Source organism: Candidatus Phytoplasma mali, from assembly GCF_000026205.1.
In the GTDB taxonomy this organism is placed as follows: Bacteria; Bacillota_I; Bacilli_A; order Acholeplasmatales; family Acholeplasmataceae; genus Phytoplasma; species Phytoplasma mali.
The window spans coordinates 173,015-230,685 of sequence record NC_011047.1; the positions used below are offsets into that span (position 1 = coordinate 173,015).

The following is a 57,671-nucleotide window of genomic DNA, read 5'->3' on the forward strand; positions in this document are numbered from 1 at the left end:
ATTATAGTATTTCAAGTTTTTTTTATTATAGCAATAATAACAGATTTTTTAGATGGATATTTTGCTAGAAAATTTAAACAAAAAACTTCTTTTGGTAAATTTTTTGATCCTATAGCAGATAAATTATTAGTTATAAATTCTCTCTTTTTTTTATACAAAATATATGATGCTGATAATAACAAAAATGAAGTATATTTGACATTGCATAATTTTTTTCATTTTATACATATACACAATATAAAAGTAAAATCAATATTAATAATGGTTATAATGGTTATCATTATTAGAGATTTTTTAGTAACAGGAATAAGATTATTAGCTTCGGAAAAAAATTATATTATTGAAGCTTCTTTGTTGGGAAAATTTAAAACTGCTTTTACTTTTGTAATTACTGGATTTTTATTATTTGATTCAATTTATAAGAAACATTTACAAACAGAACAAATAATAGTTTTACTATTAATTATAGTTGTTTTAACTTTAATTTCTGGAATCAATTATTTAATAAAAAATTTTTATATTATTAAAAATAATTTTTAAAATATCGTATTATATAATTATTATAATAAAAAACAAATATAAAATAATATTAGGAGAATATTATGGAAAATAATAAAAAAGAAAATAATAAAAAAGAAAATAATTTAAAAATTTTAGAAGAAACTATAAAAGAAGTGGAAAAGCAATTTGGTAAAGGTAGTATTTTTAAATTAAACTCCAATAATAATCAAAGTATAGAAACTATTTCTACAGGTTCAATGTCATTAGATATTGCATTAGGTATTGGTGGTTATCCTAAAGGAAGAATTATTGAAATTTTTGGCCCTGAAAGTTCAGGTAAAACTACTTTAACTTTGCATGCTATTGCTGAAGCTCAAAAATTAGGGGGCAATGTGGCATTTATTGATGCTGAACATGCTTTAGATCCAAAATATGCCCAAGCTATTGGTGTTAATATCGATGAACTTGTTTTATCGCAACCAGATAGTGGAGAAAAAGCTTTAGATATAGCTACATCTTTAATTAAAAGTGGTAGTATAAGTTTATTAGTTATTGATTCTGTAGCAGCCTTAACACCAGAATCAGAATTAATGGGAGAAATGAAAGATATTAATGTAGGTTTACAAGCAAGAATGATGGGAAAAGCAATGAGAATACAATCTGGTATAATTTCTAAAACCAACACTGTTGTAATTTATATTAATCAATTAAGAGAAAAAGTAGGAAATTTTTATGGAAACCCTGAAGTTACTACAGGAGGAAAAGCATTAAAGTTTTTTTGTTCTTTACGTTTAGATATAAGAAGAACGGCAGAAAAAATTAAAAATAATAATGATGAAATTATTGGTGTTAAAAGTAATATTAAAATAGTTAAATCTAAAGTTTCAACACCTTTTAAAACGGCAACAGTTGATATTATTTATGGAAAAGGTATTTCGAAAATAGGAGAAATATTAGATTTAGCGATAGATTTAAATTTAATCAAAAGAAATGGTGCTTGGTATAACTATAAAAATGAAAACTTTGCACAAGGTAAAGAAAATGCTAAAATTTTTTTACAAAATAATTTAGAAATTTATAATTTTTTAGAAGAACAAATTAGAAAAAAATATAAAATATAAAAAAATATCATTTAACTATGAATGAGGGGTTGGACCAGTTTTTTGATAACACTAAATAACACAAAAATAAAATGCGCAGTGAACTAAAAAAAGTGGGTAACTGCATAATTTTTATAATATAAATTAACAAAAATTTGGTTGAAAAATGAAAAAAAACTAATATAACCGTTTTATTTATAAAAAAATTTTATTTTAAATTTAAAATTAAAACTTTATCATCCTAATTAGAATATTTTTAATTAAAAAAATTAATACAAGTTTTAAAATAAACTTTGAATGAATAAATTATATATTATATTGATTTTATTCGATTTAATTAAGATTTTTTTATCAATTTTTAGGTGTTTTTAGTTATAAAAGACTCTCCACAAAAATTATGGAGAGTCTTTTGTCTTACTTGTAATTAATAAATTATTACTGTTGAGGTTTAAAACATGCTAAATCAAAATCTTTTAAAGGTAATTTATCCATTACAAAACAATAATTTATCACACGTTGCATTGATTTATCATTTCTTAATTTTGGGTTTTTTTTAAAATGATAAGTTAATTTTTCAATATCTTCAGGAGTTGTGTTTTCATTATCAGTTAATATTTTAATAATATCCGTATTAGTTAGAGGTTGTTCTTTATTTTGTATAATTTTTTTACCTTTGTCTTCAATACTTAATGATTTATTTTTAGGTAATTCATCATTTGTTGAAAAAAAATTATTTAAAACTGGTAATTTTCGATTATTTCTTAAATTTGAATTTTGTATAATTTTTTTACCTTTGTCTTCAATACTTAATGATTTATTTTTCATATCTATCTTAGATTTTGTTGGATCATTTTTCGTAGCCATAATATTAATGTTCAAAATTAAGAAAAATCCTAAAAAAGTCAACAAACTAATTTTTAAAAAAAATAAATTTTTTTTAAATTGAAACATTTAATTAATCATTCCTTTTCATATTTTATTATATTCCTCTTAACTAAGGTAATATTATCAAGAAAATAGTAAAAATTTAATTTTTTTCTTTTTTATTTTTAAATAAAATTGATTTAATTATTGATTTAATTTTTATAAAAATCAATAAAAATATAACATATCACCTAACCTGCTCATTTAATGAACTTTTATTCTAATTTATCTTAAAAAATAACTTAGTTAAATATGTTTAACCTTTAACATTGTAACATTATAGAATAAAAAAACAAGTAGAAAGCTTTCTACTTGTTTTTTTTATTTTCTTCATTATATTAAAAAATATTATTTATTTTTTAAATATTTTTTAAAAACTAAATTTAATTCAGTAAATTTTTTAATTTTTCCTTTTAATTATTAATAAAAATAATAAAATTTATTAAAATAATAAAATTTTTTAATGTAAAAAAAATATTAATTTTTTTAATATTTGATTCATTGTAAAATTTTTTATCCAAACAAAAATTTTAAAAACTATTCGAAAAAAATAAATTATTGAGTTTTAATTAAAAATAATCATTAATATTTAAATTTCAAATTTATTTATTTTAAATAATTTTGAAATTTAAATATTTTCACTTTCTCAAAATAAAAATCCTAATTTAAAATTAGGATTTTTTTAATTTAAATTTATCTATCATTAAGCAATTAACGATTAAAATAACTAATATTTCTAAATAATGATAATTTTTAAATAATAATTGATTAAAGTTAATTTAACCATTAATTTTAATATTTTATAATTCTCCGATTAAATCATTTTTATTGTATTCAATTTTTTTTAAGTTAAAAATTAATCATAAAAAATTAAGTATTTTGAATTAATAATATAATCAAATAATTATTTTTTTAAATTTTCATAAAAAAGATGAAAAAAAAATGTTTAAAAAAACTTTATCAAAAACACAAAAATAAAATTGAAGTGAATAATACAAATAGGAATTATAAAAAACACAAAAAAAATAAAAAGTTGTTTATTAAATTTAATTGTATAATAACTAAAAAAAATATTTTTTCCAATTTTTATTTAAAAATTAAAAATAGTAATAATATTTTTTAGTCATTGATTAATTTCTTTAAATATTTATTGATTTATTATCTAAAAAATATTAAAATCAGAGTTTACCTCCGTTTAAGAAATGATAATAAAAAAAATAGGCAATTAATTATGCCTAATATTTATAAAATTATTTAATAAAATAAATTATTTTTATTTAAAATAAGATAATTTATTTTGATTATACTTTTCTAAATAAATCATTAAAATAGAAATATCGGTAGGATTAATACCTGAAATTCTCGATGCTTGACCCAAATTATACGGTTTAATTAAATCTAATTTTTCTTGTGCTTCTTTAGATAAGTTATTAATTTTACTATATTCAATATTAGTAGAAATAATTTTACCTTCTAATTTTAATAATTTATCAACTTCTTTTTGTGCTTTTTTAATATATCCTTGATATTTGATTTGAATTTCTACTTGTTCAAAAATATAATGATCAATATTTTCTTGAAAAAAATATTTTAAAAAATGAAAATTTATCTCTGGTCTTTTTAATAATTGCGATAAACTAGTTTTTTCAGAAATTAAAGAAGATTGGAAATTTGATAAATAATTTAAATTTTTTTTATTTGGTTCTATTTGTAAATTTTCTATTTGTTTTAAAACATCTTTAATTTTATTTTTTTTTGTCTTAAATTTTTGATAATTTTCTTCACTAATTAAAGCCATTTTGTAAGCGTGTTCTTTTAATCTTAAATCTGCATTATCATGTCTTAATAATAAACGAAACTCAGCTCTTGATGTTAATAAACGATAAGGTTCATGAGTTCCTTTATTAATAAGATCATCAATTAAAACACCAATATAAGCTTCATTTCTTTTTAAAATAAAAGGTGGTTTGTTTTCCATTTTTAAACTAGCATTTATTCCAGCGATTAAACCTTGACAAGCGGCTTCTTCATAACCACTAGTTCCATTAATTTGTCCTGCAAAAAAAAGATTTTTTATTTTTTTAGTTTCTAAACTATGATAAAGTTGATTAGGATTTAAAGCATCATATTCAATAGCATAACCATATTTAACAATTTCTGCGTTTTCTAACCCAGGAATTGTTTTTAAAATTTTATGTTGTACGTGTTTAGGCATACTTGTTGAAAGACCCTGTAGATACATTTCATTTAATTTTAAACTTTCCGGCTCTATAAAAACTTGATGTTGATTTTTATTACAAAATCTAACTACTTTATCTTCTATTGAAGGACAATAACGCGGTCCTTTACCTTCAATATAACCACCATACATAGATGATTGTTTTAGATATTTATTTATAATATCGTTGGTTTTTTGATTAGTATATGTTAAAAAACAAGGTTCTTGTTTCCCTATTGTTTTAATAGGGGAATCAAAACTAAAAGTTTGAAAAACATCATTACCATATTGTATTTTAGTTTTAGAATAGTCGATAGTATTTTTTTTAATTCTAGGTGGAGTCCCAGTTTTTAAACGAATTATTTCAAAATTATTTTGTTTTAATTGTTTACTAATGCCATAATTAGTAGGATTATTATTGGGACCCGATAATATTTTATCTTCGCCTATAAAAATTTTACTAGATAAATATGTTCCAGTTGTAATAATGACTGTTTTTCCGAAAATTATACTTTTATTCTTTAACTTAACTCCTTCAATTTGATTATTATTAATGATTAGTTCTTCTACCAAACCTTCTAATAAAGTTAAATTATTAGTTTTTTTTAATATTTCTAAAATAACTTTTGGATACTTTAATTTATCAATTTGCGCTCTTAAAGCTCTAACAGCTGGTCCCTTAGAACTATTTAGCATTTTCATTTGAATTTGAGATAAATCTGCTGCTTTGCCCATGATACCACCTAAAGCATCAATTTCTCTTACAACTACACCTTTAGCTGGCCCTCCAATTGCAGGATTACACGGTAAACAACCTATTTGTTCTAAACTGCCTGTAATTAACAAAGTTTTTTTGTTTTTTTTCGCTAAAATTAATGCTGCTTCTATTCCTGCATGTCCTCCGCCTACAACAATACTATCATAATTCATTTTTATAAAATTTTCTCCTTTTAATTATTATTTAGCATCATCAAAAGATTTAGGTTGATAATTTTTTTGTTGTTCTAAAATTTCTTCATATTCTTTAGAACCTATAATTTTTTTTATTTGATTAATAGTTTCGGTTAGATTATCATTTTTTAATAATATAAAATATTTTTGTTGTTTTTTAGTTATAAAAATAGTACCTAAAATAGGAAATAAAATAGATAATATTATTATTATAAAAGGATAATGTTCTAAAAAGTTTAATACCCAATTTATAATTAAAAACAAAACGCTTATTATAAAACTAATAGTAACATAAAAAGAATATTTTTTTTGAAATTGTAATTGTTTTTCAAATAAAGAAATCATAAAATTAATCCAAATAATATTTATTTTTTTTTGATATAAAATTTTAAATTTTTTATAATATTCTTTATCTATTAATACTCTAAAAAATCCTTTATCTGCTGTATAAACAACAAATTGACGTGAATTTATTAAAGGGGTTTTATATTTACTTTGTTCTATATAGTAAAACTCTATTTGATGTTTACCTTTTTCATTTTCAAATTCTTCAATTTTGAAAGGCTCTCCTTCAACAGAATTAAATATAATATCTAACATTTTTATTTTATTATTTTTTTTAAAATTAAATAATTTCATATAAAAACCTCTTATTTTTTTTAATAATAAATAATTTCTTGACATCTTGTCTTTAACATAAATTTATAACTTATGGCTGCTTCAATTAAGTTCTGACCAGATTCATCATTCATTTATTTAAAGACAAAATGTCAAGAAATTATTTATTATGTTTAAAATTTTTACTAATAATTTCTTAAATTTTTAAAAAAATTTTTCAAAAGTATTTTATTTTCCTTAGCTAAAAGTCCTGATTCTGTAATTATTTTGTGTGGATATTTAAATTTTAATAAAGAAATCACGCTATCAATAGAGCCTGATTTATAATTATTAACGCTATAATAAACTTTATTTATTTGAGTTTGTATTAATGCACCAGCACACATCAGACAAGGTTCTAAAGTAACATAAATATTAATTTTATTTAAACGACGATTTTTAAATTTTTTATTTAATTTCATCATTAATAAAAATTCAGCATGTCCAAAAAAAATTTGCTTTTTTTCACAATTATTATGTGTTCTTGCAATAATTTGATTATTTAAAACAGCAACAGCTCCGACAGGAACTTCATTTTTATAATAAGCTTTTTTTGCTTCTTTAAATGCTTCTTTCATAAAAAATAAATCTTCATTTAACATAATTTTTTTCAATATTCTATTTATTTTTTAAATTCATGATATTTTCTATTTCTGGGTTCATATTTTACAATTTCATTATCTTCTGTCATAATTATAGGTTCACTATTTATAGCGGGTTTTTGATTTATTAATCGTTGTGTCCTGTTTGCTGGTTGACCACTTATAGAACAAATACTTTTTAATTTTGTTACTTTATCCGCAATAGATAATAAAAAAGGCATCGGACCAAATGGTTTACCTCTAAAATCTAAATCTAAACCTGCTATGATAGATTTTATATTTTTATTAGCTAAATAATCTACAATATCAACTATTTGATTGTCTAAAAATTGAACTTCGTCAATGATTATTATTTCTGTGTCAATTTTAATAAAATCTAAAATTTCTTTACTTTTTTCAATAACAAAAGAATTGATAGTATTTAGATTATGTGATACTAACTCTTGTTTTTTTGAAAAACGTATATCTAATTTAGACTTAAAAACTAATACTTTTTTATTTAACTTTTTTAATTTTTTAAAAATTTCTATTATTTTTTCTGTTTTACCAGCAAACATTGGGCCACAAATGATTTCAATTAAATTATGTTCATCATATGACATTTTTTAAAATCCTTTTATTATTAAATAATTAGTCATTTAAATAATCATTTTTATTTGACTTTATTTTGATAACGTTTGTTAAATTTATCTACTCGACCTGCAACCGTAGTAAAGTTTTGTTTTCCTACATAAAAAGGATGACAATTAGCACAAATCTCAATATGAATATTTTCTACTGTAGTATCAATAACATGTTGCTTTTTACAAGTTGCGCAAACTAATGGAATTTTTTTTAATATTGGGTGTAATTTTTTTTTCATTTAATAACTCCTTATATTAGTTAGATTTTTATGAAAATTTATTCTCAAAAATAAATAATATGATTATAATATTTAAATCATATATCAAAATTTATTATAACATAATAAATGATATTTTATATTAAATTAAAAAAATATTAAATATTTTTACTATTTTTTTATATCTTTAAAGGAAAATTTTTTGATAATGTAATAACTTTTTGTTTTAAATTATTCAAATAATTTAAATCATTATGATTTGTGATTGCTTCATCGATAAAATCAGATACTTTTGCAAATTCATTTTCTTTAAAACCTCTAGTTGTCATTGCGGGTGTACCCAATCTAATACCACTTGTTATAAGGGGTGTTTCTTTATCAAAAGGAATAACATTTTTGTTTACTACAATATTAACTTTATTTAAAATATCAGATATTTTTTTACCGGTAAAATTTGGATTTTTACTTTTTACATCTACTAAAAATAAATGGTTTTCGGTACTTTTACTAATTATTCGATAACCTTTTTTTTGTAAATTTTCAGCAAAAAAGCAAGCATTTTTAAGTATTTGTTTTTGATATTTAATAAAATCAGAATGTAAAGCTTCTTTAAAAGCTACAGCTTTAGCTGCTATTATATGCATTAAAGGTCCGCCTTGTCCGCCAGGAAAAACAGCTTTATTAATTTTATTTATTATTTCTTTATTATTGGTTAAAATTAATCCTCCTCTGGGACCTCTTAAAGTTTTGTGTGTAGTGGATGTTACTACATCAGCTTGAGCCTCCAAAGGACAAGGATGTAAGCCACTAGCTACTAAACCTGAAATGTGTGCTATATCTGCCATTAAATAAGCATTAACTTTGTTGGCAATTTTACGAAAAGATTTAAAATCAATAATTTTTGAATATGAAGAATATCCCGTAATAATTAATTTTGGCCTTATGGCAAAAGCTATTTTTTCAACTTCTGCATAATCAATTGTTTCTGTTTTAGAGTTTAATCCATAAAAATAAGATTCATAATATTTTCCAGAAAAATTCATTTTACTTCCGTGTGTTAAATGTCCACCATCTGACAAAGATAAACCTAAAATTCTATCATTAGGGTTTAATAAAGCTTGAAAAACAGCCATGTTTGCTTGTGAACCAGAATGAGGTTGAACATTAGCATATTTAGCTTTAAAAAGTTCAGTTGCTCTTTCAATAGCTATTTTTTCTATTTCATCGATATACTGACAACCGTTGTAAAATCTTTTTTCAGGATAACCTTCTGCATATTTATTTGTTAATATTGTTCCTTGAACTTTTAAAACATCTTGTGAAACAAAATTTTCTGAAGCAATTAAATTTATACTTTCTTTTTGACGTTTTTCTTCTAATTTAATTTGATCAAATATTTCTTGGTCTTTTATATAAAAATTATTTATTTCTTGATTCATCCTTAAAAACCTCTTTTTTTGATAAAAATACTGTTTTTTTATTTTATTAAATATTTTAGAAGATTACAAATAAATAAAAGACTATTGAAAATATTTATAGTCTTTTATATTTTATTTAATTTTAAAATTATGAATTTTATATTAAATTATTTTTCAATTATGATATTTTATAATAATTCATTATTTTTTTATACAAAATAATTTGTAATAAAAACAATGCTGGAACAAAAAAATATATTTATCGTACCTAACAATAAATATTTTAAAAACTTTTTATATTTAAAATTATTATTCAATGTTGTAACAATAATTTCTGGATTCGTATTATTCAATGAAGATGTATGTGTTTCATTACAAGAAGAATTATTTGCTTTTAGTGAATCAGATGACTCAGGTAATTCAGACATTGATAAAAAATTTACACTAGGAATAGTTTTATTTTTATTTGTATTACTAATAATTTCAAAAAAAGTATACATTTTATTATTATTTTGATTTATTTTTTGTTTTTTAAGTTTTGTTTCTTCTTTTTCTAAATTTACGTTTGTAGATAAATGAATGTTGGTTGTTAATTCCTCTTCTTCTATTGCACCATAAATTTTTATATTTTGAACATAATTAACAAAAAATAAAATTAAAATGATAAAAAAATTAATTAAAAAATGAAAATTTTTATTTAAAATATTTTTCAATTTTTTTATAACACTCGTTTCTATTTTTAAATTTGAGGGATTTAAAATCTTATAATTGAGTTTTAACAATTATATTATAACAAAATTAAATTATTTAATTTAAATTTTATTTAAAAAATGTTATAATGTATTGAAAAGTGATAAATAAATTACTAGAATGGAATAAGTTAAATAAAATGGAGATATATTGCCAAAACCAAATTAAATCTATTTTAAAAAATGATGAAAAAACTTATATAAAATTAATGATTTTTTTTAAAACAAGGTTTTAAAAAAGATATTATTGATGATTTTGGAGTAATTTTTTCTGAAAATCGAGAAATTATTGGTGTAGTTGATTAAATTGTATAATTGAAAATTATTATAAGTATACTACCAAATTAAAAATAATTCTTCCGGTGTTATTATCAGTTATTTTTATTAAAAAAAGGGGTTTTAAAAAAGAAAGGTTTTTCAATAGACAAACAAAATCCAACTTGTTTAATGACAAATAAGAAATTAAATTTAAAAATTCCAGAAAGGAAAAATAACTTTCTAAAAAAAATTAATTTATTTTTAATAAAAATTTGACAAAATAATTTTTTTTAGTTATTATTCAATTAAATTTAATAAACGATTTTTTTGATTTTATTTTTGTACTTTCTAGCAGTTACATTTTTCCGACCCAATGCAAAAAAACTAATCAACAAAAAAGCTAGTTAATTAAATTGAAAAAAAATTTGGAAAAAAACTATAACAATATACAATATTAATAAAATAAAAAATATCGAAAAAAATAATTTTAATTAAACAAAATTAATCCAATTAATAGAAATTTTAAACTTCATGTGTTAAAATTATATTTAATAAGTTATTTAAAATTCACCAATATATTTAAAATCATAAAAATAGTTAAATAACCATAATTAATATATAAACTTTTAAATAAAAAGGGGGATTATGTATATATAATTTTATATATAAATATTTAAAATATAAATTACAAAAAATACTTATTATATTATCAGTTACATGTATAATCATAAATTATATTTTTTATTATTATTTAGATCATTATTTCAGTTATATTCATTATTTGTTTTATAGTTTTTTAGATGTGCCAAACAAGATATATTCTAACTTTAATCAAAGAGCTTTAAACATTAGTGTTAATAATAAAATATATTTCAAATTAATGAAAGACATCAAAAATAAAAAAATAAAATAATTTAAAAAAAAATATTTATATCTTATAATAAAATAAATATAAAAATAAGGAGAATTATTAAAATAATGTTACCCAACAAAGAAAAAAAAAATCAACATCAAGAAATTAAAAATTTTCTTTTAGAAATTCAAGTAAGATATTATAATCATAATCAAATCCCAAAAAAAGAATGGTTTACTAATAGCATTCCTGAATCTTGTTATTCTTCTTTAAAATCAATAAATAATAATTTAAAAAAAGAATTAATAGTTAAATTTACCCATATAGATGAAGATAATCCTGAATTCTTTTTACAACCAAAACAAATTATTAAAGTTCTAGAATGTGAAATTTTCATCAATAATGAAGAAGAACCAAAAAATTTAATTTTAATACATCAATTTCGACACGTTAATGAAGATGAAAGTAATAAATTTCGAAAAGATAACCATATATTATAAAGATCATTTAAATATCAATGATCTTTTTTTATCTTTTGGAAATAATTTGCTATTAATAAATAACAAATATAAAAAATAATATTATATTTATAATTTTTTTATTTTATATAAAAAATAATTTAAATAATTATATAAAATTTTAAAAAAGTATTTTATTGAAAAAATCAAGAAATTAAAAAAAAGAAAAAATTATTTACTAATAAATTAAATTTTTAAATATTAACAAACAATTAATATTAAAAATAATAAAATATTTAAAATTTTAATAATTGTCATTTTAATATTAATCAATAATTGATTTCAACTCATTCATTTTATTTATAAATTAATATATAAATAATACAAATAATCAAAATAAAAAAAATCATAATATTAAACCAAAAAAAATATCAAAATTACTTTTTTTGCTTGAATTAACTAACGCGCCTCATTTGGTTAATCATTAATAATTGCACAATTTTCATTTCCTAATGGTAAATCCCCCCCTTCTATTAATTTTAATAATTCACCAAACGCTTCTTTACCAAAGAATTCATCCATATTCTGGTCTTTTAACAATTCTTTAGTCTTTTTAATCATCTTTTGAAACACAATATGCATATTGTGTACCACACAACTCCAACGATATAAAGTATATATATATTGGTATATGACTGTTTTGCATTTTAGAATAAAATTTTAATGAATGAACCTGATAACCACATTCTTGTATATCTCTCGTAATGTCATAAACCAAATATTGTAAAGATTTTTTAAAACTTAAAACTTTATCATTTTGTCAACCCTCAAAACTTAAATCATTTAATAATTTTAACTCTTTAGCTTTAATAAAATTGATTAAAAAACTAATTAACATTAAAAATATTAATAATAACTTTTTAATTATAATTTTAAAAACATCATAAAACAACTAAAAAAATTAAAATAATGTAAATAATGTGAAAAAATCACATTCAAAACTACTAGAGTAATTAATCTAAGACAATAAATAGGGACAAATCGACCCTATAAATATTTTTTAAAAGAAATGGTAAAAAATTCAATAAACATCTATAAATATATTATTTTTAACAGCTTGAGGAAATACCAAATAATTACCTTAATAATAACTATAACCTATCAAAACAAGAATTAAAAAATCGTAATTCATGAAATTTTAATTTTTAAATCTTAAAAAAATTTAATAATTAAGAAAATGATAAATAAAAAAATATCACATATAAATAACATGTAGTATCAAAAATAACAAAACTTGATACATAATAATGGATTTACAAAAAAATAATTAAAAAAGACTTGCTTAAATATTTAATAATTTTTAATTAAAATTCATTAAATATTAACCAATTAATAGAATTAAATGATATGTTTTGGGTATTTATTTTTTTAAAAGAAAATTACAATTAAAACGTTCTGGAAAATCATAAAACCTTTATAATTTTTCAAACGCTCTATTTATATGCTACATTGTTATTATAAATTCCAACCTTATAATTACATATTTTGTATTTAATTCTAATCGGAATAATTAATTATGAGTATTAAAATTTACCATTTAAAATTTTTATTTTTTTTGTAAAGTTTTTAATTTAATTTTGAAAATTATTTTTTCTTTTTAATATAAAAATAAAAAATTCATATTAAACTTGATACATTTTAAATTATTTCTTTTATACAAGTTTTTATTAACAGATAATTAATTGATAAATCAAAAGGAAATACAGTTTCATTATGTTTTTTAAAAAAACAATTTATCAATTAATTCTAAATAATAAGAATTTTACATAATCTGCACTATTTAGATAACAAAAAAACTAAACTGTTGATTTTTTAATAAACAATTTAGCTTTTTTATTTTATAAAATGAATCTAGTTTTATTTTTTTACTTTTTAGTAGTCTAATTTTTCTGAAACAAAATATCTTTTTTAATGTAATATATCATTTATTTCAAAAAAATTTAATAATTATTATATTTATCATTCTCTTAAAACATTTTCGATTATTTGATTCCATTTTAAAATTTTTAAATTCTATTTTTTTGATAAATATTAAACATATTTATATTACTAATAGTAATTTTTTTAACTATTAAAATTTATCATCAATATAATTTTTTTCTATAAATATTCTATTATATGATATAAAAATTATTATTTAAATATATTATTATAGTTTAATTATTTATTAATTTCTTAATATTACAGATTATATTTTTTTTAAAAAATAAATTATTAAATTAATAATTTTTTTATATATTAATTATTATTCATTAAATTTAATTAGTAAATAATCTCAATTGTGCACATAATTGTATTTGACCTTGATCTGTTAAGCCCTGTTTTTGTGAGTCCCAAAGTCCATCTGCTTCCATTTGCTCCTGACTAATTTTAAATTGAAGTTGTAATTTTATTGTGTTACTTTTTTTATATTGTTGTTCAAAATCATTAAACTTATTCAAGTCGCTTTTTAATTCTTGTGTACTAATCAATGATTTACCCGGAGTAACTGATGGAGCTTCGAATAAGATTGCTTCTTTAGCATTATTAAGAGATTCCCAAGATGCTGCGTCATTTGGATCTGCTGAATCATTTGTTTTCTTAAAAAGTTGTATTGATTTATTTTCCGGTGTGTTATGCAATTGGAAGTATGGAGTTATTGGTTGTTGTTGTGAATCAGCATTTTGTTTAATAAAATGATTAGTTATATCTCCTACAGTAACTTTTAATTCTTGTTTAGCACGAATCTTATCATTTAATTTTATTTCATACCTTTTTGTTACTATCCCATTATTTTGAAGTCGAGGATAGTTCTCAACTATTGCAAAAGTGTTATCAGTTACTGCATCGAATATATTCTTTCCTGTTGTTTCCCATCCAATTACAACCTCTTCGTTATCTAAATCTGTACAAATAAAATAATTTTCTACTTCTGTTTTGTTTGGAACATTGATAAGAGGTCTTTCTGTTATTTTAAATTTAATGTCAACCATTCGCTCATAATGTTTAATTATTGCACCAGAAACAGATATAATTATTAACAAAGGCAAAATCATTAATAATATAATAATGACTTGCTGAATAATTTTTTTATTATTTTTAACCATTTTATACTTCTTTCTTTTTTTATTTTTTTAAATTATTTTGTTTTGTTTTGTGCTTGCCAATTTCTTTGATCGATTATTTCTTGCTTTTTGTTATTAAAAACATTTTGTAAATCTTCTTTAATAATTGCTTTTGATGTTGATGGATTTTGATTATATCTTTTAATTGCTGTAATAATTGATATTCTTATAAATGTTTCCATATCACGAAATGTTTGTAATTCAGGAAATTCTTCAATTTCTGGTGCTAATTGATCAATTAAATATCGAATTGCGCCTTCGGATATTAAATTATCGTTTTTTAATTTTTTAACAAGAACGTGATCAAAATACTTTTTTCGACCTTCTAAATCTAAAGGTTTTACTTCTATTTTATAATCAAAACGAGATAAAATAGCATCGTCTATATCTTCTAAATGATTTGTTGTTCCAATCCAAAAAACTTGTTTTTGATGATTTTGATTTTCAATAGAAGTAAAAGAATTTTTAAATTTTGTAACAATATTTTTAGTAGATTGGTTTTCAGCTTTTTTTAAACTACCCCAAGTATTTTCACATTCATCAATACAAACAATAATTCCTCTGTCCATATTTGATGTTTTTTTAAATAAGGCATTAACCATTTTAATACCCTCTTTAGTATTATATTTTTGAAAATTAGTTCCATCAATTTCCATATAGTGAAAATTGGTTGTTTTCGCAAGAGCTCTTTCAAGTGTTGTTTTTCCTGTACCCGGAACTCCATGAAAAATAACTCCATTTGGAAGCTTTTGTTTAAATTCTTTTAAAGCAATAGAATAAGACATGCAAGTTCGTAAATCACTTAAAGCTTCTTTTTCTTGTTTTAAACCTATTAATTCTTCTAAACCCATTAATTTTTGATATTGAGGAGTACCAACCTTATATATAAATTTATCTAGTTCTGTTTCATATTCTGTTAAATCTTCATTAATATTTTCTCCTCCAAGTTGTGTTACAATTCTTGCTATTTGAGTCTTCAAGTTGTCATTTGTTGCATGTTGTAATGACTTTGAATTGTTAAAATATTGTTCAGAATATTCTTTTAAATGTTTTTCTATCTCTTCTAATGTATCATCATCTAATTTTATGGTTTTAGTTGGTAGTAGTGTTTTAGATTTTTTTTTTGTATCAAAATCTAAAAATCCTAATGTTTTTAATACATAAAACAAGGCACAAAAAGCAATAATAATTAATAATAAAAACAAAACAATGTTATATATGTTAATTTTTGATTTTTTTTTCAAGAAAAAACCACTCCTTATGAATTATTATTTAACATTTTTTTATTTGAATAAGAATTGATTATTATGAATTTGTTAATGATTTTTCATCAAAAATTTTATCAAGAAAATTTTTAAATTCCTTTTGTTTTGACTCTGGCGACTTTGAAGGATCTTTCAAAATTTTTCTTATGTCTTCATATTTTAATAATGGTTTTATTTCTTTTTTTATTTCTATTGTATTAAAATGATATACTTCTTCTTGTTCATTATATTGATTTGTTAATGTACCTATAAATTTATTATTAATATTATTTGCATCTTCAGGTTTTAATTCGGGAATCTTAGTAATTTGGTGTTTTTTTTGTAACGAAGATGAAAAATTATCATAATTTATGTAAACATCATGCGGAAACGTAATTGATTTAAAACATTTCAAGTCACTAGCCCAATTAATATGACCTTTTATTAAAAATTTAAATGGGTTTTTTTTTATATCCTTTACATCAATTAATAATCTAGGTAATAATGACTTCAAGTCGTCTTTAACACCATTTTCAAAAACATATGAATAAGGTGGTTTAGGAGGCGGTGTATAATCTCCTTTTGCATTTGTTATCTTAACATTATTATATTCGTTAACTTTGTCATTAATGTTGTTGTTATCTTTATTTTCTTTATTTTCTTTATTTTCGAAAAATAAAAATTGCATTATTTTTCTCAATGTTTGGTCGGTAACGGAATCATTGACTGGTGCGTCTGATTTTAGAAGTTCTTCAAAAAATGATACATTTTTGTCGTTTAATATTGTTGACATTTCTTGAAACAATTCTTTAGAATCATACGGATGACCGTGTTTAAAAATTTTTATATAAACTCCTTCGCGAGAAGGTTGTCGATAACCTTTACGAAAGCAAATTTCTTCCCATAATTTTTGATACATTGTTGTATAATACGAAGAATACGAATCAGGAATTTTATCAATTTTAAATTCCAATGGGATAACTTTGTTATAATTTGTTGCATTATCATTTATCGAATTGCTCGAAAAAATAGGTACTGATTGTAATAATAACAAAGAAAATAAAAAAAAATAAATAAATATATATTTTATTTTTTTAATTTTATTCATATAATAACTCTTTATTTCATGAATGATTTTTATATTAAAATAATTAATTTTTTTCATAACCCAAAATTTTAATTTTATTAAAAAAAATAAGCAAAAAAATAGAGACAATAAAAGTTAAAGAAATAGTTATAATTATTAAAATATATTGATTTGTTTTTTCTTTTATTTGGAGTTGTTTTTTAATTTTTTTTAATTTTTTTTTATTTTTGGCTAATTTTTTTTCAATTAAAGACGTAGGATGTTGCTCTTCTGTATTAGAATGTTTGGTTGGTTCAGTTATTTTTTTTTGTTTATCATTTTTAGATTCATTTTGAGTTTGATTATTGATATTTTTTAAAGATAATTTTTTTTGATCTATTGCTTGTTGCAGAACATCAATTTTTTCTTGTTGTTTATTAAATCTTTTGTCTATAGCTTCTATTTGTTTTTCTAATGATTTTTTTTCGTTTTCTAGTTCGTTTATATCTTTGTAAAGTGCTGTTTTTTTATCTTGTAATGTTGCATTTCCGACTGTTTCTAATATTTGATCAATTTTTTCAATTGCTTTTATAAAAAAAATGGGATTTTTTTTTATAAAAGTATTAACAGGCGGCATTTTATGTAAAAGATATAAATTAAAAAAAGAAAATAAAAAAATATGAAATAAAATCAATATACCTTTAACTATTTTAAAGATTTTAAATGTAAAAGAATTATTATTTTTTTTGTTTTTTTTTCTTTTAGGTTTTTTTTTGGTTACTTGTGATGGTAAAAATTTTTTAATTTCAAATTTATACTTACCTTCTTTCTTTATAAAAAATATTAATCTAATAAGATTTTTTAATAATATCTAAAGATAGAATTTTTCTTGAAATTTAAGTTATTTGAATTATTTTTTTGTGATTTTTAATAATCTTAAACTTATCAATTACAAAGATGATAAAATAAAAAAGTAAATAAAAAAAAAGAACTTATATTATGTTAAAAAAAGATTTTTTCATTAAATTAATTACTTAATGACCAAAAGAATAAAAAATAAAATATTTACAACAATAATAATTATTTTTATATCTACATGTTAACATAAAAAAAATAAATTACAAACGAAACACTAAATATTAAAAATATTAAAAACGATTATACTATTTTTTTTAAAAAAAAATAGTATAATGTTAATTAAAAAAAGAAAAAATAAAATTGTTTAAAATGTTTTAAAATGTTCTAAAAATTGCTTAAAATAAATAAAATAAAATTTCTTTTTTTTATATATTATAAAAATGTTTTTTTATAAATAAATAAAAAAATAATAAGAGAAGGGTAATATCAATGTATAAAATCAATATGATAAACAACGAAAATTTTTATAATTGTAAATTAAGTGATGTTCAATTAACTTTAATTATTATTATAAGTATTTTTACTGTCGGTTTTGGATGGTTTGTATTTTATCCTTTATTTAAGACAGCCGCTTTTTATCGTGATATAAATTCACAAATTCAAATCCAAGAACAAATTTTACAAGAAATAAATGATTTACAAAATCAAATTAAAAAAATAGAAGAAAATATTTATTTTCTAGAAAGAAAGGATAAAATATGATTGATGTAAATATAAAAAGCAAGAAAAATATTTTTTCATTAGGTCCTATACAAATAATTATTTTATGTTTATTTATAATATTTTTGTTTAATACTTTATATAATTATTATTTTGCGGCAACACCAATTGCAACATCAAGCAAAATCACAACAGGATTCATTATAGTATTCATGATTTATTTTTGGGAAACCACTTATAATGGTAATTTAATATTCAAAGAAAATAAAAATTTAATTATACAATTAGTAAATCAAACAGAAAAATTACAAAATGATGTCAAAGATTTAAAACAAAAAGAAAATTTATTATTAATAACCAAAAACAGAAAATAATAACAAAAACTGAACTATTTATTTTTTTTTATAAATAGTTCAGTTTTTTTATTTAATTATATTTATTTATTAATAATAAATTTAAATGTTTTAAACAATTATTTTTTTATAATAAATGCTGTTTAAAATGATAATATAGATAAATTTTATAATTTAATTTTTAATTATAAATTCGCAAGCATATTATTATTTAAATAAAAAATATTAAATTTTTGATAAATTAATAATTTTTCTATATATCAATACATTATCAAAAAACAAAAAATTTATCAATCAATTACGACATATATATAATTCTAAAACTAATAGTATAAATAACAAACATAATGGGTCCCACAATTCTAGTTGCAATCATAGAAAATGGCAATAAATCTTCTCTATGACTTACAGACATTACTCCAACATTGCCGGTACCACCAATACTATATCCAGAAATTCCAGATACCAAGGATGCTTCGAATTCGTAAAAACCAAATATTTTAGCAAGCATAAATGTTATAAAAATACTGATTAATAAAGCAAAAACAACCATAAATAACATTTTATAATCCGTTACACATTCTAATAATTTTTGAAAATTAGTTGTCAGTCCTAAGCCGGCTAAAACAGGAATAGTAAAAATCGTACTCATTAATTTACCGGTTTGTTCAACACAAAGTTGATTTTTAATAGATATTAAATTAAATATTTTAACCATCAATAAAATAATAATAACATAAACCATCGCATCTAATTGTAAAATTACGATTTCGCTACTAATTAATAGATCAATAATAACTCCCAAAGAATAAAAACCCAGAATAATAAATAATCCTGTACCTATATTTTTATATTCTAAAGAGGGAATTGATTTTAAATTATTGTTTATAGAAAATGTATTTTTAGTTAAATTCCCTTTACCACTAAATTTAGTTTTATCAAATAAAAGATACAAAGCTCCAGCAAACATAATACTTAAAATTCGAGCTAAAAGTAGGGGTGGCAATAAATAACTTCTTATTTCACTTGCTGTTGTTAAAGGAAAAGCTTCTTTGAAAATTCCATTTGAAAAACCATTAATGCCTAAATTTGTACCTCCATTTGTTAAAGGAAGACAAATATAAAAAATAGAATCTAATAAAGAATTTTTAGAATGTTGGGCAAATATACTAGGACATTGATAATTCAGCAAAAAACCTACAAAAGATGTTAAAATAATAGAAGAAAAAATAACAATTAATGTCAAAGGAATAAATTTCAAAAGAGATTTTTTTAATAATTCTCTATTAACACTTAAAATACTACCTGAAATTACAATAGTTATAAAAAACTGAGCAAAATTAATACCAACATTAGGCAATCCATCAACTAATCGATCATTAGTTACTTTATTAAAAAAAAGTTTATCAAAAAAATTAGCCACTTGTCTAGGTATAAAACCTTTATGTACTAAAAACGATGGTACTATAATGCAAAGTAAAAAACTTAAACCTAATTTATTTAAAACTGGAACATTTTTTCCAATAAAATTTAAAGAAAATCCTATTGCCATGCAAATAAATAAAGGAGTTAACAAAGGATGCCATAATTTAAATATTAAATTAGGTTTTTTATAAATATAAAAAACATTAATAATCATTGTAATAATAAAAAATATAAACATAAAAATATTAATACCCCAAATTTTTATGTTTTTCTTTTCATGCATATTATAAAAACCACCTTAAAAAAATAAATTTTAATTTTGATAATACACTATTATAATAACAAATTATTTTTTAAAAATATTTAATTTTTTATTAATTTTAAAATTATTTAATTCTTATTATTGAATATTGAATTTAAAATATTGTAAACCATAAAAATGGAAATAGTAAATAATATAATAAAATACTTCCTCTAATATTATGAATTTTATAAAATTATTATCAATAATTAGGAAGCCAAAATTTGATCAAGTTTTTAGATAACATTTAAAAAAAAATAAAATTAAATCCAGTTATAAAATTAAGATATATGAAAAAAATAAGCAATTTAGCTTTTGATTATCTAAATTACTTATTTTATAAAAATTTTTATAAAAATCAGAAAATTATTTTTATAGATTTCCTTTAGTTTTTAAATTACATTAATTTTTTAATATAAATATTAATCAAAATCAATTATTAAAATAATGAAAAAAAGCTATCTCTCCTAAAATAGGATTAATAACTTTCTTAATAATTATTTTTTAAAAATTACTAAAACATTAGTAATCTAGACATAATATTATATCTATAATATATATCAAAACTAAAAATTAAAAAGTTTTTGAACATTTTGAGTAGTTTGTTTTGATACTTCTTGTAAAGATATGTTTCTTAATTTTGCAATCTCTTCAGCAATTATTTTAATATTTGCTGGTTCATTTCTTTGTTGATTTAAAGGACTCGGTGTTAAATACGGACAATCTGTTTCTAAAATAATTTTTTCTAAAGGAATTGATTTTGCAATTTCATGAGCAATTTTAGATTGTTTATAAGTAACAACACCTCCAATTCCAATATAAAAACCTAATTCTAAAGCTTTTTTTGTTTCTTTCAAATTAGACACTAAACAATGAAAAACTCCTGTAATTTTTTCTTTATATGGAAGTAACATTTCGTAAACTTCTAAAAAAGCATCTCGAGCATGCAAAACCAAAGGTAATTTATATTTTAATGCTAATTCAATATGAATTTTAAAAATATTTTGTTGTTCTAATAAATTATCTCGTCTATAATGCAAATCTAAACCAGTTTCGCCTATAGCTATAACTTGAGGATGTTTTAAATATTTTTCTAATTTATTAGGATCTTCATTTTGATAATAACAGGGGTGAATGCCTATAGTTGCTTTAACATTATCAAATTTTTCAGCTATTTTAATTGATTTTTGATTACTTTTTTCATCCATACCAACAACAATAATTTTTTTAACATCATTATTGAAAGCTCTTAAAATTACAGTTTCTAAATCATTATCATAATCTGATTGATTTAAATGAGCATGAGTGTCTATTAACATTTTATTTTATAACCTTTTTTTTAATTTAATTTTTTTGATAAATTTTTAAAAAAATAAATATTTTCATATTATTTCAAAGTTAATAAACAAAAATATTAATCTTATTTGCAATTAGTATAATATTTTATTATTTTATTTTTATTTAAAATTATTTTTTTATAAATTTAATTTTATTTTTTAAAATACTAATATTAAATAAAAATTATCAATCATAAAAAAATATAATATATTTTTACATATGTATAGGTTTATCTATAGCTCCTAAATAAGTTTCAAATATTAATTCAGATAAAGTTGGATGAGGGTGAATAGCATTAGCCAATTCATAAGCAGTTCCCTCTAACTCCATAGCAACAGAAATTTCACTAATTAACTCAGTTGCATTATAAGCATAAATATGCATACCTATAATTTCTAAATTTTGTTTGCCAACTATCAATTTAGCAAAACCTTCTGTTTCTCCATCAGCTAAAGATTTACCTATAGCAGTTAAGGGTAATTTAGATATCTTATAATCCATACCTTTTAGTTTAGCTTCTTGTTCTGTTAATCCAATTGTAGCAATTTCTGGAAAAGAATAAACACAAGAAGGAATACGATCATAATTTATTCCATTTGCATTTTCTTCTTTACCTAAAGCATGATTTACTGCAATTATACCTTCATGACTAGCTACATGTGCTAACATATATCTACCATTAACATCTCCAACAGCGTAAACATCAGGCAAAGAAGTTCTTAAAAAATTATCAGTTACTATAGAATTTTTTTCAATATTTAAATTAAGTTTTTCTAAACCTGATAAATTTGGTTTAAAGCCTGTAGCTATTAAAATAGTATCAGCTATTAATTCTTTATTTTGATTATTATATGAATAAAAAATTTTATTATCTTTTATGCGCATTACTTCTACATTATTTAAAACATCTATACCATCATTTTTTATTTTTTTATAACAACCTTCAATAATATCTTTATCCATATTATTTAGAATATTAGATTGTCTTTCCAAAATAATAATTTCAGAACCAAAAGCGTTAAAAATAGTAGCAAATTCAATGGCAATTACTCCACCGCCGATAATAACTATTTTTTTAGGTAAATCTTCTAATTCTAACAATTCTTTACTAGTTTTAACAATACCCTTTTCATAAGATTCTTGAAGACCTTCAATTGGAGGTATAAAAGTACTAGCTCCAGTAGAAATAATTAATTTTCGAGTATTAATTACCAAATCATTTCCAATTTTAACTGTTTTAGATGTCAAAGCTTCAGCAAAACCATAATATAAATCAACTTTATTTTTTTTTAATAAAAACTCTACACCATTATTTAATTTTTGAACAACTTTATTTTTTCGTAATAAAATATCTTTCCAATTAAAACTTATATCACCTTGAATTTTTAATCCATAATAAGAAGATTTTTTTATTTCTTTAAAAACTTTAGCACTTTTAAAATAAGTTTTAGTAGGTATGCATCCATAATTAAGACAAACACCACCAATTTTATGTTTCTCTACTAATGCTACTTTTGCTCCCAATTGGCTAGCTTTTATAGCAGCTACATAACCACCAGGACCACCACCAATAACTACAATATCATAATTTTTCATAACTAAACATCCTTTTTAAAATAAAAAAATTAAGAAAGATTATTTAAAATTTCTTGAAATCTTTTTAAAAATCTTCCTCCGTCTGCTCCATCAATAATTCTATGATCAATAGTTAAAGATAAAGGTAACATATTAGCAATAATTATCTCTTCTTGTTCAACTATTGGTTTTTTAATTATTGTACCAATGCCTAAAATTGCTGTTTCTGGATAATTTATAATAGGAGTTCCATAAATTAAACCAAGAGCTCCAAAATTGGTAATTGTAAAAGTACCATTTTTTAATTTTTCTATAGAAACTTTTCTTTCTCTTGTTTCTTTTGCTATTATTTCTAGTTCTTTTGCTAATTCTAAAATATTCATTTTATCAGCATTTTTAATATTAGGAACTATTAAACCATCTTCAGTATCAACAGCAATTCCTAAATTAATATTTTTCTTAATAATAATTTCATCTTTAACTTCATTAAAACTAGAATTAAAAATTGGAAATTCTTTTAAAACAATAACAATCGCCTTCATAATAAAAGCCATGTAAGTTAATTTAATATTTTTAGAATCTGCTTCAAATTTTAATTTTTTCCTAAATGCTATCAAATTATCAATATTAATTTCATTTAATAAAGTAGTAGGAACAATAGCATTTTTTGAAATTTTCATTTGTTCTGAAATAGCTTTTCTTAAACGAGAAATTTTAATAACTTCACTATCAAAACTACTAAAATCAAGATTATTTAATGATTGTTGTTCTTTTATATTTTGTTTTTGTATTGTTGAAGTTGAATTTTTTAAATTTTCATTTTGATATCTTTCGACATCTTCTTTCAAGATTTTGCCATTAATCCCACTACCATTAACATTATTTAAATCTATTCCTAACTTCTTAGCCATAGAACGTACTAAAGGAGTGGTTAGAATTTTTTTTTCACTTAAATTAATTTCATTTAAAACATGGTTATCATTAAATGTTTCTATAATTTGAGAAGAATTTTCTAAATCTCCGACTACTCCTGCATCATCTTCTTTATCTGCTTTTTTTAATTCAGTTTCATGAATTTCATCACCTATTATAGCTACCATATCACCAACATGGATCATTTCACCTTCTTTAACTCCTAATTTAGTAATAACACCATTTATTGGAGCTGGTAAATCTGCATTTACTTTATCTGTTTCTACTGTAACTAAAATATCGCCTTCTTTAACTTTATCACCGATTTGAAAATATACTTTTAAAACAGTTCCTTCATCAATGCCTTCACCAACATCAGCGAATTTTAATTCAAACATATTTTTATTTTATCTCCTTGATTTATTTTTAATTTTTTAAACTTCGTAAAAAACTTTTTTAATTGCTTCAACAATACGGCCAGGAGTTAAAAATTGATGTTTTTCACCTCTAGCTAAAGGAAAAATAATATCATGTCCTGTAACTCTAGATGGAGCAGTTTGTAAATATTCAAAAGCTTTTTCATTGACTAAAGTAATTAATTCACCTGCTGGACCATAAGTTTTACAAGCTTCATGTGCTACTAAAAATCTACCAGTTTTTTTAACTGATTGAATAATAGTTTCTCGATCGATTGGATTGATAGTTCGTAAATCAATTAATTCTACAGAAATATTTTCTTGTTCCAATAATTTAATAGCTGATTCTACTTCTCTTATTATAGAACCCCAAGCCACAACAGTAATATCATTACCTGATTTTACTATTTTAGCTTTACCAATAGGTATTTCATAATATTCTTCAGGAACTTCTTGTTTACCTGAACGATAAATTTTTTTTGGTTCAAAGTAAATTACAGGATCAGGATCTTTAACCGCGGCTAATAGTAAACCTTTAGCATCATAAGGAGTTGAAGGAAATACTATTTTTAATCCTGGAATAGAACCATAAATAGTTTCTAAAGATTCAGAATGATGTTCTAATGCTTTAATACCGCCGCCAACAGGTATTCTTAAAACCATAGGAACAGTTCTACTTCCGCGTGTACGATTTCTCATTCTAGCGGCATGAGAAAATAAATCTTGTAAACCAATATAAGAAAAACCATCAAATTGTATTTCTGCAATAGGGATTAAACCATTAATAGACATACCTATAGAACTTCCAACAATAGAAGATTCAGATATTGGTGTATCAAAAACACGTTCTTTACCATATTTATCTTGTAATCCGGCAGTTACTCTAAAAACACCGCCAAGTTTAGCTACATCTTGTCCAAAAACAACTGTTTTAGGATTATTTTTCAAACAAATATCTAAAGCATTATTAATAGATTGTAATAAATTCATTAAAGCCATTATTTTTTATCTCCTCTTGATAAGAAAGATACATATTCTTCATATTGTTCTTTTAATTGTGGTGTCATTTCTGCATAAGTATTTTCAAAAACTTCAATAGGTTCTACTTTGTCGCCATCAATAGAAATTTCTTGGTGTATTTTTGTTACATAATCATTTGTTTCATCTGCTATTTTTTTAATATCTTTTTCTTCTAAAACTTTTTTCCATAATAAATATTTTTCAAAACGTAAAATTGGATCTTTTTTACTCCACGCTAATTCTTCTTCTTTAGTACGATATAATGAAGTATTATCGTTAGTTGTGTGTGCTCCCATACGATAAGTATAAAATTCAATCAAAGAAGAACCTTCACCTTTTCTAGCATTATCAACAGCTTCTTTAACCGCTGAATAAACAGCTAAAACATCATTACCATCGATTTGAATACCTGGAATCCCAAAAGCATAACATTTTTGAGCTAAAGTTGCCGCATTTGAAGCAATTTTTCTTGGTGTTGAAATAGCATATTGATTATTTTGAATTAAAACTACCAAAGGTGCTTTAAAAGTAGAAGCATAATTTAATCCTGCAAAAAACTCTTCATGAGATGTTCCTCCATCACCAATAGTAGCAACAACAACTTCATCTTTTTTTTGTATTTTACTTGCTAAAGCAAGACCAGCCCCTATATTAATACCAGAACCAATAATAATATTTACTGGTAGAATACGAGTTTCCGGTTCCATTTTTGAACCTTTTTCATTTCCGTACCAATATAAATAAATATTTTTTAATGGAACACCTTTATATAAATAAAAACCTATATCACGAAAATAAGGAGAAACCCAATCTTGTTTTTCTAAAGCGGCAGCTGCAGCAACCTGACAAGCTTCTTGGCCAATATTTAAAACATAAGTTAACATTCTTCCTTGTCTTTGATATTGAAAAGCTTTAATATCTGCAATTCTTTCTAATATCATTGTTTTATATATTTTCAGCAATATTTCTTTAGGTATTTTAGGTTCTAACTCTGGTTTAATTAAATTACCTTGTTCATCTAAAATTTGTAATCTTTTTTCTTTTAAAGGATCATATTCCTTAAATAACATTTAAAATTCCTCAACTTTTTTAAAATTTAATCTTTAATTATGTAAAAAAATTTTAAAATTAAAAATTATAATAAATATTTTTAATTTTATTTATTTTAATTTATTTAGTATTTTCCTCCTAAGAAGTTATTATTTTAAAAAAAATAAATATACTTTTTTTATTCATATTTATTGATTATAATGATAATTTAATAATACCAAAAATATACTTTTAAAATAAAAATAATAATTATTATTTTACTTTTATTTTTAAATTTGTCAAAAACAACAATTATTTTATTTTCTTATAATATTTTTATATCATAATTAAATAAATTTAATCTCAATACTAATTTTAATATTATTTATAGATCAATAAAATAAAAAAATCAAATAATGTTTCCTAATGATATATTATCAATATTGTTTATTCAATATAAAATTATTACATTATTAAGTAAATTTATTATTTTGTAAGCTCATAATAATCATAACATGTTAACGTTGAAAAATTATATAAAAAAATAAAAAAATTATATTTATTAAATTAAATATTTTATTTTTTAACTAATTATTTAAATTTCTATTTTTTATTAATTGTAACTTGAATTATTTAATAATCATAATTTATAAATATTTTTTTATTTTTTTATATAATTAAAAATAAAATGAGAAAATTAAAACATGTATATATTAAAATTCATTTAATATCAAAACAAAATTAATCAAAAATTTTAATAATTTTTAAAACATTACATTATTACATTATTTTGTGATGAATTTATTAATCACGATAAATTTTAATTTAATATAATCAAATGTTTAAAAAATAAATGAAATGAGTTAAATTTATATGATCAAATTAAAAAATATTTCAAAAACCTTTTATATTAAAAAAAAACCTTTTAAAATACTAAAAAAAATTAATCTAGAAGTTGAAAAAAACGAAATTTTTGGATTAGTGGGAAATACAGGATGTGGAAAAACTACTTTATTAAGAATTATGAGTGGTTTTATCCAGCCGGATGAAAATAATATTATAAGAAAATTTGATCGTTTAGAAAGTGCAATGATTTTTCAAAATTTTAATCTTTTAAATAATTTAAATGTTTTCGAGAATGCTGCTTTACCTTTAAAATTAAGAAATTTTCCTAAACAAAAAATTGTTTCTAGAATAAATGATTTATTAGAATATGTTAAATTAACAAAATTAAAAAATGCTTATCCTAATCAAATTTCTGGCGGTCAAAAACAAAAAATATCTATAATTAGAGCTTTAGCAATACATCCGAAAATTATTTTTTGCGACGAACCTACTTCCAGTTTGGATAATTATGCTAGTTATGAAATTTTAAAATTGATTAAAGAAATTAATAATAATTTTAAAACTACTATTATTTTAGTTTCACACAATATTTCTGTTATTAAAAATTTATGTCATAGAGTTGCTATTTTAGAAAAAGGAAAGATAACTAAAGAAATAAATTTAAGAAATAAATTTAAAGATTTAAAATTTATTTCTTATGAAAAAGCTTTAGAATAATTTTTAAAGCAAAAAAACTTATAAAATGATAAATAAAAATTTATTAAAAATATATTAAATTAATTTTAAAATTTGAAATTAATTTAAATAAAAATAAAAATTTAATTAATTCAATAAATAAAGAATATTATTTGTTAAATGTCAAAAAAATTAATTATATAAACAACAGTTTATATTTCTTCAATTTATTTGTTAAAAATTTTAATATTAAAAAACATAAATTAAAAAAATTATATCTGTTTAAAAAAAATTTATTTTTTTAATCAATATACGAAAGATATTAAAAATAAATAAAAAAATATTTATTGAAAATGCGTTTTAAAATAAAAAAATTTTTTCTAATTTATGATCTAAAAAAGCTTTATAATAATTGTGGAATGTTGTTTTAAAAAATTTGAAATAAAACCTAATCGAAAATCCAAAAAAATTTTTAAAAATTAAAAATAATAATTAAAATAAATTTTAAAAATTGTTCTTAAATTTAAATTTTTAATATATAATTTTGTATAAAGTTATCGGAGCACAACACAATAATAATTCTATGAAAATTAAAAAATATTTATATCAATGATGAAGCATTATTACAATAGCATCTTATAATTTATTTTTAAAAAATAAGAAATTAATGTATACTTATTTTAATTAAAAGAATGATTTTTTTTATATTTTTATTTTAACTCAATTTTATTTTTAGGAGACTTATTTATTATGATAGTTTTTTTAAAAGATTTATTTAATAATCCATTATTGTATGAAAATAAAAAAATTTTTTTAAAAGGTTGGATTAGAAATTGTCGTTTTCAAAAAAAATTATTTTTTATTGATTTTAATGATGGAACATTTATCAATGATTTGCAAATTGTTTGTAAAAAAGATAAAAATTTTTTTCTTGAAAAAATTAAAAAAAAATTACAAATAGGAGCATCTATAGAAATTGAAGGTTTTTTAGTTAAAAATTTTAAAATCAATGATATTTTTGAATTAGAAGCGGAAAAAATCAATATTTTAGGTTCTAGTTCTTTTGAATATTTAATTCAACCTAAAAATCACTCAAAAGCTTTTTTAAGAAAAATTCCTCATTTAAGATTAAGAACTAAAATTTTTGGATCTGTTTTTCGTATTAGAAGTGCTGTTTTTTTAGCTATACATGAATTTTTCAAAAATGAAGATTTTTTATTAACCAACACCCCCATTATTACTGTTAATGATGGTGAAGGAGCAGGTGATTTATTTCAAATAACTACTTTGAATTTAGAAAAATTAGTTTTAACAAAAGATAAGAAAATTGATTATCTTAAAGATTTTTTCGGTAGAAAAACTTTTTTAAGTGTAACAGGCCAATTAGAATTAGAAGCTTTAGCAACATCTTTCAATAAAGTTTATAGTTTGGGTCCTATTTTTAGAGCTGATAACTCCAATACTATTAAACATGTTGCAGAATTTTGGATGTTAGAAGTGGAAATGGCTTTCTCTAATTTAGAAAAAAATATGGAAATTATCGAAAGAATGTTAAAAAAAGTAGTTAAATCTTGTCTATTAACAAATCAAAATGATTTAAAATTTTTAGATGAAAATGAATCTCCCGGTTTGATTAAAAAATTAAATGAATTTATTGGATTAAAATCATTTCCAAAAATTAAATATAAAGAAGCTATGGATATTTTAATCAAAAGCGGTGTTGATTTTGAATTTAAACCTTTTCACGGTAGTGATTTTTATACCGAACATGAAAAATATTTAACTGAAGTTCATTTTAAAAGTCCTGTTTTTATTATTGATTGGCCAAAAGAAATCAAAGCTTTTTATATGAAAATTAATCCAGATAAAAAAACAGTTGCTTGTGTAGATCTTTTAGTTCCTTTTGTTGGCGAATTGGTTGGAGGATCACAAAGAGAAGAAAATTTAGAAATTTTAAAAAATAGAATGAAAGAATTAAATATTTCTTCAGAAAATTTAGAATGGTATTTAGATTTACGTCGTTTTGGTAGTTGTGTACATTCTGGTTTTGGTTTAGGATTTGAAAGATTATTAATTTATTTAACCGGAGTCGAAAACATTAGAGATGTTATTGCTTTTCCTCTTAGCAGCAAAAGTATTAATTTTTAAATACGAAATTTAATTTTTTAATTATTAATTATTTTTTCAAAATTTAATAATTTCATCAAATTTAAAGGAAAAAATAGTAATGAGTATTATATTGAAAAAAGTTTCTAAAAATTTTATTGATTCAAAGAAAAAAATAAATTACGCCGTTGATAATATCGAAATGAATATTAAAAAAGGTAGTTTAGTAACTATTTTAGGACCTTCTGGTTGCGGAAAATCTACTACTCTTTTTATGATTGCCGGATTAACTAGTGTAAGTTCTGGAAAAATATTTTTTGATGAAAAAGATGTTACTAATTTATCACCAGAAAAAAGAGGTGTAGGGTTAGTTTTTCAAAATTATTCCTTATATCCTCACATGACAGCTCGTCAAAATATTATGTTTCCTTTAGAAAATTTAAAAAAAACCAAGGATTATATTAAACAAAAAATACAAGAAATTTCTAAATTATTAAAAATAGAGGAACAATTAGATAAGAAGCCTTCTGAACTTTCAGGTGGGCAACAACAAAGAATAGCGATTGCTAGAGCTTTAGTAAAAGAACCAGAAGTTTTATTAATGGATGAACCTTTTTCAAATTTAGATGTAAAATTTAGATTGATTATGAGAGAAGAAATAAGAAGAATTCAAAGAAAAACAGGTATTACTATTATTTTGGTTACTCACGATCAAGAAGAAGCTATGAGTATTAGTGATGAAATTTATTTAATTAATCAAGGTCAAATTCAACAAAAAGGTATTCCACAAGAAGTTTATATGCAACCTAAAAATTTATTTGTGGCCGAATTTTTAGGTATTCCAGCTATTTCTGTTTTTGATGGCGAAATCAATAATGGTCAAGTTAAAATTGGTGAAGCTGTTATTTTTAACGTTCCAGAATTAAAAAAAATTAAACAAGAAGTTTATATTGGGATTAGACCAGAAGGATATAATTTAAACTCTAAGGGTATTTTAGAAATAAGAGTTTTATATTTTGAAAATATTGGTAGAGAATTAATTTTATTAGCATTTCATAATAAATGTTTAAAACAAACTTTTCGTATAATTTTTTATAAAATTAAAAAAGAATTTTTAAATTTCAATACTAATCAAAAAAATTTTTTAAGATTTGATATAAAAAAAGAAAAATGTTTTATTTTTGATAAAAATAATGGTCAAAGGATTTTTTAATTATGTTATTTTTAAATAATAAAAAAAAATATCAACATTTTTTATATCTAACACCAGCAATATTTATTTTAACTATTTTTACTTTCTATCCTTTGATAAAAACTTTAATTATTTCTTTTAGCGTTGATTATAATAAATTTTCAGATAGTTTTAATAATTTTAATTTTGGCTTTCAAAATTATCAAAAAGTTTTTAATGATTCATATTTTCTTGAAAGTCTTAAAAATACTTTATTATTAGTTTTTATTTCTGTGCCTTTATCTATGATTATTTCTTTAGTAATTGCTTTATTTTTAAATTCTGTTTACAACAAAATATTAAAAGAATTTTTTAAAACTATTTTTTTCCTCCCTTTTTTGATGAATAAAGTTATTATGGGAATTGTTTTTTCTTTTCTTTTTTATCATAGCTATGGTTTTTTTAATAAACCTGACGGTTTGATTGATATTTTTTTAAATAAAATTTTTAAAATTGAAGGTGGTTGGCTAAATCCTTCTTCTAGTTGGGGTAGAAAATTTTTTGTTTTAATTTTTTATACTATTTGGACTAGTCTTCCTTTTAAAATTTTTATTTTTACTGTAGGTTTACAAAATATTGACAAAAATTATTATAAAGCTGCTAAAATTGATGGAGCTTCTAAATTAAAAATTTTATTTAAAATCACAATACCTTTATTATCTCCTGTTTTTTTTTATCAGTTTATTGTGTCTATTTTACAAACTTTTAAAGAATACGATTCTATTGTTGGTCTATTTGGTGAAAATAATACTTCTTCAATTCAAACTATGACATTTTATATTTATAAACAATTACAAAGCCATCATTTAGATTCTTATGCTAAAGGTTCGGCATCATCAATAATATTATTTTTTATTTCAGCAATATTTACATTAATTAGTTTTTACTGTTTTAAGAAAAAATGAAATAGGGTTAATGTTTCCATGTATTGTTACACAAGAGCTTTATTATATTTCAAAAATATATTTAATTTTTGTTTACAAAAAATTAAAAAAATAAAAATAATTGAAATTTTTATTTGTATTTTTAAATATATTTTTTTAGTTTTATGTGCTATTTTTTTAGTTTTTCCGTTTGTTTTTATGATTATTTGTACTTTAAAAAGTGATCAAGATATTTTATCTTCAAATTTTAGTTTTCCACCTAAAGAAATTACTTTTAAAAATTTTTATCGTGTATTAGATTTTAAAGAAATTAACCTTTTTGAATATTTTTTAAATACCGTAAAAATGGTTTTCTTTTCAACCCTATTAGGAACTTTTATTTCCATTATAACCGCTTTTTGTTTTAGTATTTTAAAATTTAAATCTAAAAAAACATTATACACACTTCTTTTTTTAGGAATGATTATTAATAATGAATCTTTATTATTAACTAATTTCCGTACTGTAACTAGTTTAAAAATGACTGATACTGGCGATGGTTCAACTATTATTGGAGGAGTTTATTTAGCTATGATTTTGCCTTTTTTAGTAGATATTTTTCATATTTTTTTATTAATTGAAAATTCTAAAAAAGTACCAAGGGAATTGTATTATGCCTCTAAAATAGATGGGACTAATGATTGGAATTATTTATGGAAAATTTGGGTTCCTATTTTAAAACCTACTATTGTTACAACTATTATTTTTAGATCTATTGCTGCTTGGAATTCTTATATGTGGCCTGAGCTAGTAGGGGGTAAATTATTAACTAATAAAGTTCGCAGATTTTTTTATCATGAAGCAGAAAATTTAACTATGAATTTACAAATGACTATTTCTTTTTTAGTTATTTTGCCCTTAATTTTAATTTTTTTATTTTTTAAAAAATATATTATAACTGGAGAATTACAAAGTGGCATCAAAGGTTAATTTTTTTTTAAAAAAGAAATTAAAAAATAATATTGTAATTATAATTTATTTATTAATTATTTTTTTATTTGTTATATTATCAATGTGTTTAAATAGTTTTAATTCAAACAAAACGGAAACCGAGGTACAAGAATTTCAAAAAAACATAAAAAAAAAATTAGAGTCATTTAATCCAGAAGAAAAAGATATTAAAATTATTTTTTGGAATAGTGTTTCTAATTCAGAAAACCAAATGTTAAATGAAATTATTGAATCTTTTAATAAACAACATCCTAAAATAAAAGTTATATCCGTTAATAAAAGTAATTGGCCTGAGCTTTATAAAAGTGTTAGCGGTGTTTTACCTACTGATAATTATCCTAATTTAGTTTTTTGTTATCCAGATTATTTATTTTCTTACTATTATTCCGGTAAGTTATTGCCCTTCGATGAATTTATTAAATATTCACGACAAAAAGAAAAAGAAGAAAAAAAAGAAGAAAACAAAATTACAGAATTTAATTTATATCAATTCAATGAAAATGAAGAAAAAAAAGTTAATATAAACGAAACAATAAAAAAAGATATTTATAGTAGTTATTGGGAAGAAGGTATTATAAAATTAGATAAAAAAAATGAACAAATTTTTTCTTTACCTGTTTTCAAAACCGAAGAATTATTATTCTACAATAAAACATATTTTATAGAACATAAAAACACATTTAGGGACGAATTTGAAAAAAATTTTAAAGAAAAAAACAAGGAAACAAAAGATTTTACAACATATTGGGAAAAATATGAAAAATATTTTGAAAAATCAGATACATTGCCTACAGCGTCTTTTACTTGGGAACAAATAGAAATATTATGTAAAACTATCAAAGATATAGAAGAAAAAAAAAATAAAAAAGTTATTCCATTTTTTGTGCAAAGTATAGAAAATATGTTTTATGATTCAGCCCAATCTCTAAACATTTCCTCTCAAAACAATGGTTTTTTTGATAATTCAAGAGTTAAAACGGAAATATTAAAATATTTTAAAGAAAAATTTTATGACAAACAATATTTAACATCAGAAGACTTATCTGGTTTAAAAGATAATATATCTATTTTTAAAAATAAAGAAATTTATATGATGATTAATTCTTCTAGAAGACTAGAAAATTATCGTGCAATTGTTGATAGTGGTGCATTTGATTTAGGCATTGCTCCTATACCTTCTTTTCCTCAAAATGATCAAAATACAACAGATGATTTAAAAACATTACAACAAGGTCCTAGTATTTGTTTTTTTTATAAAAAAAACATAGATGAAATTTTAGCTTCTTGGTATTTTATTAAGTATTTATTTTCTGAAAAGGTTAGTAATATATTACTAAAAGCAGGTAAATTTTCTCCTATCAAACAATATGTAACAGAACATCTTACAACAGAAGAAGAAAAATTTAAAAAAAAAGAAAAAAAACCTGATTTACAATATTATTTATTAAAATTAATGGATTCAACAAATAAAAATAAATTTTATACTAAAGTTTTTGAAAAATCTAATATACTTAGAGAAGTAATAGGACATTTATTCATTGATTGTCTAGTTATTAATTTTAAAAACAATGATGAATATGAAGAAGAAATAAATAAAAAGATTAATTTTTATAAAAATTATTATAATTCTTAATTAATTTTTTGAAATTTAAAATTTATTATTTAATTTAATCTTTTTTAACTTATATTTTATTATTTATTCATAAATAATATTTAAATCAATTTTTTTTAATAAATATAATTAAAAATATATATAATCCCTTGAATAGATATCAACTAAAAATTAAAATTATAAAGGTAATTTGATTTGAAAATATTTTTATTAATGCAAATATATTAATAAAATTTAAGGTCTCTATTGAAAAGTTATCTCAATAATAAGATTAATATAATATATAACTAAATAAAAAATAAAAAAAATTGAATCAACGATTGAAAATAGTAAAAATGTGTCAGTTGTATTGTTTCATTAATAATCAAACAATAAAAAAATATTTTATATAAAAAGATATTTAAGAGACAAAAATAAATTAATATAAAAAAAGTTAAAAAATATCTTATTATTTAAGTTTTAACATATAAAAAACAAATAAAAAAATTAATAATGTCTTTTTCTAATTTAAAGAAAAAAATAAATTCTTAAATTTCTAAAAATAAATAAAATAAAAATTAACTACTGTGTAAATGAAAAAAACACAAAACAAAACAAAAATTATATCAGTGATTTTTAGTAATAAAAATAATAATTATAAAACGAAAAAAACTCTGATTTCTAAAAAATATATTCAATATCTTTATTTTTTCTATTTTGTATTTATTATTTATTTGTTTATTACAAAAAAAGGAGGTAAAAATGGATTTAATTGAAAAAAAAATAAAATATTTTAATACTATTATTATTCATGGTCATAAAACGCCCGATGGTGATTGTTATGGTTCACAGTTTGGTTTAAAAAATATAATTAAAAATACTTTTCCTGAAAAACAAGTTTATGTTGTTGGTGAAAATAACCCTGATTTATCTTTTATTGGTATATTTGATCAAATACCAGATGCTTTATATAAAGATGCTTTAGTTATTATAGTTGATACCGGCGTTAAAACTTTAATCAGTGATCAAAGATTTTCTTTAGGAAAAGAAATTATTTGGATTGATCATCATATTAAAAATAATATTATTGATGATAAAATTCATTATTGGGTTGATGTTTCTTTTTCTTCTTGTTCGGAAATGATTTTTATTTTGAAAGAAAAATTAAATATGAAACTAGATTTTCACGGTGCTTTAGCAATTTATGTCGGTATTTTAACAGATAGTGGCAATTTAAAATATGATCGTGTTAATAGTTATACTTTCAATATTGTTTCTAAATTATTAAAATATGGCTTAAATATTCCCGAAATTGAACAAAAAATACATGCAGAAAGTTTAAATTTTTTAAAATATAAAGGATATATTATAGAAAATTTGATTATTGATAAAGGATTTTGTTATGCGAATATTTCTTTAGATATTTTACAAAAATTTAATTTAAGTTTTCGAGAAGCTCTTTCGGCTGTAAATTTATTAGAAAATTTAAAAGAAAATTATGTTTGGGCCTTATTATTAGAAAAAGAAAATAATGAAATTAAAGTTACTATTCGTTCACGTGGACCAGAAATTTATAATATTTCTAAAAAATTTGGTGGTGGCGGTCATTTAAAAGCTTGTGGAGTAATTTTTAATTCTAAAAATGAATTATTTTTATTTTTGGAAGAAATTAAAAAATCAGTTAATGTTTTTATTAACAAATAATTATAATAAAAAAGCCTTATTAAATTTCTTAGATAAGATTTTTTTTAATTTAAAACGAAGGATATGAATATATTAAATGATTTTCGATACTATAGCAGCGATTATAACCCCTTTTGGAACGGGTGGGGTTAGTATTATTAGAATTAGTGGAACAAAAACCATAGAAGAAATAAGAAAAATTTTTAAAGGTAAAAATTTAAATAAAATGAATTCTCACACCATCACACATGGTTTTATTTTAAATAAAGATAATATTATTTTAGATGAAGTTTTGATTTCTTTATTTAAAAATCCTAAATCTTTTACTGGAGAAGATGTAATTGAAATTCATACTCATGGAGGAATTTTAATTACACAAATGGTTTTAGAAAGAATATTAGAATTAAATATTAGAATGTCTTTGCCAGGAGAATTTAGTCAAAGAGCTTATTTAAACCGTAAAATTGATTTAATACAAGCAGAATCAATTATGGATTTAATTTATGCTAAAAATGAAAATGCTATTAAAATAGCTAACTTAGGTTTACAAAAAAAAACCTCTCAATTAGTTATTCAATTAAGAGAAAAAATTTTAAATTTAATATCACAAATTGAAGTTAATATTGATTATCCAGAATACGAAGATACAACTGTAATGTCTAAAGAAAATATTTTGCCCCAAACTAAATTATTAATTAAAGAAATAAAAAATGTTTTAAAATATTCTTATAAAACACGTTATTTAAAAGAAGGGGTGGAAACTTTAATTATTGGTCGTCCTAATGTAGGTAAATCTAGTTTATTAAATTTTTTTTTAGAAGAAGAAAGATCTATTGTTTCTGATATACCAGGAACTACAAGAGATTTTGTAGATGTTTATTTCAATTTACAAGGAATTACATTACATTTAATTGACACAGCTGGTGTTAGAGAAGCAGAAGATAAAATAGAAAAAATAGGTGTTTTAAAAACTAAACAACTTTTAAAAAAAGCAGAATTAGTTTTATTAGTTTTAGATCAAAACAATTGTTTACAATCAGAAGATAAAGAATTATTGAATTTAACAAAAGATTACCCTCGAATTTTAATAGGCAATAAATCAGATTTAAAAACTAAAATTGAAAAACAACAATTAACAGAAGAAATTATTTTTATATCCACTATTGAAAAAAAAGGATTAGAATTACTTAAAAATAATATTTTAAAAATTTTAAAACTAGATGTTATTAAAGAAAAAGATTTTAATTATTTTTCAAACACAAGACATATTCAACAAATAAAAAAAGCTTTATGTTTTTTAGAAGATGCTTCAAATTCATTACAAAATAATATACCCGTAGATATTTGTGTAGATGATTTTAAAAAATCTTATGAATTTTTAGGTTTAATTTTAGGCGAATGTCAAACTGATGATTTAATAAAAAATTTATTTTCTAAATTTTGTTTAGGTAAATAATTTATAAAAATTAAAAACAAAACTCAATGGAGGAATTAAAATATGATTAAAATTAAATTAAAAAACGGTTTGGAAGAATATTTTTCTTGCGGAACTGATGTTTTAACTATTATAAAAAAATATTTAAAAAAATCAGAAAAAACAGCAGTAGCAGCTTTTTTTAACCAAAAATTAATTGAATTAAATACTCCTTTAAAAGAAGATGGAACATTAGAAATTATTAATTTTAAACACATTGAAAGTTTAAAAATGTTAAATCATACTACTTCTCACTTGATGTTACATGCCTTAAGTATTAAATATCCAAATATATTACCAACTTCGGGAAATTTTAATGAAGAGGGGTTTTATTATGATATTGATTTTCAAGAACATAAAATTTCTAATCATGATTTTGATTCTATAGAAAAAAAAATGCATCAAATTGCAGAAAAAAAATTAGATATATTAAAAAAAGAATTTACTTATGAACAAGCATTAGAGATCTTTAAAAATAATCATTATAAAAAAGAATTATTACAAGAAAATAAAAATAAAAAAATTAATATTTATAAACAAGGAGATTTTATTGATCTTTGTTCTGATTTACATATTATAAACACTAAATTAATAAAATATTTTAAACTTTTAAAAATTTCTGGAGCTTATTTTAAAGGAAATTCTAATAGAAAACAAATAATTAGAATTTATGGAACTTCTTTTTTTAATAGAAATGATTTAAATAATCATTTAAAAATTTTACAAGAAAGAAAAATGAGCGATCACAAATACATCAATAAAGATTTAAATTTTTTTATGTTATCGCAAGAAGTAGGTTTAGGTCTTCCTTTTTGGTTATCGAAGGGTAGTACTATAAGACGCATAATTGAAAGATATATTGTCGATAAAGAATTAATAGGTGGTTATGAACATGTTTATACACCTGTTATTGCTAATATTAATATTTATTCAACTTCAGGTCATTTAGAACATTATCGCGATAATATGTTTCCAGCAATGAATATGCCAAATGGAGAGAAATATGTTTTACGTCCTATGAATTGTCCACACCATATGATGATTTATAAAAATAAAATTTACAGTTATAAAGAATTGCCCATTAGAATAGCTGAATTAGGAATGATGCATCGTTTAGAAAAATCAGGCGCAGTTTCTGGTTTAGAAAGAGTAAGAGAAATGACTTTAAATGATGCTCATATTTTTATTAGAACAGATCAAATTAAAGAAGAATTTAAAAAAATTGTAAATTTTATTCAAGAAGTATATAGAGATTTTGATATTAATAATTATATATTTCGTTTAAGTTATCGTGATCCTTTAGATAAAAAAAAATATTTTAATGATGATGAAATGTGGAATAAAGCGGAAAATATTTTAAAAGAAATTATGTTGGAATTAAAATTAAATTTTACTGAAGTTCAAGGAGAAGCTGCTTTTTATGGTCCTAAATTAGATGTACAAGTTTTAACAGCTTTAGGTCATGAAGAAACTTTATCTTCTGTTCAAATTGATTTTTTATTACCCAAAAGATTTAACTTAACTTATGTTGGTGAAGATGGCAAAAAATATTCACCTATATTAATTCATCGTTGTATTGTTTCTACTATGGAAAGATTTTTTTCTTATTTATTAGAAAGATATAAAGGTTTTTTCCCTTTTTGGTTAGCACCTTTACAAGTTATTTTAATCCCCATTAATTTAGATAATCATTTAATATATGCACAAAAAATTAAATCTATTTTATTAAAAAATGGTTTTAGAGTTGAAATTAATCAAAAAGATTCTACTTTAAGTTATAAAATTAGAGAAGCTCAAAAATGGAAAATACCTTATCAAATAGTTATTGGTGACAAAGAAATAAAAGATGATATAATTACTTTTAGAGAATATAAAAAAGATTTACAAATAATGATGAAAATTGATAAATTTATTCATTTATTAATATCAAAGATGAAACAAAAATAATATTTTAAAATTTTAATATGATTATTTTTTTGTTTAAAAAATAAATAATATTAAAATAATTTTTATTTTTTATTTTAACTATATTATTTATAAAGTAAAAAATAAGTTAGGAAATTTCAACATGAAAAGAAAAATTTTAGTTGCTGGTAATTGGAAAATGTATAAATCTAAAGATGAGGCATTAGAATTTATTTATCAAATAAATACTAAAATTCCTTCTTTTGAACAAATAGAAACAATTATTTTCCCTCAATTTACTTTATTAGATTCTTTAATTCAACGAGAAGGATCTAAATTACAAATTGGAGCTCAAAATACTTTTCATAAAACAGAAGGACCTTTTACTGGTGAAATTTCTCCAAAAAATCTTAAACAATTAGGTATTAAATATGTTTTATTAGGACATAGTGAAAGAATAAATTTATTTCATGAAACTTATGAATTAATTAATTTAAAAGTTTTAGCATCTTTAAAAGAAAAAATAAAAATAATTTTATGTATAGGTGAAAATATTAAAATTAATGAAATTCAAAAAAAAAAATTATTTTTAGCTGAAAAATTAAAAAAATTATTTAATGGAGTTTCGTTATTAGATGTCAAAAACATTGTTATTGCTTATGAACCTTCTTGGTCTATTGGTACAGGAGAAATTTCTGATTTATTCGATATTAATAAAATAATTAAATTTATTAGAAAAAAAATTTCTCAGTTTTTTTCTTTAGAAATAGCTGACGAAATAAGAATTATTTATGGCGGCTCCGTTAATGTTTCCAATATTCAAGATATTTTAGAACAAAAAGAAATTGATGGAGTTTTAGTTGGTAATTCTTCTTTAAAAGTAAAAGATTTTTTATTTTTAACAAACATTGCTAAAAAAGTTTCTTTAAATAAAAAATAATATTTCTGATAAAAAATGTCATTAAATTATTAATAATAATTATTTTATATAATTAAATTTATACAAAAAGCTCTTTTTTAAAAAAAAGAGCTTTTTGTATATTTAAAAAAAATATTAATTACAATATTTTTTAGAATTTTTTTTAAAAATAACCACAAAATTAATTAGTTTTTTTAATATCTTTTATAAACAAAAGATAGCTAAAATGGTGAATAAAGCATTTAAATTATTTAATTTTATCATTTTTAAAAAGTTTAAATGTTAAAGGTGTTGCTATTCTTCCTCTTTTTGTTCTTTTAATATAACCTTCCTTTAACAAATAAGGTTCGTATATATCTTCAATAGTAGAAACTTCTTCTCCAATATTTGCAGCAATATTTTTTATTCCCACCGGTCCACCTTCAAATTTTTCTATTAAACTTTTTAAATATGTATAATCAGCATCATCTAAACCGTTTTTATCAATAGTTAGCTTTTCTAAAGCTATTTCTGAAATATGTTCATCAATCAAACCTTTATTATAAACATCAGCAAAATCTCTAATTCTTCTAAAAAGTCTATTGGCTATTCTTGGCGTACCTCTACTTCTTTTTACTAATTTTTTTAAAGTATTATTATCAATTTTTGTATTATAAACTAATGATGTTCTTTTTATAATTAATTCTAATTCATCTTCAGAATAATAATTTAATTTTAAAATTAAACCAAAACGATCTCTTAAAGGAGAAGAAATATCACCAAATCTAGTAGTAGCTCCTATTAAAGTAAAAGGAGGTAAATCAATTCTAATAGATTTTTTTTCATTTTCTGTGCCTAAAACGATATCTAAAACATAATCCTCCATCGCAGAATATAAAATTTCTTCAATGGACTTAGGTAAACGATGTATTTCATCAATAAATAAAACATCTCCCATTTGTAAACTACTTAATGTAGCAACTAAGTCACCACTTCTTTCCATAGCGGCACCACTAGTAATTTTAAAATTAACATTTAATTCTTTAGCAACGATTTTAGCTAAAGTTGTTTTACCCAAACCTGGTGGGCCATAAATTAATAAATGTTCTAAAGATTCTTTTCTTTTTTTGGCAGCCTTTATATATACAGATAAAATCTCTTTTAGGTTTTTCTGACCCATATATTCTTTCAAAGTTTCTGGTCTTAAATTTTTTTCTTTTTCATCAATAGTAGATAATTTCAATTCAGAATTTTTATTTAATTTCATTATTTTATAACCTTTTTGTTAAATATTTTTTGCTAATTTTAATAAAACTTCTTTTAGCATTAATTCTAGTTCTTTTTTATCATCAATTTGATTTAAAACAGATTTAATTTCTTTTTTAACAAAACCTAAGTTTAATAAAATTTTTTCCAGTTCTGTTTTTTTTGGATTTAATATTATTTTTTCCGAAAATATTAAATCACCTTTAAGTTTTAAAATAATTTGTTGAGCTGATTTTATACCAATTCCTGGAAATTTTCTTAAATATACATTATCATTATTTTCAATAGCTTGAAAAACTTGTTCTAAATTATCAGTTTCAGAAAGCATTAAAGCACTTTTAGGTCCTATAGTGGGTACATCTAGTAATTTTTTAAAAAATAATAAATTTTTATTATCATTAAAACCGTATAAAATTTGTAAATTTTCTTTAATATGAAAATGAACAAAAAATTTATATTCTTTATTAATTTCATAAAAATAGGGATTAGAAACTATAATATGGTAACCAATATTATTATTATCAACTATAACAAAGTTTTGACCGTTGTTTACTACCTTACCTTTAATATAAGAATACATAAAAAACTCCCTTAAAAAATATATTTATTATTTATAAAAACTTATAATTATAATTATATCTTATAATAAGTATGTTATAATAATTTAAGTATGATTTTTTAAATATCATTTTATTAACTAAGGAGAATTTTTATGTCATCTTCTGAAAAAAATTTTTTAAAAAATCCTTTAGATTCTAATAATGTTGTTAAAAATCAACAAATTTTAACAAATAACAATAAAAATGAAGAGATTTTACAAGAAAAAATAAAATATTTAGATAATGAATTTTTAATTTTATTGAAAAATTTAAATGAAGAAAATTGGAAAAATATTTTTGTTTCTAAAAATAATTTAAAAAAAATTATGCTTTATCAAAAAAAATTAAAAGAAGAAAAAATATATAAAGACAATAAAAAACAAAAGTTATTAATTAAAGAATTAATTCAACAAAAAAATAAAAATAAATTAAAAATTCAAAATTTACATATTTATTGTATTAAACAAAAAAATCAAATTCAAAAACAAACTTTAGAAAAAATACAACAAATAGAAGCTATTTTTTTTAAAAAAAATGAAAATATAGATAACGAATTAAAATTTTTAGAAAAAAAACAAATTCAACAAGATTATAATCATTCTCAACAAGAACAAATTTTAAATAAAATTTTTAAAGAAAAAAATACTTATTTTAATTCAGAAATAAATATTATTAATAAAGACTTGCAAGAAAAAATAATACTTAATATTAAAAAAAATCAAAAAAATAAAGATATTTTAGAAGAGTTAGAAAAAAAAAATCTTATAATTTTTGAAAAAAAAATTAATAAAACAAATGATATTTATCAACAAAATTTTTTTCTTCATTATAAAGTTTTTGATCAAATACAAAAAGATTACTTAGAAAAAAAAAAAGATTTACAAAATAAAATAAAAAAATGCTTTGATAAAAAAAAAATAATTTACTTTATTCATAATATTTTTTTACCGATAATGTCAAATAACAATAATATTTATAAAATTTTTTTAAAATTATTCAATAAAATTAAAAAAAATAATTTAATTCATTTAAAAAAATTGACTTTTTGGCGTCAAAAAAATTTTTTTCTTAAATTATCTAATCAAAAAAAAATTAAATTTTTAAATTATATAAATTTTTTAGAAATTCAAAAATTTAAATATAAAAAAAAACAAGATGAAATTATTTTTGATAAAAATCAACAACAATTGCAATTATTCAATTCAACACAAATAAATTTTATTAAAATGCAAACAGAATTATCTTTGAATATTAATAAAGAAAAAAAATATTTATTAGATATTAAACATTATGATTCAAAAGAAGAAATTCAAAACAAAAAAATACAATTACAAATAGAAAAAGAAATTATTTTACATGAATTTGAATATGAAAAAAATTTATTAATTTTAAATCAAATTTATCAACAAAAAAAAAATTTATTAATTTTACAATTAAAATTAGAAAAAAATAAATTTCAATTAAAAGATATTGAAAAAATTTATGAAAAGCGTCAACAAATTATTAATTTAGAACAAAAAATAGAAAATTTAAAATTTTTTAATAATGTTAATATACAAATTAATTATATTTTCCATAATCAAGAAAAAAAAAATTTTTTTACTAAATATCAAATACAAAAACACAAAATTAAAAATTTATTAGAAAAATCTTATTTAAAACAAGATTTTAATTTAAAACAAATATTAGAATTTGTAAAAAAATATATATTTTTTGACGAAATAATGGAAATTACGAACCCTATTTTTTGTAATATTAATTATTATTTAAAACAAATCAATATTAATCAAAATATTTTTACTGAAAATTTGAATAAAATTCATAATTTATTTAATTTTATTTCTACAAATATTATTGATAAAAAATATCAAAATTATTATTTTTTTTATCAAAAAAAATATTTATTTGAAAAACAAAAAATTAATAACGAAATTAAAATTGTTAAAGAAGTAATATCATATTACGAAAATAATCTTTCTTTTATAAGACAATTAATACAAAAAAAACAAAATATTTCTTATGATAATAAATATCGTTTAAATTATTTTTTAGAAAAAAAAATAAAAAAATATGAAAAAAACAATCTTATTTTAAAAAAAAATTTAAAAAATTTAAATAATAAAAATAAAATATTATTTACAAAACATCAAAAAAATATTTCGAAATTAAAACAAGAACAATTTCGAATCATTGAAATTAATAATATTTTACAAATAGAATTATTAAATAATTTAAATCAAAAAAATTTAAATATAAAAAATAATAAATTATTTCAAAAATATAGGAATAATTTATTACAAAAAAAATTTTTAAAAATTTTAAAAAAATTTCAACAAAATATTAATTTTATTTATGAACAAAATAAATTACAAAAAAATAAAATTATAAAAAATTTTAACTTTTTTAAAAAAGAAAAAAATAATATGGTGGTTTTAAAAAATAATCTTATCGAAGAAAATCAAAAAAAAATAGATCTTTTTTATGATTTGGTAATAAGTATTATTGAAAATATAAATATTATTAATCAACAATATAAAAATAAAAACAAATTAGAAGAAAAAATACATTTACAAAAAGAAAAAAAACAAATTATTAATGTAATAAAAAATCAATTTGTTTATATGAAGAATACATCTTATTTAATAGAAGAAAACCTAAAAGAAGCTCATTTAAATATTATAAAAGAATTTAAGGAAGAAAAAAAAAAATTAACAAAAATATTTAACTTCAAACAAGAAGAATTAAATTTAAAATTAAAAAAAAGATTTTTATATTTTCAAAAAATAAAAAAATTAAAAAAGAATAATGAACATTATAATATGAATTATTTTCAAAATATTAAAAAAAAATTATTATATAAATTTAAACAAAAAAAAAATAAAAATGATAAAATAATTGAAAAAATTAATTTTATAATGAAAAAAAATAATTTTTTTTTAAAAATAAAAATAAAAAAAATAATTTTTTTAGAAAAAATTAAATTATTTTTTAATATTATTTTAATTTATTTTAAGTATTTAATTAAAAAAATTGAAATTAAAAAAAATAAAAACAAAAATAAAAAACAAATTAAAAAAAAATTTGATATTGAAAAGAAAATTTATTTATTAAATATTTAAATTATTAAAATAATTTATTTTAAAATGAATTATTTGTTATTAATTTTTAATTTTCAAATTAAATATCTTAATTGAGATATTTTTTAAAAATTTAAATTTTCTATTTTTTAATTTATTTTTTTAATAAACCAAATTTTATTTATAATTTTTCCTTTTTTAATATTAATAAAAAAAAATAAATCTGCCTTAAAAAAACAGCTAAATTGTTTATTAAAAAAATAAACAGTTTAGCTTTTCATTTATTTTATTTTTTGATGCTTTGGATACTACAAAAAGTAGTTCACTATAAAAAATCTAAATCACAATACCCAAAACGTATATGTATACAACATTAAAAATGATGGTACTAAAAAAGTTATTTTACTTAGGGGATAATGAAGTAACTTCATCAATTAATAAATGTATAAAAATTATTAATCAACCTTAATTGTTTGAGAATATAAAACATAAATAACAAAAAAAATTAAATATTTAATTTTAAAAAAGTATTTAATGTCCACCTTTGAGATTTAAAGAGTTTGAAAAACATAATGAAACCCAATATCAAAGTTGTCCATTAAAAGATTTAGTTAAGATCAAAAAGGGTCAACAATTAAACCAAAGCAATTTTATTTCTATTTAAAGAAAAATCAAACTCAATTACAAAAATTAGCTCAAGGAACAGGTTTAAAACATATTTCTTTAAAAAATTTAAATATTTTTTCCGTTAATTTTATCACTAATATTCAAGAACAAACTAAAATCGCTACCTTTTTATCGTTAATTGATGACAAAATAAAAACCCAAAGTAAAACTATTGAAGTTTGGGAATTGTTTAAACAAGGGATTATGAATGTTTTAATGAATCAAAACTTGAGATTTAAAGAGTTTGAAAATACATGGAAAAAACAACAATTAGTGGACATCACAGAAATTCAAACTGGTAAGGTATATCCTCATTCATTTTCGGAAGGTAAATATTATATCATGAATGGCGGAGTTAAACCTTTAGCTTTTTTTTGTGATCAATATAATACCAATGAAAATACGATTTCTATCACTAAAGCAGGTTTCTCCTCCGGTTATATTCATTATCATTGTAAAAAATTTTGGATTGGTAATAATTGTTTTAAATTAATAAATATAAATGAAAATAATATTAATACTTTATTTTTATATTATTATTTAAAACAAAATGAAAAACAAATTCAAAGTTTAAAAAGAGGCACTTCTATAATGAATTTATTAAAAAAAGATTTGTATAATTTTTTGATTTTTTCACCTTCTCTTAAAGAACAAACTAAAATCGCTACCTTTTTATCGTTAATTGATGACAAAATCAAGATTGAAAAAGAACTATGTAATAATTTTAATTATATGAAACAATATTTCTTAAATCAAATGTTTATATAAGATAAAAAGAGCCATCAAAGCTCTTTTTTTATCTTATATAAACATATTTTGGTAAAAATATTGTGATAAATTTTGGTATTTTTGAAATAATATATTTTCCATGTTTATTTTTTTATTTATTAAATTTATTAAAGAATCAAATTTAATTTGTTTTGAAATATTAATAACATTAATCCGAATTTTAATAAAATCAGAAAATTTTAAAACTTTACGAACTCCTATTTGAATTAATTGTAACATTTGTGTTTTAAAAAAATTTGAAAATAAAAAATTTTCTAAATATTCATGAGTAATTTTTTCAGAATTTTTTCGAAAACAAATATAAATCGGACTAATAATAATTGAATTAGCTGGTTTTTTAAAACGAGCAATAGAACCAATATTAATGTTAGACGGATTATAAGCAAAATCATTATATTGTATTATTTTATGATTAACCAAATTATTATGATTGATATTTTTTTTAAAATATTTGGTTTGTGATATAAACCCTTTTTGATTACTAATAGAATAAATATTTTTCACCAAATGATCTTTATTTTTTTCATTTTTTTCAATAATCAGTTTTTTTAATTCAATTAAATTATGATTGATTTGATAAATATTATTAATAATCCCTTGTTTAAACAATTCCCAAACTTCAATAGTTTTACTTTGGGTTTTTATTTTGTCATCAATTAACGATAAAAAGGTAGCGATTTTAGTTTGTTCTTGAATATTAGTGATAAAATTAACGGGAAAAATATTTAAATTTTTTAAAGAAATATGTTTTAAACCTGTTCCTTGAGCTAATTTTTGTAATTGAGTTTGATTTTTCTTTAAATAATAATATAAAAACAAATTATTGATTTTAGTAAAATATATTTTTAATGTAAAACAATCTCCACCACACCAAAAAGGTTCTTGATGAAACAAAACAAAACCACATGAACCTCCATTACTGATTGTGATCGTATTCTTTTCAGTATTATAACTATGATAATAACCAGAAGGTTTAACTCCGCCATTTATGACATAATATTTACCATCAGAAATAAAATTGCTTTGGTTTAATTGTTGACCCTTTTTGATCTTAACTAAATCTTTTAATTGACAACTTTGATATTGGGTTTCATTATGTTTTTCAAACTCTTTAAATCTCAAAGGTGGACATTTTGTGAGAGAATAAATTTTTTTAAATTTTATAATTTCCATTTATTTCCTACTTTTCTTGTTAATTAAATTTTTTTAACATTTGTTGAATACATTTTTTCTTTTGTTCATAGGTCGAATGAGTATATAAATTTAAAGTTGTTTTGATATCTGAATGACCTAATAAAGAACTAATACTTTTATAATCATGACTAGTTTCAACACAACGCGTCGCAAAAGTATGACGTAAACCGTGAAATTTAATTTTTTTAATTTTCAATTTTAGTAATAAATTATCATAATATTTTCGATAAGTCCGGGGTTCAACCGGTTTTTCTCTATTGGTTAAAAGAAAAAAATTACTGAAATTTTTTTTCTTTAAGGGTTTTAAGATTTTAACTAATTCGGTGGAAATAGGAATATCACGAATCGCATTAGCGGTTTTCGGAACCGTAATAGTTAAATATGTGTTTAAAAGTTGATCATCTTGAATATTGTAAATTCTTTGACAAGTTTTATTAATTTTAAAAATACCATTATTTAAATCAATATCTTCCCACTGTAAAGTATAAATGTTTCCCATTTTTAATCCTAAAGTAACGTACAAAAAAGATATAAATAGAAGTGCATAAAAATAAATTTTAAAAATGTAGAATAAATTAAAATAATTGAGAAATTTTTATAAAAAAATTTATAATATTATTTTTATTTTTAAATATTTAATAATTTTATTTTTCTTAAAAAAATAGTAATTTATAAAAATACAAAATTTATATTATATGAATGTAATATAAAATATTTAAAAAAATATTATTTTTTTTTAAAACTAAACTTATATTCATTTTTATTAATTAAATTTAAAATATTTTTTTTATGTTTAAATAAAATTATAAGATTAATAAAAAAAATAGTAATTAATTCTAATTTATTAACTGAACCTTGAAACAACAAAATAATATAAATCAAAAAAATAGTTAAAATTGAAGATAACGATGAATAACCAGAAATTAAAAAAATAACAATAAAAAATAACATACCTAATAAGCCATACATAGGTTCTAAACCACAAAACATACCTACTGTAGTAGCTACCGCTTTACCACCTTTAAAATTAGTAAAAAATGGATAAATATGTCCTAAAATAGAACATAATCCAAATATAATTCTATAATCATGAAAAACATTATTATTGTCTTTAAAAAAAAATACAGCTAAAAAACCCTTAAAAAAATCAAAAAAACAAGTAATAAGGCCATATTGAAAACCTAAAATTCTAGCAGCATTACTAGTTCCAATATTTTTAGAACCTAAAAAACGTAAATCTTTTTTTTTAAATAATTTACCTATTACCAAACCTGTAGGAAAAGATCCTACAAAATAAAAACTAATAGCAATACAAAAAATCTTAATAGACAATAAAGAAACATTATACAAAAGAATCACCACCTAACATTTTATTAATTTCTTCTTCTTTGTTTTAATTTTTTTTATAAAAAATATAAAATTTCTCTTATTATAAATTATTTTAAATTTATATAAAAAATAAAATAATTAAAAATAATAATAAAAAAGATTAATAATTTATTTAAATAATAATTATTAATAATTATAAATAACTTTATAAATCATTTCTTTAGTAATAGAACCTTCTCTTAAAATTTTAAAATTATTATTTAATTGCAAATCTAAAACAGTAGAAGATAATTTTGATAAATTTTGATTTGAACTATAAAAAATATAATCAACTTTTTTTTCATATATTTGACGAATAACTTTGTAATTATTTAAAGGAGGAAAACCGCTAATATTAACAGAAGTAGTTTTTAAAGGTCCATGTTTTTTTAATAATTTTAAAGCTAATGGATGTTTAGGTTGTCTAATACCTAAGTTGTTTTCTTTATTTTTTTTTTTATAAAAAGATGTAGTTTTTAAAATTAAAGTCAAAGGACCAGGCCAAAAATAATTAATTAATTTTCGAGATGTTGAATTAATTTTTACCAAATGTCTAACTTGCGATAAATCAGCAAATAAAACAGATAATGGTTTTGAAAAGTCTCTTTTTTTTAACTTATAAATTTTATTAATTCCTTCATTATCATTAATTTTAGCCCCTATCCCATAAATTGTATCCGTAGGAAAAATAATTAACGACCCTTTTTTCATATTACAATTATAAGATTTTATATTTAATACCAATAAATGTCAAAAAAAAAATATTTTAAAAAAATAATAATTTATTTATTATATTCATCAATTAAAGGTTCAATAATAAAATCTAATTTCCCTTCCATAATAATATCTAATTTTTTTAAATTTAAAGAAATACGATGATCAGTTATTCGATTTTGTGGATAATTATATGTTCTTATTTTTTCACTACGTTGACCATCACCAACTAAAAACTTTCTTTTTTTATTTTCTTTTTCCATATTTTGTTTATGAATTTTATCATAAATTCTGGCTTTTAATAAACTAAATGCTTTTTTTTTATTTTCATGTTGACTCTTACCTATTTGACAAGCCACACTAATATTAGACGGTAAATGAGTTAAACGCACTGCTGATTTAGTAGTATTAACCGATTGTCCACCCGGACCACTAGAATTAAAAGTATCAAAACGAATATCTTTCCAATCAATTTTAAAATCTATTTCATCTACCTCAGGCATAACTAAAACAGTAGAAGTAGAAGTATGAATACGACCTTGCACTTCGGTAGTAGGTACTCTTTGAACACGATGCACACCAGATTCATATTTTAAAAAATAATATACTTTTTTTCCAGACAAAATAAATTCTACTGAAGAAATACCACCTTTAATATTAGTCATTAAATTTAAAATTTCTAATTTCCAATTTTTTAATTCTGCATATTTACAATACATTCTAAATAAATCTGCAGAAAAAAGATTAGCTTCATCACCACCAGCAGCACCTTTAATTTGCATAATAACATTTTTATTATCTTCTGGTTCAAGCGGAAATAATAAATATTTAATTTTTTTTAATTCATTATGTATTTTTTCGTTTAAAATTTCTTGTTCTTGAAAGGCTAAATTTAATAAATCATCATTATTATTAGAGTCATTTTGAATAAAATGTTTTATTTTCAATAATTCTTTTTCTAAATTTAAATATTCGTTATAATTATCAACAATTTCTTTTAAATTTCCTATTTCTTTAAATAATTGAACTTTTTTTTTAGAATTTGTTTCTAATAAAATTAATTTTTGTAAATTTAAATATTTTTGATTTATTTTTTTTAATTTATCAAACATTTTTTAACTATTTTCCTTATTATAATAAGTTTAAATATATTTTATATAATTTATTAAAAGACCTATATTTCCTCTATAAAAGATAAATTGGTAAGATTAAAATCAAATTTTTTAATACCAATAATACCATGACGATTTTTAGAAATAATTAAATCTACTTTCACTACATCATTTTTTCCAAATTGATTTTTATCTTTGACATAATAATCATCACGATATAAAAACATTACAACATCAGCATCTTGTTCAATAGAACCAGAATCTCTTAAATCAGATAATATTGGTTTTTTATCTTCTCGTTTTTCTACATCACGAGATAATTGTGATAAAGCGAAAACTGGAATTTTTAACTCTCTCGCCATTTGTTTTAAATTTCGTGAAATATTTGATATTTCTGTTTGTCGATTATTTTTTTGATCAGAATCATGAATTAATTGCAAATAATCGATAATAACAAAATCCAATTTATTTTCATATTTTAATCGACGACATTGACTTCTAATTGTTGAAATATTTAAAGAAGATGAATCATCAAAAAAAATATTATACTCACTTATTTCATCACAAGTTTTCTGAATCATATTTAATTCATGTTCACTTAATCCTTTACTTAATATAATTTTTTTATGATATATTTTAGTTTTAAAACTTAACATTCTAGTTCCGATTTGTTCATTGGACATTTCTAAACTAAAAATAGCTATTACCGGCGGTGTTATATTAACTCTAGACATATTTAAAGCTAAATTCATGACAAAAGCACTCTTTCCCATTGCTGGTCTAGAAGCAAGTACAATAAATTCTTCTGGTTTAAAACCTAATGTAATTTTGTCTAAGCTATTAAATCCAGTCCTCAAACCAATAACTTGTTTATCAGAATTACGATTATTAATGGTTTTTTCTTGAATAGATTTTAATAAAGTTCCAATTTCTATAAAAAAATTAGTTTTTCTTTTTTGTGAAAATTTAAAAATTTCTGTTTCAGCTAAATCTAAATAATCTTGAGCATTGATTTTATCACTATAACCTTTAGCATTAATTGAAGCGCTAACTTCAATCAATTCTCTTTTCAAAGCTGCTTCTTTAATTAATTCTATATAAGTTTCTAAATTTTTAATATCAGAAATCAAATTAACTAAATCAATTAAATAATCTATATCTTCTTCTTTATCTTTTGATATATTTTTGTCTTTTAATAAAGAATGAACCGAAATATAATCAATGTCTTTTTTTTCTTTGAATAAATCTTTCATTACTTTAAAGATATTTCTATGTTTAATTTCAAAAAAATCTTCTACATATAAAACATCATAAATAAAATGCATTTTTTGAGGATATAAAAAAATAATTCCTAAAATAGCTTGTTCAGCTTCAAAATGAAAAGGTAATGTTTTTTTTATTATAACATTTTGCATTATTAAATCATCTTATCATCGATAATGTTAACTAAAAAATAAGCTTTAATTTCGTTAGTTAAAATAACTTCTATTTTATAAATGCCCAAAGAATTTATTTCGCCATCTAAACATATTTTTTTTCTATCAATCAAAATATTATATATTTTATGAAATTCTTCTACAATTCTTTTCGAAGTAACTTTTCCATAAATTTTTCCATTAGGACCTAATTTTACCTCAATATTAATTTTTTTATTATCAATTTCTGATTTCAATTTAGACATTAAAAATTCATGATTACGTTTTTTTTCTATCTCATCATTTTTTTCTTTCTTTATTTTTGCTATATTTTCATTATTAGCTAATAAAGCTTTTTTACTTTTTATTAAAAAATTAGCATAAATAGGAGTAACTTCGATCATTTCTCCTTTTAAACCCTTATTTTTAATATCTTCTAATAAAATAATTTTCATGCTAACACCAGTTTCATATTCTAATTTTAATAATTTTTTTAATTTTTGAACAGTTTCTTCAATATTACCACCTTTAATTTGGGTAGCTGCACTATTTAAATGCCCACCACCACCAAACTGTTCCATTAATATTTGCACATTAACATTATTATAAGATCTAGCACTAATACCAATAGTGTTTTCATTTAATTTAGTAAATGTAAAAGCAGCATCAATATTTTGAATATCTAAAACTGTTTCCGAAACTTGAGCTAAGAAAGATCTATTATCATAAATTTGTTCACTTTTAACAATAGCAAACCTTCCCATATAAATCTCCATTGTATCAATTAATTTATTTATTTCTAAAATTTTTATAAAATCATTTCTTAACCAAGATTTAACTTCCATACTATCTGCACCTAAATCTTTTAACTTAGCTAAAACTTCAAAAGTTATAGAGCTAGTACGATAAGTAAAATTATTAGTATCTAATAAAATTCCTGCATACATAATACTGGCTTCGAAAGGAGTAAATGTAATTTCTTTTCCTAAAAAACGAATTAATTCTATCATTAACTCTACAGTAGAAGAAGCGGAAGAATTTAAATAAGAAAAAAAACTTTTAATATTATCATTTGGTGTACGATGATGATCAATAACAATAATATTATTTGTTAAAGAAAGTAATTGAGGACTATTAGTTATTTCTTTTGATTGAGTATCTAAAACAGCTAAAGTATCATTTTTTTGAATAAGGTTTTTGGCTTGATCAGTAGTAATAATGTTATTTTTTATTTCTGGAATTTGAATTATAAGTTTATGATAAACAAAAGTAACACTAGGATCTAATTTATCTTCATCTATAATTAAATATTGCTTGTTAGAATTATTAATACTAGAAGCAATTCTGTAAAAAGCTATCATAGAAGCTAAAGAATCAAAATCAGTATTATTGTGTCCCATAATAAAACAATCATTATTTTTATTTAATATATCTAACAAAATTTGTGCATTAACTCTAACATTAACTTTAGAATTTTTAATAAAAGAATCTGTCTTAGCACCAAAAAATTTAATATTTTCATTTTCTATATTTACAACTGCTTGATCTCCGCCTCTTTTTTGAGATAATTCAATAGCATTTTGAGCATAAGAAGATAATTTATCATAAGATAAATTCCAACAAGCAATTCCAATTGAAAGTGTAATTTTTAACTGATATTTATTAGAAATATTTCTCACTTTTTCTAATATAGAAAATTTATCTTTTATAATAATTTCTAATTTTTCCCTATTGATAAGCAATAAAAAACGATTATCGAATAATTTTTTTAAATAACCTTCATAATTTTCTGCAAATTCAGAAATAACTGTCAAATATTGGCCTTGAATATGAGTTTGTTCAGATAAATCATAATGAACCAAAGACTCTTCTAAATTATCAAAAGACAAAATTGATAAAGCTGGTGTTTTTTGATAGTAAAGTTTTTTAATTTGTTCTTTTTCTGTAACATTAAACAAATAAAAAACATTAAATTCTTTTTTATATAAACATTCAAATTTCTCTTGATCAATATTTATAATAGTTGTATTATTATCGGAAACATTAGTTAATTTTTCCATTTCTTCATTTAAATTTTTTAAAGGTGTGTTAATGATAGGATTTTTTAAAATAGAATTAGCATAAGGATTTAACCATTGAACACCTTTTTCCACATCATCAATTAAAACAATACCTATAGGTAATTTATTAAAAACTTCTTCGCCCACTTGATTTACATAGTAAGATAACTTAGACCATAAAGAAAGTTTATTTCTTAAACGATTAATTTCAAAATAATTTTGAAAATTCAACAAAAAACCTATGCATAAAATTAATAAAAATATTTTAACTAAAAGACTAAAAGTAGTAAAAGTAGTCCATACTTGTTTTATTGATGTTTCTCCGCCAGTTATTATACTTTTAATTTTATCATTAATACTGATCAAATCCATAGTCAAACTAACAAATAATATAAAAATAACTATTACACAAAATAAAATAAAAATAGCTTTATAGTTAATTTTTTTTTTGAACATGAAATTTAATAAAACTCTTTCTTTGTATTTTTAAATATTATAAAAAAATAAACAGAATTAAAATATTCTGTTTGTTTTATTTTTTTATAAAAGGAAGTAAAGCCATATGACGAGCTCTTTTTATTGCAATTGCTAAACGTCTTTGCCAAATAGCACTAGTACCTGTTATTCTTTTTGGTATAATTTTTCCTTGTTCAGTAATAAATTTTTTTAATAATTCTATATCTTTAAAATCGATTTTAGTTATTTTATTATCTGTAAAATAACAAACTTTATTACGTTTTTTAAAAATTTTCTTTTTATTAAATTTCATAATTTACTCTCTCCTTATCAGTTTAAAACGGAAGGTTATCATCGTCATCTTCATTATTGTAAATATCAATATTCTTTTTATTATTGTTAATTTCTAAATTATCACTAAAATTATTAGATTTTTTTGGTTCTAAAAATTGAATACTATCACAATAAACTTCAGTTACATAACGTCTAGTACCATCTGGAGCATCATAACTACTAGTTCTTATATTACCTTCAATACCTAATAAAGCGCCTTTTGTAATATATTTTGTTAAATTTTCAGCTTGTTTTCGCCAAACTACACAACTAATAAAATCAGTTTCCTTATTACCTTCTTTATTAGTAAAATTTCTACCAACAGCTAAACTAAACTTAACCGTAGGTATATCAAGATTAACATAGCGTAACTCTGGGTCTTTAGTTATTCTACCCACTAAAATAACTTTATTAATCATAAATACATCACTCCTCTTTTATAACTATAGATCTTATTATATCTTCGTTAATTTTCACAACACGATTAAATTCTTCTATCATTTGTGGCATAGCATTCAAAAACATAGAAACATAATAACCTTTGTAATGTTTATCAATACAATAAGCTAAATCTTTTAATCCTAGTTCTTTTGATTGAATAATTTTATTTTCATTATTATAAAATATTTTATTAATAGTTTCAACATTTTTTTTTATTTCTTCATCCCCTATATTAGGACGCATAATATATAATATTTCGTATTTTTTCATATTTTTTTCTCCTTATGGACATTTTTTTTGTTCTTTAATTAATAAAGAAAAGGATCAACCCGAATAGAATTTTCATTTTCTATTTTATTTTATCAAATTTATCAAAAATAGTGATATTTATTAAAAATATTAATTGAAAGAAAAATTATTTATTTAAAACACATTTTAAAGATTTTGATTTGATAATTAATATAATATATAAAATAAATATTTTTCATTATTTAAATTAATAAATCAAAATTATTTTATATTAATTAATAATAAATAATCATTTTGCTATTTATTTATCTTATTAATTAATATAAAATTTAAAAAAATAAAATATAAAAAATATTTAAATTTATATATTGGCAGGGATATCAGGATTCGAACCCGAACAAGCGGTTTTGGAGACCGTTATGCTAACCGTTAACATCATATCCCTATATTTTTATAATTTTAATATATCATATTTGATAAAAATAAACATGGTACGGGTGACAGGACTTGAACCTGCAAGTTTTATTAAACGCTAGATCCTAAGTCTAGTGCGTCTGCCATTCCGCCACACCCGCAAAATAATACATACTTATAAAAAATTATTAATAAATAAAAAATTGGCAGGCCCAGCTGGATTTGAACCAACGAATCACGGAGTCAAAGTCCGTTGCCTTACCACTTGGCTATGGGCCTAAATA

Annotated in this window: 48 protein-coding genes, 3 tRNA genes and 1 pseudogene (1 of these 52 cut by a window edge); 18 read left to right on the forward strand and 34 right to left on the reverse strand. The window is 20.5% G+C overall.

Annotation, left to right across the window (positions count from 1 at the left end; genetic code table 11):
* Positions 1-540 carry the 3' portion of a CDP-alcohol phosphatidyltransferase family protein gene (locus ATP_RS00680; RefSeq protein WP_012504289.1) on the forward strand. The gene continues 117 nt to the left of window position 1, outside the view, so the window shows 540 of its 657 coding nt (coding positions 118-657); its start codon lies beyond the left edge, outside the window; the stop codon is at positions 538-540.
* Positions 541-602: 62 nt separating this feature from the next.
* On the forward strand, positions 603-1,622 hold the full coding sequence (gene recA / locus ATP_RS00685) for a recombinase RecA (RefSeq protein ID WP_012504290.1): 1,020 nt from the start codon (positions 603-605) through the stop codon (positions 1,620-1,622).
* A 414-nt stretch (positions 1,623-2,036) separates the two neighbouring features.
* Here recA and ATP_RS00690 read toward each other — a convergent pair whose 3' ends face one another.
* The 8 genes from ATP_RS00690 to ATP_RS00730 form a co-directional block, all read right to left on the reverse strand.
* Positions 2,037-2,552, reverse strand: a complete 516-nt coding sequence (locus ATP_RS00690; RefSeq protein WP_012504291.1) for a hypothetical protein — start codon at positions 2,550-2,552, stop codon at positions 2,037-2,039.
* A 1,246-nt stretch (positions 2,553-3,798) separates the two neighbouring features.
* Positions 3,799-5,673, reverse strand: a complete 1,875-nt coding sequence (gene mnmG, locus ATP_RS00700; RefSeq protein ID WP_012504292.1) for a tRNA uridine-5-carboxymethylaminomethyl(34) synthesis enzyme MnmG — start codon at positions 5,671-5,673, stop codon at positions 3,799-3,801.
* Positions 5,674-5,700: 27 nt separating this feature from the next.
* Entirely contained in the window at positions 5,701-6,333 is a 633-nt protein-coding gene (locus ATP_RS00705) for a hypothetical protein (RefSeq protein ID WP_012504293.1), read from the reverse strand.
* Between the two features lie 164 nt (positions 6,334-6,497).
* A complete protein-coding gene (locus ATP_RS00710) occupies positions 6,498-6,953 on the reverse strand; it encodes a nucleoside deaminase (RefSeq protein ID WP_012504294.1) in 456 nt (151 codons plus the stop codon).
* Between the two features lie 20 nt (positions 6,954-6,973).
* Positions 6,974-7,555 carry a thymidine kinase gene (locus ATP_RS00715; RefSeq protein WP_012504295.1) on the reverse strand — a complete coding sequence of 194 codons (582 nt, stop codon included), beginning with the start codon at positions 7,553-7,555 and terminating at the stop codon, positions 6,974-6,976.
* 50 nt (positions 7,556-7,605) lie between these two features.
* Positions 7,606-7,815 (reverse strand): 50S ribosomal protein L31, encoded by a 210-nt coding sequence (rpmE, locus tag ATP_RS00720; RefSeq protein WP_012504296.1) that lies wholly within the window; start codon positions 7,813-7,815, stop codon positions 7,606-7,608.
* 158 nt (positions 7,816-7,973) lie between these two features.
* Positions 7,974-9,233, reverse strand: a complete 1,260-nt coding sequence (gene glyA / locus ATP_RS00725) for a serine hydroxymethyltransferase (protein WP_012504297.1) — start codon at positions 9,231-9,233, stop codon at positions 7,974-7,976.
* 188 nt (positions 9,234-9,421) lie between these two features.
* Complete coding sequence (locus ATP_RS00730; protein ID WP_041186059.1) at positions 9,422-9,925, reverse strand: hypothetical protein; 504 nt, start codon at positions 9,923-9,925, stop codon at positions 9,422-9,424.
* A gap of 1,272 nt (positions 9,926-11,197) precedes the next feature.
* Between ATP_RS00730 and ATP_RS00735 the strand changes: the two genes are divergently transcribed.
* Complete coding sequence (locus ATP_RS00735) at positions 11,198-11,572, forward strand: hypothetical protein (protein ID WP_012504299.1); 375 nt, start codon at positions 11,198-11,200, stop codon at positions 11,570-11,572.
* Between the two features lie 435 nt (positions 11,573-12,007).
* Here the strand turns inward: ATP_RS00735 and ATP_RS02885 are convergent, their stop codons facing one another.
* The 5 genes from ATP_RS02885 to ATP_RS00755 all read right to left on the reverse strand — a co-directional run bounded on the left by ATP_RS02885 (position 12,008) and on the right by ATP_RS00755 (position 17,698).
* Complete coding sequence (locus ATP_RS02885) at positions 12,008-12,172, reverse strand: hypothetical protein (protein ID WP_158300320.1); 165 nt, start codon at positions 12,170-12,172, stop codon at positions 12,008-12,010.
* Between the two features lie 1,676 nt (positions 12,173-13,848).
* Positions 13,849-14,676: a hypothetical protein gene (locus ATP_RS00740; RefSeq protein WP_012504300.1), complete on the reverse strand. Its 828-nt coding sequence runs from the start codon at positions 14,674-14,676 to the stop codon at positions 13,849-13,851.
* Between the two features lie 32 nt (positions 14,677-14,708).
* Positions 14,709-15,938 carry an ATP-binding protein gene (locus ATP_RS00745; RefSeq protein WP_012504301.1) on the reverse strand — a complete coding sequence of 410 codons (1,230 nt, stop codon included), beginning with the start codon at positions 15,936-15,938 and terminating at the stop codon, positions 14,709-14,711.
* A gap of 61 nt (positions 15,939-15,999) precedes the next feature.
* A complete protein-coding gene (locus ATP_RS00750) occupies positions 16,000-17,046 on the reverse strand; it encodes a hypothetical protein (RefSeq protein WP_012504302.1) in 1,047 nt (348 codons plus the stop codon).
* A 43-nt stretch (positions 17,047-17,089) separates the two neighbouring features.
* Positions 17,090-17,698 (reverse strand): coiled-coil domain-containing protein, encoded by a 609-nt coding sequence (locus ATP_RS00755; RefSeq protein WP_012504303.1) that lies wholly within the window; start codon positions 17,696-17,698, stop codon positions 17,090-17,092.
* A gap of 653 nt (positions 17,699-18,351) precedes the next feature.
* Between ATP_RS00755 and ATP_RS00760 the strand changes: the two genes are divergently transcribed.
* Both ATP_RS00760 and ATP_RS00765 read left to right on the forward strand, forming a co-directional pair.
* Positions 18,352-18,624, forward strand: coding sequence for a hypothetical protein (locus tag ATP_RS00760; protein ID WP_012504304.1), 273 nt, complete (start codon positions 18,352-18,354; stop codon positions 18,622-18,624).
* Positions 18,621-18,956: a hypothetical protein gene (locus tag ATP_RS00765; RefSeq protein ID WP_012504305.1), complete on the forward strand. Its 336-nt coding sequence runs from the start codon at positions 18,621-18,623 to the stop codon at positions 18,954-18,956. The genes ATP_RS00760 and ATP_RS00765 overlap by 4 nt, the downstream gene beginning before the upstream one ends.
* Positions 18,957-19,233: 277 nt before the next feature.
* On the opposite strand, the gene ATP_RS00770 is transcribed toward ATP_RS00765, so the two are convergent.
* From ATP_RS00770 to pdhA, 6 genes are all read right to left on the reverse strand, one after another.
* Positions 19,234-20,643: a 2-hydroxycarboxylate transporter family protein gene (locus tag ATP_RS00770; RefSeq protein WP_012504306.1), complete on the reverse strand. Its 1,410-nt coding sequence runs from the start codon at positions 20,641-20,643 to the stop codon at positions 19,234-19,236.
* A 584-nt stretch (positions 20,644-21,227) separates the two neighbouring features.
* The gene (locus tag ATP_RS00775; protein WP_012504307.1) at positions 21,228-21,980 is read right to left on the reverse strand and encodes a TatD family hydrolase; all 753 of its coding nucleotides are present in this window, start codon (positions 21,978-21,980) and stop codon (positions 21,228-21,230) included.
* 232 nt (positions 21,981-22,212) lie between these two features.
* On the reverse strand, positions 22,213-23,595 hold the full coding sequence (gene lpdA / locus ATP_RS00780; RefSeq protein WP_012504308.1) for a dihydrolipoyl dehydrogenase: 1,383 nt from the start codon (positions 23,593-23,595) through the stop codon (positions 22,213-22,215).
* Positions 23,596-23,624: 29 nt separating this feature from the next.
* Complete coding sequence (locus tag ATP_RS00785) at positions 23,625-24,884, reverse strand: dihydrolipoamide acetyltransferase family protein (RefSeq protein WP_012504309.1); 1,260 nt, start codon at positions 24,882-24,884, stop codon at positions 23,625-23,627.
* A gap of 36 nt (positions 24,885-24,920) precedes the next feature.
* The gene (locus tag ATP_RS00790) at positions 24,921-25,901 is read right to left on the reverse strand and encodes an alpha-ketoacid dehydrogenase subunit beta (RefSeq protein WP_012504310.1); all 981 of its coding nucleotides are present in this window, start codon (positions 25,899-25,901) and stop codon (positions 24,921-24,923) included.
* Entirely contained in the window at positions 25,901-26,992 is a 1,092-nt protein-coding gene (pdhA, locus tag ATP_RS00795) for a pyruvate dehydrogenase (acetyl-transferring) E1 component subunit alpha (RefSeq protein ID WP_012504311.1), read from the reverse strand. Before pdhA ends, ATP_RS00790 begins: the two co-directional genes overlap by 1 nt.
* An 832-nt stretch (positions 26,993-27,824) precedes the next feature.
* Here pdhA and ATP_RS00800 point away from each other — a divergent pair.
* The 10 genes from ATP_RS00800 (at position 27,825) to tpiA (ending at position 41,276) form a co-directional block, all read left to right on the forward strand.
* Positions 27,825-28,514: an ATP-binding cassette domain-containing protein gene (locus ATP_RS00800; protein ID WP_012504312.1), complete on the forward strand. Its 690-nt coding sequence runs from the start codon at positions 27,825-27,827 to the stop codon at positions 28,512-28,514.
* 708 nt (positions 28,515-29,222) lie between these two features.
* Positions 29,223-30,620 (forward strand): asparagine--tRNA ligase, encoded by a 1,398-nt coding sequence (gene asnS / locus ATP_RS00805; protein WP_012504313.1) that lies wholly within the window; start codon positions 29,223-29,225, stop codon positions 30,618-30,620.
* A gap of 79 nt (positions 30,621-30,699) precedes the next feature.
* Complete coding sequence (locus ATP_RS00810; protein ID WP_012504314.1) at positions 30,700-31,791, forward strand: ABC transporter ATP-binding protein; 1,092 nt, start codon at positions 30,700-30,702, stop codon at positions 31,789-31,791.
* A gap of 2 nt (positions 31,792-31,793) precedes the next feature.
* Complete coding sequence (locus ATP_RS00815; protein WP_012504315.1) at positions 31,794-32,714, forward strand: carbohydrate ABC transporter permease; 921 nt, start codon at positions 31,794-31,796, stop codon at positions 32,712-32,714.
* Between the two features lie 18 nt (positions 32,715-32,732).
* Entirely contained in the window at positions 32,733-33,662 is a 930-nt protein-coding gene (locus ATP_RS00820; protein ID WP_012504316.1) for a carbohydrate ABC transporter permease, read from the forward strand.
* Positions 33,646-35,316 carry an ABC transporter substrate-binding protein gene (locus tag ATP_RS00825; protein WP_041186061.1) on the forward strand — a complete coding sequence of 557 codons (1,671 nt, stop codon included), beginning with the start codon at positions 33,646-33,648 and terminating at the stop codon, positions 35,314-35,316. The genes ATP_RS00820 and ATP_RS00825 overlap by 17 nt, the downstream gene beginning before the upstream one ends.
* 720 nt (positions 35,317-36,036) lie before the next feature.
* Positions 36,037-36,978: a DHH family phosphoesterase gene (locus tag ATP_RS00835; protein WP_012504318.1), complete on the forward strand. Its 942-nt coding sequence runs from the start codon at positions 36,037-36,039 to the stop codon at positions 36,976-36,978.
* A gap of 76 nt (positions 36,979-37,054) precedes the next feature.
* A complete protein-coding gene (gene mnmE, locus ATP_RS00840) occupies positions 37,055-38,413 on the forward strand; it encodes a tRNA uridine-5-carboxymethylaminomethyl(34) synthesis GTPase MnmE (RefSeq protein ID WP_012504319.1) in 1,359 nt (452 codons plus the stop codon).
* A gap of 42 nt (positions 38,414-38,455) precedes the next feature.
* The gene (gene thrS / locus ATP_RS00845; protein WP_012504320.1) at positions 38,456-40,378 is read left to right on the forward strand and encodes a threonine--tRNA ligase; all 1,923 of its coding nucleotides are present in this window, start codon (positions 38,456-38,458) and stop codon (positions 40,376-40,378) included.
* A 121-nt stretch (positions 40,379-40,499) separates the two neighbouring features.
* A complete protein-coding gene (gene tpiA / locus ATP_RS00850) occupies positions 40,500-41,276 on the forward strand; it encodes a triose-phosphate isomerase (RefSeq protein WP_012504321.1) in 777 nt (258 codons plus the stop codon).
* A 226-nt stretch (positions 41,277-41,502) separates the two neighbouring features.
* Here the strand turns inward: tpiA and ruvB are convergent, their stop codons facing one another.
* Both ruvB and ruvA read right to left on the reverse strand, forming a co-directional pair.
* A complete protein-coding gene (ruvB, locus tag ATP_RS00855; protein ID WP_012504322.1) occupies positions 41,503-42,501 on the reverse strand; it encodes a Holliday junction branch migration DNA helicase RuvB in 999 nt (332 codons plus the stop codon).
* 18 nt (positions 42,502-42,519) lie between these two features.
* On the reverse strand, positions 42,520-43,080 hold the full coding sequence (gene ruvA, locus ATP_RS00860; RefSeq protein WP_012504323.1) for a Holliday junction branch migration protein RuvA: 561 nt from the start codon (positions 43,078-43,080) through the stop codon (positions 42,520-42,522).
* Positions 43,081-43,212: 132 nt separating this feature from the next.
* Here ruvA and ATP_RS00865 point away from each other — a divergent pair, with 132 nt between their 5' ends.
* The 3 genes and pseudogenes from ATP_RS00865 (at position 43,213) to ATP_RS00870 (ending at position 47,610) form a co-directional block, all read left to right on the forward strand.
* Positions 43,213-46,218, forward strand: a complete 3,006-nt coding sequence (locus ATP_RS00865; RefSeq protein ID WP_012504324.1) for an RNA polymerase beta'' subunit family protein — start codon at positions 43,213-43,215, stop codon at positions 46,216-46,218.
* A 591-nt stretch (positions 46,219-46,809) separates the two neighbouring features.
* Positions 46,810-46,998: pseudogene (locus ATP_RS02940) on the forward strand (restriction endonuclease subunit S); the annotation flags it as partial.
* Positions 46,999-47,058: 60 nt separating this feature from the next.
* On the forward strand, positions 47,059-47,610 hold the full coding sequence (locus ATP_RS00870; RefSeq protein ID WP_158300321.1) for a restriction endonuclease subunit S: 552 nt from the start codon (positions 47,059-47,061) through the stop codon (positions 47,608-47,610).
* A gap of 33 nt (positions 47,611-47,643) precedes the next feature.
* Here ATP_RS00870 and ATP_RS02765 read toward each other — a convergent pair whose 3' ends face one another.
* From ATP_RS02765 to ATP_RS00935, 13 genes are all read right to left on the reverse strand, one after another.
* Complete coding sequence (locus ATP_RS02765; RefSeq protein ID WP_049821840.1) at positions 47,644-48,804, reverse strand: restriction endonuclease subunit S; 1,161 nt, start codon at positions 48,802-48,804, stop codon at positions 47,644-47,646.
* A gap of 19 nt (positions 48,805-48,823) precedes the next feature.
* A complete protein-coding gene (locus tag ATP_RS00880) occupies positions 48,824-49,390 on the reverse strand; it encodes a tyrosine-type recombinase/integrase (protein ID WP_083767379.1) in 567 nt (188 codons plus the stop codon).
* Positions 49,391-49,551: 161 nt separating this feature from the next.
* Positions 49,552-50,175, reverse strand: coding sequence for a glycerol-3-phosphate 1-O-acyltransferase PlsY (plsY, locus tag ATP_RS00885; RefSeq protein ID WP_041186063.1), 624 nt, complete (start codon positions 50,173-50,175; stop codon positions 49,552-49,554).
* Between the two features lie 165 nt (positions 50,176-50,340).
* Positions 50,341-50,904, reverse strand: a complete 564-nt coding sequence (locus tag ATP_RS00890; protein WP_012504326.1) for an L-threonylcarbamoyladenylate synthase — start codon at positions 50,902-50,904, stop codon at positions 50,341-50,343.
* A gap of 71 nt (positions 50,905-50,975) precedes the next feature.
* A complete protein-coding gene (gene prfA, locus ATP_RS00895) occupies positions 50,976-52,019 on the reverse strand; it encodes a peptide chain release factor 1 (RefSeq protein WP_012504327.1) in 1,044 nt (347 codons plus the stop codon).
* Between the two features lie 62 nt (positions 52,020-52,081).
* Complete coding sequence (gene dnaB / locus ATP_RS00900) at positions 52,082-53,434, reverse strand: replicative DNA helicase (RefSeq protein WP_012504328.1); 1,353 nt, start codon at positions 53,432-53,434, stop codon at positions 52,082-52,084.
* Between the two features lie 2 nt (positions 53,435-53,436).
* On the reverse strand, positions 53,437-55,950 hold the full coding sequence (gene rplI, locus ATP_RS00905; protein ID WP_012504329.1) for a 50S ribosomal protein L9: 2,514 nt from the start codon (positions 55,948-55,950) through the stop codon (positions 53,437-53,439).
* A 76-nt stretch (positions 55,951-56,026) separates the two neighbouring features.
* Positions 56,027-56,263: a 30S ribosomal protein S18 gene (gene rpsR, locus ATP_RS00910; RefSeq protein WP_012504330.1), complete on the reverse strand. Its 237-nt coding sequence runs from the start codon at positions 56,261-56,263 to the stop codon at positions 56,027-56,029.
* 22 nt (positions 56,264-56,285) lie between these two features.
* Positions 56,286-56,702 carry a single-stranded DNA-binding protein gene (locus ATP_RS00915; RefSeq protein WP_012504331.1) on the reverse strand — a complete coding sequence of 139 codons (417 nt, stop codon included), beginning with the start codon at positions 56,700-56,702 and terminating at the stop codon, positions 56,286-56,288.
* Between the two features lie 7 nt (positions 56,703-56,709).
* On the reverse strand, positions 56,710-56,994 hold the full coding sequence (gene rpsF / locus ATP_RS00920; RefSeq protein WP_012504332.1) for a 30S ribosomal protein S6: 285 nt from the start codon (positions 56,992-56,994) through the stop codon (positions 56,710-56,712).
* A gap of 348 nt (positions 56,995-57,342) precedes the next feature.
* Positions 57,343-57,418 (reverse strand) — tRNA-Trp (locus ATP_RS00925).
* Between the two features lie 44 nt (positions 57,419-57,462).
* A tRNA-Leu gene (locus tag ATP_RS00930) sits at positions 57,463-57,548 on the reverse strand.
* A gap of 43 nt (positions 57,549-57,591) precedes the next feature.
* Positions 57,592-57,666, reverse strand: a tRNA-Gln gene (locus ATP_RS00935).
* Between the last annotated feature and the right edge of the window lie 5 nt (positions 57,667-57,671).

Excerpts from the sequence above, each read along its gene's own strand:
- recA (WP_012504290.1), top strand. The coding sequence starts at position 603 with ATGGAAAATAATAAAAAAGAAAATAATAAAAAAGAAAATAATTTAAAA.
- ATP_RS00690 (WP_012504291.1), bottom strand. The coding sequence starts at position 2,552 with ATGTTTCAATTTAAAAAAAATTTATTTTTTTTAAAAATTAGTTTGTTG.
- mnmG (WP_012504292.1), bottom strand. The coding sequence starts at position 5,673 with ATGAATTATGATAGTATTGTTGTAGGCGGAGGACATGCAGGAATAGAA.
- ATP_RS00705 (WP_012504293.1), bottom strand. The coding sequence starts at position 6,333 with ATGAAATTATTTAATTTTAAAAAAAATAATAAAATAAAAATGTTAGAT.
- ATP_RS00710 (WP_012504294.1), bottom strand. The coding sequence starts at position 6,953 with ATGTTAAATGAAGATTTATTTTTTATGAAAGAAGCATTTAAAGAAGCA.
- ATP_RS00715 (WP_012504295.1), bottom strand. The coding sequence starts at position 7,555 with ATGTCATATGATGAACATAATTTAATTGAAATCATTTGTGGCCCAATG.
- rpmE (WP_012504296.1), bottom strand. The coding sequence starts at position 7,815 with ATGAAAAAAAAATTACACCCAATATTAAAAAAAATTCCATTAGTTTGC.
- glyA (WP_012504297.1), bottom strand. The coding sequence starts at position 9,233 with ATGAATCAAGAAATAAATAATTTTTATATAAAAGACCAAGAAATATTT.
- ATP_RS00735 (WP_012504299.1), top strand. The coding sequence starts at position 11,198 with ATGTTACCCAACAAAGAAAAAAAAAATCAACATCAAGAAATTAAAAAT.
- ATP_RS02885 (WP_158300320.1), bottom strand. The coding sequence starts at position 12,172 with ATGCATATTGTGTTTCAAAAGATGATTAAAAAGACTAAAGAATTGTTA.
- ATP_RS00740 (WP_012504300.1), bottom strand. The coding sequence starts at position 14,676 with ATGGTTAAAAATAATAAAAAAATTATTCAGCAAGTCATTATTATATTA.
- ATP_RS00750 (WP_012504302.1), bottom strand. The coding sequence starts at position 17,046 with ATGAATAAAATTAAAAAAATAAAATATATATTTATTTATTTTTTTTTA.
- ATP_RS00760 (WP_012504304.1), top strand. The coding sequence starts at position 18,352 with ATGTATAAAATCAATATGATAAACAACGAAAATTTTTATAATTGTAAA.
- ATP_RS00765 (WP_012504305.1), top strand. The coding sequence starts at position 18,621 with ATGATTGATGTAAATATAAAAAGCAAGAAAAATATTTTTTCATTAGGT.
- ATP_RS00770 (WP_012504306.1), bottom strand. The coding sequence starts at position 20,643 with ATGCATGAAAAGAAAAACATAAAAATTTGGGGTATTAATATTTTTATG.
- ATP_RS00775 (WP_012504307.1), bottom strand. The coding sequence starts at position 21,980 with ATGTTAATAGACACTCATGCTCATTTAAATCAATCAGATTATGATAAT.
- lpdA (WP_012504308.1), bottom strand. The coding sequence starts at position 23,595 with ATGAAAAATTATGATATTGTAGTTATTGGTGGTGGTCCTGGTGGTTAT.
- ATP_RS00785 (WP_012504309.1), bottom strand. The coding sequence starts at position 24,884 with ATGTTTGAATTAAAATTCGCTGATGTTGGTGAAGGCATTGATGAAGGA.
- ATP_RS00790 (WP_012504310.1), bottom strand. The coding sequence starts at position 25,901 with ATGGCTTTAATGAATTTATTACAATCTATTAATAATGCTTTAGATATT.
- pdhA (WP_012504311.1), bottom strand. The coding sequence starts at position 26,992 with ATGTTATTTAAGGAATATGATCCTTTAAAAGAAAAAAGATTACAAATT.
- ATP_RS00800 (WP_012504312.1), top strand. The coding sequence starts at position 27,825 with ATGATCAAATTAAAAAATATTTCAAAAACCTTTTATATTAAAAAAAAA.
- asnS (WP_012504313.1), top strand. The coding sequence starts at position 29,223 with ATGATAGTTTTTTTAAAAGATTTATTTAATAATCCATTATTGTATGAA.
- ATP_RS00810 (WP_012504314.1), top strand. The coding sequence starts at position 30,700 with ATGAGTATTATATTGAAAAAAGTTTCTAAAAATTTTATTGATTCAAAG.
- ATP_RS00815 (WP_012504315.1), top strand. The coding sequence starts at position 31,794 with ATGTTATTTTTAAATAATAAAAAAAAATATCAACATTTTTTATATCTA.
- ATP_RS00820 (WP_012504316.1), top strand. The coding sequence starts at position 32,733 with ATGTATTGTTACACAAGAGCTTTATTATATTTCAAAAATATATTTAAT.
- ATP_RS00835 (WP_012504318.1), top strand. The coding sequence starts at position 36,037 with ATGGATTTAATTGAAAAAAAAATAAAATATTTTAATACTATTATTATT.
- mnmE (WP_012504319.1), top strand. The coding sequence starts at position 37,055 with ATGATTTTCGATACTATAGCAGCGATTATAACCCCTTTTGGAACGGGT.
- thrS (WP_012504320.1), top strand. The coding sequence starts at position 38,456 with ATGATTAAAATTAAATTAAAAAACGGTTTGGAAGAATATTTTTCTTGC.
- tpiA (WP_012504321.1), top strand. The coding sequence starts at position 40,500 with ATGAAAAGAAAAATTTTAGTTGCTGGTAATTGGAAAATGTATAAATCT.
- ruvB (WP_012504322.1), bottom strand. The coding sequence starts at position 42,501 with ATGAAATTAAATAAAAATTCTGAATTGAAATTATCTACTATTGATGAA.
- ruvA (WP_012504323.1), bottom strand. The coding sequence starts at position 43,080 with ATGTATTCTTATATTAAAGGTAAGGTAGTAAACAACGGTCAAAACTTT.
- ATP_RS00865 (WP_012504324.1), top strand. The coding sequence starts at position 43,213 with ATGTCATCTTCTGAAAAAAATTTTTTAAAAAATCCTTTAGATTCTAAT.
- ATP_RS00870 (WP_158300321.1), top strand. The coding sequence starts at position 47,059 with ATGAATCAAAACTTGAGATTTAAAGAGTTTGAAAATACATGGAAAAAA.
- ATP_RS02765 (WP_049821840.1), bottom strand. The coding sequence starts at position 48,804 with ATGGAAATTATAAAATTTAAAAAAATTTATTCTCTCACAAAATGTCCA.
- ATP_RS00890 (WP_012504326.1), bottom strand. The coding sequence starts at position 50,904 with ATGAAAAAAGGGTCGTTAATTATTTTTCCTACGGATACAATTTATGGG.
- prfA (WP_012504327.1), bottom strand. The coding sequence starts at position 52,019 with ATGTTTGATAAATTAAAAAAAATAAATCAAAAATATTTAAATTTACAA.
- dnaB (WP_012504328.1), bottom strand. The coding sequence starts at position 53,434 with ATGCAAAATGTTATAATAAAAAAAACATTACCTTTTCATTTTGAAGCT.
- rplI (WP_012504329.1), bottom strand. The coding sequence starts at position 55,950 with ATGTTCAAAAAAAAAATTAACTATAAAGCTATTTTTATTTTATTTTGT.
- rpsR (WP_012504330.1), bottom strand. The coding sequence starts at position 56,263 with ATGAAATTTAATAAAAAGAAAATTTTTAAAAAACGTAATAAAGTTTGT.
- ATP_RS00915 (WP_012504331.1), bottom strand. The coding sequence starts at position 56,702 with ATGATTAATAAAGTTATTTTAGTGGGTAGAATAACTAAAGACCCAGAG.
- rpsF (WP_012504332.1), bottom strand. The coding sequence starts at position 56,994 with ATGAAAAAATACGAAATATTATATATTATGCGTCCTAATATAGGGGAT.